The organism is Kitasatospora sp. NPDC032757, from assembly GCF_055579305.1.
In genome coordinates, this window is the sequence record NZ_JBVINN010000025.1 from 56519 (window position 1) to 112487 (window position 55969).

52 protein-coding genes and 1 pseudogene (2 of these 53 cut by a window edge) are annotated in these 55969 nt (G+C 73.2%); 28 read left to right on the forward strand and 25 right to left on the reverse strand.

All coding sequences use genetic code 11. The features are described 5' to 3' along the window. The 5 genes in view from ACZ5WK_RS25220 to ACZ5WK_RS25240 are tightly spaced (at most 57 nt apart) and all read right to left on the reverse strand, a layout consistent with a single transcriptional unit that may run on beyond the window. Positions 1 to 262 carry the start of a hypothetical protein gene (locus ACZ5WK_RS25220; RefSeq protein WP_465550297.1) on the reverse strand. It extends 1541 nt beyond the left edge of the window, so only the first 262 of its 1803 coding nucleotides appear in the window; its start codon is at positions 260 to 262; its stop codon lies beyond the left edge, outside the window. A gap of 57 nt (positions 263 to 319) precedes the next feature. Next, on the reverse strand, positions 320 to 1168 hold the full coding sequence (locus tag ACZ5WK_RS25225; protein WP_465550299.1) for a nucleic acid/nucleotide deaminase domain-containing protein: 849 nt from the start codon (positions 1166 to 1168) through the stop codon (positions 320 to 322). Positions 1169 to 1182: 14 nt separating this feature from the next. Then, positions 1183 to 1713, reverse strand: a complete 531-nt coding sequence (locus ACZ5WK_RS25230) for an SUKH-4 family immunity protein (protein WP_465550301.1) — start codon at positions 1711 to 1713, stop codon at positions 1183 to 1185. 51 nt (positions 1714 to 1764) lie between these two features. Continuing rightward, positions 1765 to 2763: a nucleic acid/nucleotide deaminase domain-containing protein gene (locus ACZ5WK_RS25235; protein ID WP_465550303.1), complete on the reverse strand. Its 999-nt coding sequence runs from the start codon at positions 2761 to 2763 to the stop codon at positions 1765 to 1767. Next, positions 2760 to 3497 (reverse strand): WXG100-like domain-containing protein, encoded by a 738-nt coding sequence (locus ACZ5WK_RS25240; RefSeq protein ID WP_465550304.1) that lies wholly within the window; start codon positions 3495 to 3497, stop codon positions 2760 to 2762. The genes ACZ5WK_RS25235 and ACZ5WK_RS25240 overlap by 4 nt, the downstream gene beginning before the upstream one ends. Before the next feature lie 298 nt (positions 3498 to 3795). On the opposite strand from ACZ5WK_RS25240, the gene ACZ5WK_RS25245 reads away from it, so the two are divergent. Both ACZ5WK_RS25245 and ACZ5WK_RS25250 read left to right on the forward strand, forming a co-directional pair. Next, positions 3796 to 4200 carry a VOC family protein gene (locus ACZ5WK_RS25245; protein WP_396324409.1) on the forward strand — a complete coding sequence of 135 codons (405 nt, stop codon included), beginning with the start codon at positions 3796 to 3798 and terminating at the stop codon, positions 4198 to 4200. A 331-nt stretch (positions 4201 to 4531) separates the two neighbouring features. Continuing rightward, positions 4532 to 5314 carry an MHYT domain-containing protein gene (locus ACZ5WK_RS25250; RefSeq protein WP_465550305.1) on the forward strand — a complete coding sequence of 261 codons (783 nt, stop codon included), beginning with the start codon at positions 4532 to 4534 and terminating at the stop codon, positions 5312 to 5314. 89 nt (positions 5315 to 5403) lie between these two features. Here the strand turns inward: ACZ5WK_RS25250 and ACZ5WK_RS25255 are convergent, their stop codons facing one another. The 4 genes from ACZ5WK_RS25255 to ACZ5WK_RS25270 form a co-directional block, all read right to left on the reverse strand. Then, entirely contained in the window at positions 5404 to 7116 is a 1713-nt protein-coding gene (locus ACZ5WK_RS25255; protein ID WP_465550306.1) for a hydrogenase maturation protein, read from the reverse strand. 263 nt (positions 7117 to 7379) lie between these two features. After that, the gene (locus ACZ5WK_RS25260) at positions 7380 to 11933 is read right to left on the reverse strand and encodes a caspase, EACC1-associated type (protein WP_465550307.1); all 4554 of its coding nucleotides are present in this window, start codon (positions 11931 to 11933) and stop codon (positions 7380 to 7382) included. Positions 11934 to 11938: 5 nt separating this feature from the next. Next, a complete protein-coding gene (locus ACZ5WK_RS25265) occupies positions 11939 to 12421 on the reverse strand; it encodes an effector-associated constant component EACC1 (RefSeq protein ID WP_465550308.1) in 483 nt (160 codons plus the stop codon). A gap of 103 nt (positions 12422 to 12524) precedes the next feature. Next, positions 12525 to 13427 (reverse strand): DUF4231 domain-containing protein, encoded by a 903-nt coding sequence (locus ACZ5WK_RS25270; RefSeq protein WP_465550309.1) that lies wholly within the window; start codon positions 13425 to 13427, stop codon positions 12525 to 12527. Positions 13428 to 13585: 158 nt separating this feature from the next. Between ACZ5WK_RS25270 and ACZ5WK_RS25275 the strand changes: the two genes are divergently transcribed. The 3 genes from ACZ5WK_RS25275 to ACZ5WK_RS25285 all read left to right on the forward strand — a co-directional run bounded on the left by ACZ5WK_RS25275 (position 13586) and on the right by ACZ5WK_RS25285 (position 15961). Further along, positions 13586 to 14029, forward strand: a complete 444-nt coding sequence (locus ACZ5WK_RS25275; RefSeq protein WP_465550403.1) for a VOC family protein — start codon at positions 13586 to 13588, stop codon at positions 14027 to 14029. Positions 14030 to 14217: 188 nt separating this feature from the next. Further along, positions 14218 to 15234, forward strand: a complete 1017-nt coding sequence (locus ACZ5WK_RS25280; protein ID WP_465550311.1) for a hypothetical protein — start codon at positions 14218 to 14220, stop codon at positions 15232 to 15234. A 298-nt stretch (positions 15235 to 15532) separates the two neighbouring features. Continuing rightward, positions 15533 to 15961: an SRPBCC family protein gene (locus ACZ5WK_RS25285; protein ID WP_465550313.1), complete on the forward strand. Its 429-nt coding sequence runs from the start codon at positions 15533 to 15535 to the stop codon at positions 15959 to 15961. A 155-nt stretch (positions 15962 to 16116) separates the two neighbouring features. Here the strand turns inward: ACZ5WK_RS25285 and ACZ5WK_RS25290 are convergent. The 4 genes and pseudogenes from ACZ5WK_RS25290 to ACZ5WK_RS25305 all read right to left on the reverse strand — a co-directional run. After that, positions 16117 to 16266: pseudogene (locus ACZ5WK_RS25290) on the reverse strand (NCS2 family permease); the annotation flags it as partial. A gap of 1554 nt (positions 16267 to 17820) precedes the next feature. Further along, positions 17821 to 18114 (reverse strand): hypothetical protein, encoded by a 294-nt coding sequence (locus ACZ5WK_RS25295; protein WP_465550315.1) that lies wholly within the window; start codon positions 18112 to 18114, stop codon positions 17821 to 17823. 206 nt (positions 18115 to 18320) lie between these two features. Further along, the gene (locus ACZ5WK_RS25300) at positions 18321 to 18677 is read right to left on the reverse strand and encodes a hypothetical protein (RefSeq protein ID WP_465550317.1); all 357 of its coding nucleotides are present in this window, start codon (positions 18675 to 18677) and stop codon (positions 18321 to 18323) included. Between the two features lie 154 nt (positions 18678 to 18831). Next, positions 18832 to 19296, reverse strand: a complete 465-nt coding sequence (locus tag ACZ5WK_RS25305) for an ATP-binding protein (RefSeq protein ID WP_465550319.1) — start codon at positions 19294 to 19296, stop codon at positions 18832 to 18834. A gap of 142 nt (positions 19297 to 19438) precedes the next feature. Between ACZ5WK_RS25305 and ACZ5WK_RS25310 the strand changes: the two genes are divergently transcribed. Beyond that, the gene (locus ACZ5WK_RS25310) at positions 19439 to 20749 is read left to right on the forward strand and encodes a hypothetical protein (RefSeq protein WP_465550321.1); all 1311 of its coding nucleotides are present in this window, start codon (positions 19439 to 19441) and stop codon (positions 20747 to 20749) included. Between the two features lie 17 nt (positions 20750 to 20766). Next, on the forward strand, positions 20767 to 21480 hold the full coding sequence (locus ACZ5WK_RS25315) for a creatininase family protein (protein ID WP_465550323.1): 714 nt from the start codon (positions 20767 to 20769) through the stop codon (positions 21478 to 21480). A 106-nt stretch (positions 21481 to 21586) separates the two neighbouring features. Here the strand turns inward: ACZ5WK_RS25315 and ACZ5WK_RS25320 are convergent, their stop codons facing one another. Continuing rightward, positions 21587 to 23047, reverse strand: coding sequence for an NCS2 family permease (locus ACZ5WK_RS25320; RefSeq protein ID WP_465550325.1), 1461 nt, complete (start codon positions 23045 to 23047; stop codon positions 21587 to 21589). A 256-nt stretch (positions 23048 to 23303) separates the two neighbouring features. Here ACZ5WK_RS25320 and ACZ5WK_RS25325 point away from each other — a divergent pair, with 256 nt between their 5' ends. The 3 genes from ACZ5WK_RS25325 to ACZ5WK_RS25335 are packed head-to-tail and all read left to right on the forward strand — an operon-like array spanning position 23304 to position 26463. Continuing rightward, positions 23304 to 23642, forward strand: coding sequence for a DUF2530 domain-containing protein (locus tag ACZ5WK_RS25325; RefSeq protein ID WP_465550327.1), 339 nt, complete (start codon positions 23304 to 23306; stop codon positions 23640 to 23642). A 52-nt stretch (positions 23643 to 23694) separates the two neighbouring features. Beyond that, positions 23695 to 26199, forward strand: coding sequence for an HAD-IC family P-type ATPase (locus tag ACZ5WK_RS25330; RefSeq protein ID WP_465550329.1), 2505 nt, complete (start codon positions 23695 to 23697; stop codon positions 26197 to 26199). A gap of 12 nt (positions 26200 to 26211) precedes the next feature. Beyond that, entirely contained in the window at positions 26212 to 26463 is a 252-nt protein-coding gene (locus tag ACZ5WK_RS25335) for a hypothetical protein (protein ID WP_465550331.1), read from the forward strand. Here the strand turns inward: ACZ5WK_RS25335 and ACZ5WK_RS25340 are convergent. After that, entirely contained in the window at positions 26400 to 27383 is a 984-nt protein-coding gene (locus ACZ5WK_RS25340) for an EamA family transporter (RefSeq protein WP_465550333.1), read from the reverse strand. The genes ACZ5WK_RS25335 and ACZ5WK_RS25340 overlap by 64 nt on opposite strands. Before the next feature lie 106 nt (positions 27384 to 27489). Here ACZ5WK_RS25340 and ACZ5WK_RS25345 point away from each other — a divergent pair, with 106 nt between their 5' ends. Next, positions 27490 to 28515, forward strand: a complete 1026-nt coding sequence (locus tag ACZ5WK_RS25345; RefSeq protein ID WP_465550335.1) for a helix-turn-helix transcriptional regulator — start codon at positions 27490 to 27492, stop codon at positions 28513 to 28515. On the opposite strand, the gene ACZ5WK_RS25350 is transcribed toward ACZ5WK_RS25345, so the two are convergent. Then, positions 28512 to 31817, reverse strand: coding sequence for a sacsin N-terminal ATP-binding-like domain-containing protein (locus tag ACZ5WK_RS25350; protein WP_465550337.1), 3306 nt, complete (start codon positions 31815 to 31817; stop codon positions 28512 to 28514). The genes ACZ5WK_RS25345 and ACZ5WK_RS25350 overlap by 4 nt on opposite strands. A 133-nt stretch (positions 31818 to 31950) precedes the next feature. Between ACZ5WK_RS25350 and ACZ5WK_RS25355 the strand changes: the two genes are divergently transcribed. Next, positions 31951 to 32367 (forward strand): hypothetical protein, encoded by a 417-nt coding sequence (locus ACZ5WK_RS25355; RefSeq protein WP_465550339.1) that lies wholly within the window; start codon positions 31951 to 31953, stop codon positions 32365 to 32367. 88 nt (positions 32368 to 32455) lie between these two features. On the opposite strand, the gene ACZ5WK_RS25360 is transcribed toward ACZ5WK_RS25355, so the two are convergent. Then, the gene (locus ACZ5WK_RS25360) at positions 32456 to 33337 is read right to left on the reverse strand and encodes a DUF3027 domain-containing protein (RefSeq protein WP_396324457.1); all 882 of its coding nucleotides are present in this window, start codon (positions 33335 to 33337) and stop codon (positions 32456 to 32458) included. Between the two features lie 297 nt (positions 33338 to 33634). On the opposite strand from ACZ5WK_RS25360, the gene ACZ5WK_RS25365 reads away from it, so the two are divergent. The 4 genes from ACZ5WK_RS25365 to ACZ5WK_RS25380 all read left to right on the forward strand — a co-directional run bounded on the left by ACZ5WK_RS25365 (position 33635) and on the right by ACZ5WK_RS25380 (position 37505). Beyond that, the gene (locus tag ACZ5WK_RS25365) at positions 33635 to 35266 is read left to right on the forward strand and encodes an MFS transporter (protein WP_465550341.1); all 1632 of its coding nucleotides are present in this window, start codon (positions 33635 to 33637) and stop codon (positions 35264 to 35266) included. Positions 35267 to 35373: 107 nt separating this feature from the next. Continuing rightward, positions 35374 to 35907, forward strand: a complete 534-nt coding sequence (locus ACZ5WK_RS25370) for a hypothetical protein (protein WP_396324391.1) — start codon at positions 35374 to 35376, stop codon at positions 35905 to 35907. A gap of 10 nt (positions 35908 to 35917) precedes the next feature. After that, positions 35918 to 36667: a futalosine hydrolase gene (locus ACZ5WK_RS25375; RefSeq protein ID WP_465550343.1), complete on the forward strand. Its 750-nt coding sequence runs from the start codon at positions 35918 to 35920 to the stop codon at positions 36665 to 36667. After that, positions 36660 to 37505: a 1,4-dihydroxy-6-naphthoate synthase gene (locus tag ACZ5WK_RS25380; RefSeq protein ID WP_465550345.1), complete on the forward strand. Its 846-nt coding sequence runs from the start codon at positions 36660 to 36662 to the stop codon at positions 37503 to 37505. The genes ACZ5WK_RS25375 and ACZ5WK_RS25380 overlap by 8 nt, the downstream gene beginning before the upstream one ends. 88 nt (positions 37506 to 37593) lie before the next feature. Here the strand turns inward: ACZ5WK_RS25380 and ACZ5WK_RS25385 are convergent, their stop codons facing one another. After that, positions 37594 to 37977 (reverse strand): cold-shock protein, encoded by a 384-nt coding sequence (locus ACZ5WK_RS25385; RefSeq protein ID WP_396324388.1) that lies wholly within the window; start codon positions 37975 to 37977, stop codon positions 37594 to 37596. 463 nt (positions 37978 to 38440) lie between these two features. Here ACZ5WK_RS25385 and ACZ5WK_RS25390 point away from each other — a divergent pair, with 463 nt between their 5' ends. Then, positions 38441 to 38674 (forward strand): hypothetical protein, encoded by a 234-nt coding sequence (locus tag ACZ5WK_RS25390; RefSeq protein WP_465550347.1) that lies wholly within the window; start codon positions 38441 to 38443, stop codon positions 38672 to 38674. A gap of 10 nt (positions 38675 to 38684) precedes the next feature. On the opposite strand, the gene ACZ5WK_RS25395 is transcribed toward ACZ5WK_RS25390, so the two are convergent. Next, a complete protein-coding gene (locus ACZ5WK_RS25395; RefSeq protein ID WP_465550349.1) occupies positions 38685 to 39329 on the reverse strand; it encodes an HAD family hydrolase in 645 nt (214 codons plus the stop codon). Positions 39330 to 39429: 100 nt separating this feature from the next. Between ACZ5WK_RS25395 and ACZ5WK_RS25400 the strand changes: the two genes are divergently transcribed. The 4 genes from ACZ5WK_RS25400 to ACZ5WK_RS25415 all read left to right on the forward strand — a co-directional run bounded on the left by ACZ5WK_RS25400 (position 39430) and on the right by ACZ5WK_RS25415 (position 43378). Continuing rightward, a complete protein-coding gene (locus tag ACZ5WK_RS25400) occupies positions 39430 to 40482 on the forward strand; it encodes a FecCD family ABC transporter permease (RefSeq protein ID WP_465550351.1) in 1053 nt (350 codons plus the stop codon). Further along, positions 40479 to 41525, forward strand: a complete 1047-nt coding sequence (locus tag ACZ5WK_RS25405; RefSeq protein WP_465550353.1) for a FecCD family ABC transporter permease — start codon at positions 40479 to 40481, stop codon at positions 41523 to 41525. Before ACZ5WK_RS25400 ends, ACZ5WK_RS25405 begins: the two co-directional genes overlap by 4 nt. Further along, positions 41525 to 42346 (forward strand): ABC transporter ATP-binding protein, encoded by an 822-nt coding sequence (locus ACZ5WK_RS25410; protein WP_465550355.1) that lies wholly within the window; start codon positions 41525 to 41527, stop codon positions 42344 to 42346. The genes ACZ5WK_RS25405 and ACZ5WK_RS25410 overlap by 1 nt, the downstream gene beginning before the upstream one ends. Before the next feature lie 63 nt (positions 42347 to 42409). Continuing rightward, complete coding sequence (locus ACZ5WK_RS25415; protein WP_465550357.1) at positions 42410 to 43378, forward strand: ABC transporter substrate-binding protein; 969 nt, start codon at positions 42410 to 42412, stop codon at positions 43376 to 43378. A 65-nt stretch (positions 43379 to 43443) separates the two neighbouring features. Here ACZ5WK_RS25415 and ACZ5WK_RS25420 read toward each other — a convergent pair whose 3' ends face one another. Beyond that, positions 43444 to 44442 (reverse strand): zinc-dependent alcohol dehydrogenase family protein, encoded by a 999-nt coding sequence (locus tag ACZ5WK_RS25420; RefSeq protein ID WP_465550405.1) that lies wholly within the window; start codon positions 44440 to 44442, stop codon positions 43444 to 43446. Positions 44443 to 44611: 169 nt separating this feature from the next. On the opposite strand from ACZ5WK_RS25420, the gene ACZ5WK_RS25425 reads away from it, so the two are divergent. Beyond that, a complete protein-coding gene (locus ACZ5WK_RS25425; protein ID WP_465550359.1) occupies positions 44612 to 44980 on the forward strand; it encodes an ArsR/SmtB family transcription factor in 369 nt (122 codons plus the stop codon). Here the strand turns inward: ACZ5WK_RS25425 and ACZ5WK_RS25430 are convergent. Continuing rightward, positions 44965 to 45762, reverse strand: coding sequence for a DUF6597 domain-containing transcriptional factor (locus ACZ5WK_RS25430; protein WP_465550361.1), 798 nt, complete (start codon positions 45760 to 45762; stop codon positions 44965 to 44967). The two genes, ACZ5WK_RS25425 and ACZ5WK_RS25430, sit on opposite strands and share 16 nt — an antisense overlap. Before the next feature lie 64 nt (positions 45763 to 45826). On the opposite strand from ACZ5WK_RS25430, the gene ACZ5WK_RS25435 reads away from it, so the two are divergent. Then, positions 45827 to 46426, forward strand: a complete 600-nt coding sequence (locus ACZ5WK_RS25435) for a TIGR03086 family metal-binding protein (RefSeq protein ID WP_465550363.1) — start codon at positions 45827 to 45829, stop codon at positions 46424 to 46426. A gap of 26 nt (positions 46427 to 46452) precedes the next feature. Here the strand turns inward: ACZ5WK_RS25435 and ACZ5WK_RS25440 are convergent, their stop codons facing one another. After that, positions 46453 to 47052, reverse strand: a complete 600-nt coding sequence (locus ACZ5WK_RS25440) for a TetR/AcrR family transcriptional regulator (RefSeq protein ID WP_465550365.1) — start codon at positions 47050 to 47052, stop codon at positions 46453 to 46455. A 126-nt stretch (positions 47053 to 47178) separates the two neighbouring features. Then, positions 47179 to 47943, reverse strand: a complete 765-nt coding sequence (locus ACZ5WK_RS25445; RefSeq protein ID WP_465550367.1) for an SDR family NAD(P)-dependent oxidoreductase — start codon at positions 47941 to 47943, stop codon at positions 47179 to 47181. 124 nt (positions 47944 to 48067) lie between these two features. Between ACZ5WK_RS25445 and ACZ5WK_RS25450 the strand changes: the two genes are divergently transcribed. Continuing rightward, on the forward strand, positions 48068 to 48703 hold the full coding sequence (locus ACZ5WK_RS25450) for an NAD(P)-dependent oxidoreductase (RefSeq protein WP_465550369.1): 636 nt from the start codon (positions 48068 to 48070) through the stop codon (positions 48701 to 48703). 32 nt (positions 48704 to 48735) lie between these two features. Here ACZ5WK_RS25450 and ACZ5WK_RS25455 read toward each other — a convergent pair whose 3' ends face one another. After that, on the reverse strand, positions 48736 to 49410 hold the full coding sequence (locus ACZ5WK_RS25455; RefSeq protein WP_465550371.1) for a hypothetical protein: 675 nt from the start codon (positions 49408 to 49410) through the stop codon (positions 48736 to 48738). 361 nt (positions 49411 to 49771) lie between these two features. Between ACZ5WK_RS25455 and ACZ5WK_RS25460 the strand changes: the two genes are divergently transcribed. The 3 genes from ACZ5WK_RS25460 (at position 49772) to ACZ5WK_RS25470 (ending at position 54750) form a co-directional block, all read left to right on the forward strand. Further along, on the forward strand, positions 49772 to 52354 hold the full coding sequence (locus ACZ5WK_RS25460) for a helicase-associated domain-containing protein (protein ID WP_465550373.1): 2583 nt from the start codon (positions 49772 to 49774) through the stop codon (positions 52352 to 52354). 259 nt (positions 52355 to 52613) lie between these two features. Beyond that, complete coding sequence (locus ACZ5WK_RS25465) at positions 52614 to 53015, forward strand: hypothetical protein (RefSeq protein WP_396324375.1); 402 nt, start codon at positions 52614 to 52616, stop codon at positions 53013 to 53015. A 97-nt stretch (positions 53016 to 53112) separates the two neighbouring features. Further along, the gene (locus tag ACZ5WK_RS25470) at positions 53113 to 54750 is read left to right on the forward strand and encodes a DNA repair helicase XPB (RefSeq protein ID WP_465550375.1); all 1638 of its coding nucleotides are present in this window, start codon (positions 53113 to 53115) and stop codon (positions 54748 to 54750) included. A 17-nt stretch (positions 54751 to 54767) separates the two neighbouring features. Here the strand turns inward: ACZ5WK_RS25470 and ACZ5WK_RS25475 are convergent, their stop codons facing one another. Further along, the gene (locus ACZ5WK_RS25475; protein WP_396324373.1) at positions 54768 to 54968 is read right to left on the reverse strand and encodes a hypothetical protein; all 201 of its coding nucleotides are present in this window, start codon (positions 54966 to 54968) and stop codon (positions 54768 to 54770) included. A 482-nt stretch (positions 54969 to 55450) separates the two neighbouring features. Here ACZ5WK_RS25475 and ACZ5WK_RS25480 point away from each other — a divergent pair, with 482 nt between their 5' ends. After that, a protein-coding gene (locus ACZ5WK_RS25480) for a HelD family protein (protein ID WP_465550407.1) crosses the window boundary here: on the forward strand, positions 55451 to 55969 show its beginning. The gene runs 1479 nt beyond the window's last position; only the first 519 of its 1998 coding nucleotides appear in the window; the start codon lies at positions 55451 to 55453; the stop codon falls past the right edge of the window.

Consider the following 55969-nt stretch of genomic DNA (forward strand, 5'->3'; position numbering starts at 1 on the left):
GCCGGCCCAGCGACCAGACGGCCGTCCGGACGGTGGCCCCGGCGGCGGGCAGCACGGCGTGGATCCGCCGCGTGCCCGGCACCGTCTCCGTGGTGCAGCCGCGGACCAGCCAGGCCAGCAGGTGCGACTTGCCGGCCCCGGGCGGCCCCGCCACCCGGCAGAGCCGCGGCGCCCGCAGGTCGTCCAGCCAGCCGAGCAGTGCCAGTCCGGCCGGCCTGCGCCCCGCCTCCAGCGGCGGCATCCGCCGTCCGTCCCGCGCCATTCCCCTGATTCCCTCTCCTGGTTCCACCACGGTCCGACCGCTCGGGTCTCTCCCCGCTCAGCCCTGCCGCTCGGCCAGGCTGATCATCAACGCCTTGATCCCGCTCTCGCGGGACTCGGCCGTGTCCCCGTAGTCGAAGCTGTGCGTGAACTCCGCATCCGGGAACTCCCGCGCCATCCAGCGGGCGCAGTAGTGCCCGGGCATCATGCACGGCTCCAGCTCACAGTAGACCCGGAGCACCTGCTCGGCCTCGACGCCCTCCGCCCGGAGGCGGTGCCACAGCACCTCCTCGGGGTGCAGCGGCCCGGGGCCGCCGGCCTCCGTGACGATCCGCTTCCCGCCCCGCTCGTCGACCACCTCGAAGGCCGCCGACGAGTCGACGTTCAGTGGGCGCCGCAGGTCGTCCAGCACCCGCGGCCACCAGCCCTCGCGGTCCTCGAATGCGGCGGGGTCGGCCGCCAGCAGTCCCTGGCGCAGCTCCCGGTAGGCCACGAAGGCCTCCTCCGGCCGGTCGGACGCGGTGACCGCCGGCAGGTGCCGGTCCAGCAGCAGCAGTCCGGCCGCGAACGCCGCCACCGTGGAACTGACCGGCTGGTCCACCGGTTCCGACCCCAGCAGCACCGCCCGGACCGACCGGTCCGGGGCGAAGTACAGCTCGGCCCCGCGATCGGTGCCGAGCCGCAGCTGGGCCGCGGACGGCCCCGCGTCCAGCCCGTACCCGGCCGCGTACTCGCCCAGCGACAGCGGGTCGGACTCCTCGGCGACCTGGAAGTACGGCCCCACCTGGAGCGGCAGCCCCGGGTGCCGCAGCGGTCCCGCGGGCGCGATCGACAGGCTGCGCAGCCCCCGTGGCCCGAAGTGCGCCACCAGCTCCGCCGCCAGCTCGTCGTTCATGTCCGCGCTCACGTCCGGGCCGGCCCTCACAGCATGGGGTAGGAGTCGAGGAACGCCGTCCAGAACTCACTCTTGAACGGCAGCGAGTCCCAGCGCTCCATTCCCTCGCGGACGATCTCCTCCACGTCGGCCCAGTCGTTGGGGTCCGGGCGCTCGTCCGGCCCCGGCCGCTCCACCTCGAACTTGTAGACGAGGTAGGCCAACGAGGAGACGTCCCCGTGGATCAGCTCGTACTCGATCTCGGAATCCGGGTCGGAGACCCAGATCGTCCCGTCGCCGAGGTGCACGAAGACGACCGCCTGGTAGAGCCTGCCCAGCGGCTGCAGCTTCCCGTGCGGGGTGTCGACCGGCTCGGGCCCGGGCCAGTTCTCGAAGGCGATGTCCCGGCTCGCCGGGTCCCGGTCCGCCAGCTCCTCCAGAATGCGGAAGAGCCCCTTGGAGTTCGGGATCCCGATCTCCGTCACGAAGCGCGCGCCGTCGCCGCCTGGCCAGATCCGCGCCGCGGCCTCGGGCCGGAACCTCAGCAGATCACCCGGCGTGGCCCGTTCAACGACCACGGGCCAGTCAATCCCTACCAGCACCAGTCATCCATCCTGTCGTCCCGCCCGTCACAGGCCAGTGTGTTTGAGCTTCTGCTTCTTCGCCACGTGCTTCGCGTCGGAGGCCGCCTTGTCCTGCTGCCCCTGCGCGTCGAAGTCCTTCGTGCCCATCGTGCCATCATGCTTGCCCGTGGAGTGGTCCTCCTCGAGCTGGTCCAGATAGGCCTTGTGGCCCCAGTCGCGGTCCTTCGTGGGGACCTTGTTGTCGTAGTCGACGCCGTGGGTGACCTTCAGGTCGGGATTCTCCGACTCGAAGTGCCGGGCCAGCCAGCGCTCGCAGTTCGGGCCGGCCTGGCAGGGCGCCCGTTCGGTGTAGAGCTCGCTGACGTTGCCTTCCTTGCCGCCCAGCAGCGGTTTGCCGATCGACCGTTCCGAGTGGCTGCGGACGTAGTCGCTCCGGCCGACCAGGATGAACTCGCCGTGCTCGTCCCGGTACCTGAGCGAGGCGTAGTTCTTGCCGCCGTAGTTGCCCTCGGCGCGCCGGGCCTCCTCCACGGCCCGGGACAGCTCCGTCGGCTCGGTGATCTTCTGGCTGACGACCTTCTCGTCCTGCTTGGGGTTGCCGTCGTCGTCCTTGTCCGACTTCTTGTACTTCTTCGCGTGGTACGTGGAGCTCAGGTCCTTCGGCTCCGCGTCCTTGACCTTGCCCGAGTCCCCGTCCAGCAGGGTCTTGAGGGACTTGTCGGTCCCGTCCGGGTCGACAAGCTTGCCGTCCTTGATCTCCTGGACCCGGCCGTCGTCGTGGATGAAGTACTTCCGGGGCGGCGGCTTCGCGTCTCCGCCGGAGCTGGTGCCCGCCTTCGGCGGCGGTGCGGCCTTGTCCTTGCCCTTGTCGGCGAAGCCCTGCGCGTGGTGCTCGTCGTTGGTCTTGTGGTGCTTGGCGGTCTTGGCCAGGTTGTCGCCCGCCTGCTTGTACATCTTCTTGACGGCTTTGCCCGTGTCCTCGGCCAGGGCCTTGCCGAGCTTCTGGGCGCTCTTCTGCAGCGCCTTGACGACCGGGTCGGTCATTCGAAGCTCACCCCTGCCACTCGGGCGCTGAAGACCTGCGCGTGCTGGGCGACCTTCTCCGCCTGGGCGTGCAGGGCCCGGGCGTGCGTCTCCACGACCGCGGGGTCGATCTTGAATCCGGTGCCGGCCGAACCGCCTCCGCCGTTCACGGCCGCTTCCGCCGCCTCGAACACCAACCCGGACACCGCCCCCGCGACGATCTCCACCAGCGGGGTGACCGCCGCCTCGATCACCTCGGAGATGATGTGGTCCTCCAGCTGGTGCGCCAGATAGGACATCAGCTTGCGCGCGGCCTGCTGGATCGCGATCACCCCGGCCTCCGCAAGCCCGAGGGTCGCCACGGCGGCGGCCTGGGCCGCGACGAAGGAGGCGGCCAGCACGATGAGCTCGGCGAGCGCCTCCATCTTCATGGCGATGATCACGTCCGCGGCGGTGTCCAGCGCCTTCGCCACCACATGGGCCGCCTGGACGACCTCGTTGAAGTGCTTGTCGGACATCAGCGCCCACTTGGCCACCAGCGCCTCGTACGACTCGCCCTCGTACGCCCCGCCGAGCTGATGGACCGACGCGGTCGAGTCCGTGTGCAGGTCTTCGAGTCCCTTGGCGAACTCCTTGACGTGCTCGCCGAATTCGCGGACCTTGTCCTCGTTGACCGAGGGCCAGTGAATGCCGATGAACTCGAGGAGCGTCGCCACCTCGCCGGGCAGCTCGATCGCCATCAGGATCCCCCCCACTCACACCAATCCGTCGATTGCATCGAAATTTTATCCAATGAACCATCAGACACCTCCCCCCGGAACGTGCCGATTCTGTACCGATCTGTACCGACCCGGACGCTCTCGATCCGCTCCGGCGGCCGACCCCGGCCCTCCGGGAACGGGCCCCACCCGCGTCCGGCCCGCTGGCCGTGCCCTCCGTGGCTCCCGGTGCGATGCTGGTTCTGGGGCCTGACCTACACGGCTCCCAGCGCCACGCCACCCCTCGACGGAAGGGCCGACCAGCACCACCCCTCAGTGAAAGGGCCGACCAGAAATGACCGACGTCGCCGCCGAGCAGGCCGAGCAGAACGACACCGGCTTCGCCCGCCTCGCCATGGTCACCATCGACTGCGCCGACCCGGTCGCGCTGGCCGCCTTCTACGGCGAGCTCCTGGGGTGGGAGACCCGGCACGTGGACGAGCACTTCGCCATCCTGGACAACCCGGAGGGCGGCAGCCCGCTCGGCTTCGGACGGGTGACCGGGTACCGGCCGGAGCCGTGGACCGAACCGGACGGCAGCAAGCACTTCCACCTGGACTTCTACGTCGACGACCTGGAAGACGCCACCGCCCGGGCGCTCGCGCTCGGCGCCACCGAACCCCGCTACCAGCACGGCCGCACCCTCAAGGTGCTGATCGACCCGGCCGGCCACCCGTTCGGCCTAGCTCCTCTGGAGTGACGGCCGGGAGGCCCGAGCGGCACCCCGGACAGGCCGGGTGCTCTATGCGCAGGCGACGTCAGGGCTTGGTGGCGAGATCTTGCCGATCACGTGAAGAACAGCTCTGACCTGCGCTTTCACCAAAAACCCGAACATTGTGCGACTCACCGGTAGTGGTTACTGTCCCCCGTTGTCAGGGGCACCACACGCCAGGCTTCCCCCGGGCAGGACCGCGACACCCGCGCGTACCGCGCATCCGGCTTCGCCACCCATGACCGGGCCGTCCCACGGCCGACGCATCCGCCCGTTCCTGGCGTCAGTCCTCCCCCCAAACCCGTCAGGGAGCTTCCTCGTGGGAGAGATCCATCATGCCGACCACGGCTGGGTGACGCCGGCGGTCTCGTACTTCGTCGCCTGCCTGGGCGCCTTCGTCGCCCTGCGCAGCACCCGCTGGGCGCTCGTCTCCACCGGCCGGACCCGCGTCTACTGGCTGCTCTTCGCCTCGACCTCGCTCGGCGCGGGCATCTGGTCGATGCACTTCATCGCAATGCTCGGCTTCTCCGTCACCGGGATCGAGATCAGCTACCGACCGGGGCTCACCGTGCTCAGCCTGCTCGTCGCGATCTTCTTCGTCGGCCTCGGCATGTTCGCCGTCGGCTACAGCCGCCACCGCGTCGTCGCCCTGCTCGCGAGCGGGGTGACCACCGGGCTCGGCGTCGCGGCCATGCACTACCTCGGCATGGCCGCCATGGTCCTGCCCGGCCACGTCGGCTACGACCGCACCACGGTGTGGCTCTCGGTCGGCATCGCGGTGTTCGCCGCGACCGCCGCGCTCTGGGCCGCGCTGAACATCCGGGGCACCATCGCCGTGCTGGCCGCCGCCCCGGTGATGGGCGTCGCGGTGTGCGCGATGCACTACACCGGGATGGCCGCCGTCTCCGTCCGGCTCGACGCCGCGCAGAGCACCCTGGGCGGGGTGATGGCGCTCCAGTTCATCTTCCCGCTGGTGGTCGGGCTGGGCTGCTACATCTTCTTCGGCTCGCTGGCCTTCGCGGTCTCGCCGAGCCGCAGCGCCGTCAACGCGCAGCCGATCCTGGTCGGCCGGGCGGCGCCGCTCGCCCCGCGCGGGCGCTGAGCCGCCCCCGCTCGGGCGCTGAGCACGCGCAAAAGCCCCGGGGCCCGGTCTTCCGACCGGGCCCCGGGGCTTCGCCGCACCCGGGCCGTCTACTCCGGCTTGCCGAGCAGCCCGGTCAGGTGCCCCGGCGTCGCGACCGGGCAGACCTTGTGCACGAAGTTCCGCCGCAGCTCGTGGTACGGCTCGCCGTCCCGGTAGAAGTTGCGGTGCATCCGGCGCAGCTCCTCCGCCCGGTACTCGGCCAGCGGCTTGGTCTCCTCGTCCTCGGCCCGGCGGCGCTTCTTGTCCACCAGCCGGCCGGTCAGCTCCGGCGAGCCGGCGAGCCGGGCCGCCTCCCGGGCCACCCAGCGGCGGAAGTCCGCCGCGCTGCCGCCCGCCGTCCGGTCGACCAGGCCCAGCCGCTCCGCGTGCGCCGCGCCGACCGGCAGCGCCTCCGTGGTCAGCCGCTCGGCCTGCTCGGCGCCGACCCGGCGGGGCAGCGTGTACGTCCAGTACTCGGAGCCGTAGAGGCCCATCAGCCGGTAGTGCGGGTTCAGCACCGCCGACTCGCGGCACCAGACCTCGTCGGCGGCGATCGCCAGCATCAGGCCGCCGGCGGCCGCGTTCCCGGCCAGGGCGGAGACGGTGACCTTGTCGGTGGTGGTGAGGACCGCCTCCACCAGGTCGTCCATCGCGTTGATGTTCTCCCATGACTCCAGCGCCGGGAACGACGCGCCCTCGATCACGTTGAGGTGGATGCCGTTGGAGAAGAAGTCCCGGGCCGCGCCGAGCACCAGCACGGAGGTCGGCCGGTCCGCGGCCTCCCGGTAGGCGGCCAGCAGGCGGCGGCACTGCTCGGTGCTCATCGCCCCGCCGGCGAAGGCGAATTCGAGGAAGCCGACCTCGTCCTGCTCGTGGTACCGGATCTCCGACCAGGTGTCCCGCCCCGCCGCCGAGGCGGGGCTGACGGGCACCTCGCGGACCCGGTGGAGGTGGCCGGCGAGCACCGTCGCGGCCGGCTGCTTGAAGGTGGCCGGCCCGCCGGGCGTGCGGCGCGGGCGCAGCTGCGGGATCCAGACCGCGCCGTCCACGGTGGCCCGGCAGATGGCGCCGTCCCGGGTGGCGATCACCGCGCCGGGCTCACGGCCGCGCAGCTCGTCCTCGGGGTGGCCGCCGTGCAGGAAGTACTCGCGCCCGTACAGCTCGTCCAGCACGCCCGGCTGCGAGTCGGCGGCGCGCAGCTTGCGCAGCACGGTGGCGGTGGGGTCCTCTGACCAGTCGATCCGGCGGGCGGCCTGCTTGAGGAAGGGCCGCAGCTCGCCACGGACGTCCGGGCGGTCGTAGTCCAGCGGCTCGGGAGTGAACAGCCCGCCCTGGAACCGGCTGACGGCCAGCAGCACCGCCTCGACGGCGGCGTCCGCGACCTCGTTCCGGTACAGCTCGCTCTTGCCGCCGGCCGGGACGGCGAAGTCGACGGAGGCCCAGATGTCCCCGGCGTCCATCTCCTCGACGGCCTGGAGGACGGTCACGCCCCAGCGCTCGGCGCCCTCGGTGATCGCCCAGTCGAGCGAGGAGGGGCCACGGTCGCCCTTGGGGCCGGGGTGCACGATCAGGACGGTGTGCTGCGACCAGATGTCCTCGGGGACGGCCTTGGTGAGCATCGGGCAGAGGATCAGCTCGGGGTCGGTCCGCTTCACCGCCGCCCGCATCTGTTCGTCGCCGAGCGCCAGTTGCACGGCCACCTCGTGCCCGCGGTCGCGGAGTCCGGTATGGACGCGCTGGGTCAGGCTGTTGAACGCGCTGGCGATCAGGAGAATGCGCAAGGGGGGCCTCCGAGCAGTGACTGACGTCGTGCGCGGAGGCGATGAAACCAGGGCATGGACACGTAACGATTACGGTTCGGGCTTCCGCGCCCGACCCTCACCCACCTCGCACACCTGTGCCCCAAGCGGTGCGCAGGCTTCGCCCGATCTCCCCACGACCTCCCGATTTCCCCCGTGACGCGGCCGGGGGTGCCGACGCTGCGCCGCTGCTCAGCGGGGGAAGGCCCTCCGGGCGCGCTCCCGGTCCGGGGCGACGCACCTGGTCAGCAGGGCTTCGGCTGCGAGACACCCGGGGCGTGCTTCTTCCACAGCTCGTCGGGGAGCTGCCCGCTCAGCCGGTGACAGGCCAGCCCGATGAGGTCGGCCGCCACCGCGGGGAGGTCACCGAGCTCCCAGACCTGCAGCGTCCGGTCCGACACACCCACCAGCAACCGGCCGTCCGGGCTGAAACCGACCTCCCCGCCCGTCGACATGCTCAGCCGCGCCAGCAGGAAGGCCTGGTCGGGAGCCTCGACGTCCCAGACGGCGATCGCGCCGGCGGAGCTCGCCCCCGCCACCAGCTTGCCCCCGGGGTGGTACGCCACCGCGTGGCTGTCCCTGATGTCGGCCAGCTGCGCGGCCTCCCTGGGCCTGTCGGGGTCGGCGAGGTTCCACAGGACGACGCCCGCGCCGCCCTTGGTCACGGCCAGCGTTCGGCTGTCCGGGCTGAAAGCACCCTGGCCGACCCCGTAGGGATGTCCGTCGTCCTGCACCGCCTTCCATCCGCCGTCCGGCGTCCGGCGGAACACGGCCGACATGGGCTTGGTGAAGTTCCCACCGGTGTCGAGCGGGACGAGCAGCAGCCGGCCGTCCGGGCTGATCCGGACCGGGGCGGTCGCGCTGGCTCCCTCCAGGCGGTACGCGGCCACCGGCCGGCCGCGGTCCCTGACGTCCCACACGACCGAGGTGCCGGACGCGAACGAGTTCGCGGCCCCGGACGTGATCAGCGTCGTCCCGTCCGGGGTGAAGCCGACCGAGGCGTTGCCCCGCGTACCGGGCAGGGTGACGGCGAGGCGCGGGCTGGCGCGGTCGGTGACGTCCCAGAGGATGGTCTCGTCCACCGCGCCGCTCGCCAGCACGGTGCCATCGGGGCTGAACGCCACGGTGTCGACCATCCGGGTGTGGCCGGTGAGCGCGGCTGCCGCCCGCGGGTGCTGCGGGTCGGAGAGGTCCCACAGCTCGACGGTCTCAACGGCGGTGCCGACGGCGGCGAACCGCCCGTCCGGGGTGAACGCGATCCCGTGCCCGGACGCCCCGAGGTCCGCCCGGCCGAGGAGGGTGGGCTCGGTGTGCTTGCCGACGTCCCAGGCGGTCAGGCGGTTCTGGCCGTCCAGTGTCGTGAGGGTCCGGCCGTCGGGGCTGTAGGCCAGGGCTTCGATGTCCCTCTCCCGGTTGGTGACGGTGGCCACCACCCGGGGATGCGCCGGGTCCGTCACATCGGACTCGACGACGGTCCCCACGCCGTCCCCGCTCGCCAGCCGCCGGCCGTCGGGGCTGAACCGCAGCGCCGAGACGTCGTCCGTGTGATCGGCCACGGTGGAGAGCGCCCGCGGGTCGGCCGGGTCGGCCATGTCCCACAGCCGCACACGAATCCCGGAACGGGTCACCAGCAGGCGGCCGTCCGCGCTGAACACCAGCCCGGCGGACCAGCCGTCGATCCGCTTCAGCCGCCTCGGCCGGGTGGGGTCGGAGATGTCCCAGACGGTCATGCCGGAGTGCTTGACGACCGAGTCCGGATCGGGCACGTCGCTGCTGAACTTGATCATGCCGTCGCCGATCACCAGCGTGCGGCCGTCCGGGCTCAGCGAGACGGTGTCGCAGTCGTAGAGGTCCGACATCCGGGTCACCCTGACCGGCTTCGTACGGTCGTGCAGGTCCCAGAGCGTCAGCGTGCCGCACTCCGTGTCCTTCACACTCCCGACGACGGCCATCATCGTGCCGTCCCGGCTGAACGAAACACTGTCCGCCCCCTCGGTCAGCCCGGGGTCCAGCACCGCGCTCCTGACCGGACGGGCCGGATCGGCGAGGCCCCAGAGCGTCACCGTCCTCACCCGGGCGGGGTCGCGGCCGGTCTCCAGCACCACCAGGGTCCGGTCGTCGGGGCTGAAGCCGAACCCGGTGACCCGCTCCCGGTCCACCGGCAGCTCCGCCAGACGGCGCCGGTGCAGGGGATCGGCGACGTCCCACAGGACGACGGCGGTGCGGGTCACGCCCACCAGCAGCCGGCTGTCGTGGCTGAACGCCGATTCGTCGACGAAGTCGACCGGGTCGGCGGGCGACTCCACACGGGCACCCAGGAAGCGCGACTGCGCGAGCGTCGTGGCCAGGCCGGCCCGGGTGTGCGGGGCGGAGTCCAGCCGTACGGCGGCAAGCCCCATCGCGATCGCGTTCTCCGGCTGGACGTCCCGCAAGTCACGGGCGTCGGAGACCAGCACCCGGGCCGTGGCGGCCTGACGCTGCTCCTGCGCCGTCAGCTGCTGCTGCCGGGCCAGGTAGGCGGCCGCCAGCGCCAGGCACAACGCCGCCGCGATCACGGCGAGCAGGCGCCGCAGCACCCGGACCCGACGGAGCTCATGTGCCTGCACCGCCTGCTCGGCGGCCTGGCTGACCCGCAGGAACCGCTCGTCCACCGTCCGCAGCAGCCGCGCCGCCCGTTCGTCGGTCGCCCACTCGGCCGCCGCCGCCAGACGGGTACCGACGTAGAGGTAGGCCGGGTCACGGCCGGAGCGGTCCCAGGCATCGACGGCGGACGCCAACTGCTGACGCTTCACCAGGTCGGCTCTGTCCGCCTCGATCCAGCCCTTCAACCGCGGCCACGCGCGCAGCAGGGCCTCGTGCGCGAGCTGGGCGCTGCCGCGGCCGACGGTGACCAGCCGGGCCGCCGCCAGCCGGTCCAGGAGCAGGGCCAGCAGCTCCCGCTGCTCGCGCGACCTGCCCTCCCGCAGCACGCGAAGCCGGACCTGCCGGCGTACCGCCCCCTCCCTGCCGTCCGGCAGCTGGATCATGCTCAGCATCAGGTCGCGCAGAAGTGCCCGGCCTTCCTCGTCCAGCTCGTCGTGGATCGCCTCGGCCGTGTGGGTGAGCGAGTCCCAGATGCCGCCGGTCGCGGCGTACCCGGCGAGGGTGAGGGTGCGATCGGACCGCCGTACCCAGGTCTGACGCAGTGCGTGCGCGAGGAACGGAAGGGCCGAGCCGAGGGCCGGTCCGCCGCCCCTTCCCGCGTCGCGCAGCAGCAGGTCCGTGAGGCCTGGCTCCAGCGCCAGGCCGGTCTGCGCGGCCGGGCCCTCGATCGCGGCCCGAAGACCGTCCTCACCCATCTGCGGAACGATCACCTGGCGTCGGTGCAGCGCCCGGACCAGCTGCGGATGGTCCAGGCAGCTGTCGTACCGGTCGGCGCGCAGCGCGATCACCACCCGCACCCCGGCGGCGGCCGCCTCGCACAGGGCGGCGACGAAGCGGCCCCGCTCCTGCTCATCCGGACAACGGCTGAAGACCTCCTCGAACTGGTCGACCAGGAGGACGGGGCAGCCCGCGGGCACCGCGCCGGCAGCCAGCTCCTCCTCGACGTCGGCCACCGGCCGGTCCAGGGCCTGCGCCCAGCGGGCAGCCAGCGCACGCAGCGGGCGCGGGCCCGGCGCCTCCAGCAACAGGGCGGGCCAGGGCACTGCGGGATCCGCACCGTAGCGGCGCTCCAGCACCGGGAGCAGGCCGGCACGCAGAATCGAGGACTTGCCCGCACCGGACGCGCCGACCAGCATGACCGGCAGACCCGGCGATTCCTCGGCGGCGCCGTCCACGACGGCCCGCCCCTCCGCGGCACCGTCGACCGGCGGGGCCTGCCCGGCCGGACGGAGCACCTCGGCCAGAAGCTGCCCGACCAGCTCCTCCCTGCCGAAGAAGTAGTCGTACTCCTCCGGCCGGAACGCCTCCATACCCGGGTACGGGCAGATCGCCCCGTCGTTCCGGACCGGCTCCTGGTCGCGGTCAGGCTGCGGGGGAAGGGGGTAGCCGAGGTTCCGTGCCAGCACGAGTTCGCCCGCGCGGTCCGAACTCTGCCGGTGCGGGCGGACGTCGGTATTCGCGAACTGCTGGTCGAGCCGGGCGTAGACGTCCTCCAGCGTCAGCCAGGCGGGCGCGCCGGGGTGCCCCTCGCCCAGCAGCCGCAACAGCTCGCCGCTGAACCGGGTGTGCCGCTCGCCCTCGGGTGCGTACGAGCGGTCGAACCCCGAGGCCGAGGTCAGGAGGAAACTACCGCGCGGGCGTGCCGAGACGAACGGGTCCCGGCGCAAACCCCCACCCACGTCCGCGAGGCCGGAGAAGCAGCAGTCCAGGATGACGGCCGTGGGCTGGAGGCAGCCGCTCAGCGGGTCCCGGACGGACTGGAAGGGCACCGCGTAGGCAACCCGGCCCGCCCCGGTGCTCGCGCTGGTCGCCACGTAGAGCTCGTCGCCGGCGCTGAGCAGTCCGTGCCCGACGAAGTAGAACAGCACCGGGCCGCGCGCCTCGGCGACGGCCTCCTCGACCGCTGCGACCACGACGCCGTCGTTCGGCGGGTCGACCAGCAGCGTGATCTGGTCCGGCGCCATGCCGCACACCTCGTGCAGGACGGCGGCGATGTCGCGTGCGGTGGTGGCGGCGCTCGGGAGGTCGGGCAGCCTCGGCAGGGCGGCGGCGCCGTCCGGCACGACGGCCGCTGCGTGCCGGGCGGTGCCGACGACAACGGCCCGAGCTCCGGGCACGGCGAAGCCCTCGGAGCGGCGGGGCGCAGGGGGTGCCACGGCCGTCAGCCCCGCACGGGCGGCAGGCCGCGGGGGGCCGGCGGCGGCCCGGACGGCGGCACAGCGGTCGGCGGCCCAGCGGACAGCGGCGGTTCGACCGAGGGCGGTTCGGCCGAGGGCGGCCCCGGTTCGATGACGTCCGCGATCCGCCGGGTCAGCTCGGCGAGCTGCTCCGGGTTCATCGGGCGCACCCGATCCGAGGCCACGGTCACCTGACCGCCGTCCGGCCTGGTGACCGTCACCGAGACGCTCTGGCCGCCGCGGCGGTTCTGCACCCAGGCCACCACCGCGGTCGCGAGGACGGCGGCGACACCGCCGGGGGCGAGCACCGCGAGGAACAGCTCACCTGCGCCGCCCATCGTTCCGGGCGGTGGTACGGCAGTGTCGTCCCGCCTTACAACGCCGCGCAGTTCGGGCTGCCGGTCGAGCCACCTCCACAGCCCGCCCGAGGCGTCCTCCCCCGCGCCCGACCGCACCGAGATCGACACCCTTGGATCCGACGTCACATCACATTCCGTTTCCGCGAAAGAGTCGAGCCCACCCCCGGCCTCGACATCCCGACCTTCTCGCCGCAGGGCACCAACGGCCCCCTCAGCGGGGGAAGGCCCGCCGGGCGCGCCAGGTGGTGTGCTCGCGGGAGACCGCGTCCTCCGCCTCGGCGGCCAGCCGGGCCCAGCGCAGCTCGGCGTCCGGGGCCTTCAGGTCGAGGTCGGAGAGCTGGTTGCCGACGTTCTCCAACTCGCGCGCGGCCAGCTGGTACGCCGCCGCCAGCGGACGCAGCTGCTTCAGCTGGGTCCAGGCGATCACCGCGGCGGCCGCTGCCGAACTCGCGCCGAAGACGTGGACGGGCAGCGCCCCGACCGCCTGCGCGATCGCCGCCGCCGCACCGATGATGATCAGCGCCGCCACTCCCAGCCCCCAGGACACCGCCTGCGACTCGCACGCCTCGGCCCGCGAGCGGTACCAGGTGCGCTGACCCTCGACCCGGGTGCGCAGGTAGAGCGTGCGACGGGCGACCAGGCTGGCGGAGCGGACGCGGCGCATCTCCGGGGTGATCTCCGGGATGGTGCCGGGCGGCACGATCTCCGGGTCCTCGAAGGCGCGCAGCACGTCCTCCAGCTGGAGCAGGTAACCGCGGTCCACCTCCGCCGATTCCGCCGCACCGTCGAACGGCCGGGCCCGCATCGAGTACTTCCAGGCGAGGGTCTTCACCGACTCGGCCGCCGCCCGGGCCTCGTACCAGCGGCCCTGCGGGTTGCTGCGGCGCAGCCGCGACCAGAAGTAGCCGGCGACCAGGAACGCCACGACGGAGAAGAGCGGCGTGATGTCGCTGTCCCCCCGGTGCTCCGGGCCCGGCAGCGATCCCACCACCGCGGCGATCACCAGCATCGCGATCAGCCCGCGGTACCAGCGCAGCGTCTGCCGCTGCCCGTCCACCGACGCCCGGTCGGCCGTCCAGAACAGCTCCGGCAGCAGCCGCGCCTCATCGCCCACGGGCGGATCTTCCTGCACCATCGGCCGAGCCCCCTCCGCGTCTCCCGTCCAGGCAGTATGCCCACCACCAACTGGCCTACACAGGCCCATTTTTGACACCTTCTGCCCGCCGGTGATTGCCCACGCCCGGTGTAACCGATATACACGGTTACATGCCCATGCACTGGAAGATCGTCATCGACTGCGCCGACCCGCACCGCCAGGCCGCCTTCTGGGCCGCGGCCCTGGATTACACGGTCGAGGACCACAGCACCCTGATCGAGCGCCTGGTGTCGGCCGGCGCGGTCACCCCCGACCTCCTCACCCAGGTCGACGGCCACCCCGCCTTCCGCGCCCTGGCCGCCGTCCGCCACCCCGACGAGCCGTTCGACCCCGTCAGCGACACGGGCCTCGGCCACCGCCTCCTCTTCCAGCAGGTACCCGAGCCGAAGACCGTCAAGAACCGCCTCCACCTCGACCTCCACCCCGGCCCCGCCGACCGCGACGCCACCGTGGAGCGGCTGACCGCCCTCGGTGCCACCGCCCTGCGCCACGTCAAGGAGCCCGGCACCGATCACGTCGTGATGGCCGACCCCGAGGGCAACGAGTTCTGCGTGCAGTAGCGGGCACCTCGCCCCCTCCCGGAGCGGGGAGCCGGTCCGGTCCGGCCTCCCGCTCCGGGGCGCCGTCGGTCGCCGCACCCCCTTCCTGCCGGGCCCCCGACCGGCAATGTGGCCCTTCCGGCCTCCAACCCTGCCCTCTCTCGGATAAGTTGACCGCCCGAGGTGCCGGCGCCCAGACAGGAGGGCCGATGGCCGCGAGGCATCAGGACACCCGCAGGACCCTGGTCAACTACGCGTTCTTCCTGGCCTGCCTGGTGGCCCTGTTCGCGGGCTTCCTGCTCATGAAGGCCGATCCCGGCCTGACCACCCGGCAGATCCTCTCGAACCTGGGTCTCAGCCTGATCGGCAGCGTGCTGTTCGCCCTGATCTTCACCGCGTTCAGCACCCGCATCCAGGAGAAGAGCCTCCAGGAGTCGCTCAAGGAGAGCTTCGCGGAGCTGTCGGGCGAGCTGACGGCCACCGTCGCCCAGGGCAACAAGGACTACCTGCCGATCGCCCTCTACCCCGCCCTGAACCCCTCGGACGGCCGGTACGGGAACCGGTTCAACATCGACATGACCAGGAGCCTGGAGGCCACCGGCTTCTACGCCTTCCGCGGCCCGAGCGCCCGCTACGTGGCAGCGCGGCTCCGCGCCTCGAACCAGTACCCCCAGCAGGTGAAGGTCGCCATGCTGAACCCGAGCGACTCCCGGGCCATCCAGCGGCGTGCCGCCGACAGGGTCCACTGGGACCGGTTCTCGGACCGGGAGCTCCAGCAGCTCGAAACCGAGCTGCGCCACGAGCTGATCGTCAGCATCGTGTCGCTCTTCGACTACCGCCGCTTCTGCCCGGTCGAGCTGCTGCACGTCGAGGACACGGCCGTCTACCGCTACGAGATGTTCGACGACTCCGTCTACATCTCCTGGTACCACGGCCCCCAGTCCCAGGCCAAGGAGATGCCGGAGTCACTGCGCTTCACCGCGAACTCCTTCCTCTACAAGACGCTCCGCCTCGAACTGACCCGCAGGTTCGAGATTTCGAGCAGCAAGGTGACCTTCACCCCGGACCAGGACGACGAGTTCCTGGCCCGCCACCTGGCGACCGTGCTCGGACAGCCCGTCGACCAGTCCGACATCGACCAGTGGCGGCAGGACTACCAGCGACTGGTCGGGGACTTCCCGGACTACCTGGGCTCGGTGTACCGCGAAATCCGGGGCCTGCGCTGAACCCTGCCCCCGGGCCGGAGAAGCAGGCCGGGCCTCCGCCCACACAGGGGGGAGAAGACCCGGTCCGCAGCACCGCGGAGCGACGGCGTCAGAGCAGGCCGAAGGCCGGTATCAGGTGGTAGAAGGCGAAGACGGCCGCCACTACGTACATCGGGACGGGGACCCTTCGGGACTCGGAGCAGGAGGAAGCAGGGCCCGCATGGGGTGGGCCATGAGGCTGGGTAGCCGGGTGGCAGGCAGCGGCGCAGGCTGGAAGTACCGATGGCCCGGGCGGCCGGGCCAGGAGGCGAGGCTTCCGATGAGCAGACTGGAAGAGCAGATCAACGTCGATGTCCCGGCGCAGGAAGTCTGGGCTCAGCTGCACCGCATCGACGAGTACCCGATGTTCGTGGCCGGCGTGAAGAGCGCGTTCGCGGGCGACGGTGGACGTGCGCATCTGGACGTTCAGCTCGGAAACGATGAGCAGGCTTTCGAGACTCGTCTCGCCGACCGTGGCACGGGCCAGGTGATGGACTGGACACTGGACAGCCCGGAGGTGAAGTGCGCCTTCTCCGTGAACCCGCTGGACGACGAGCACACCCAGCTCCAGCTACGGCTGGAGTACGACCCGGACGCCGTGCGGGCGGCCTTCGGCGGGCCGAAGGGGTTCGCCCAGGTCCACGCGATCGAGGATGCGGTCCGGGGCGACCTGGAGAGGTTCAAGGACCTCATGGAGAGCCGGCAGTAGCCGCCTGGACGAACCGCTGTCCGTCCAGGCGTTCCCGCTGTTGCAGGCAAAGGGCCAGGACTTCTCCCAGAACCAGAAGGGGCCCTCTCCCGGTCAGTGGAGAGGGCCCGGTCCAGAGTCTGCCCAGGCGTCCTCGGCGCCCCGGGCCGCCCTGGTCAGAGCAGGCCGAAGGCCGGCATCAGGTAGTAGAACGCGAACACCGCCGCCACCGCGTACATCGCGGCCGGCACCTCACGGCCCCGGCCGGCGGCCAGGCGCAGGACGCAGAAGGCGATGAAGCCGAAGCCGATGCCGTTGGTGATCGCGTCGAGCAAGAACGGGGGGCCACTCGGCCAAATTGCGGTCAGGCCCAAAGAGCCCTGACCGAGTCGCGACAGCTTACGGCCCCCCGATCATGCTCGACCCCAAACCAGACAGGACACCGGCCAAAGATCGCGCCAACGCCCGCGCGGGCACGATCTTCGCGGCGCAAACAAGCCGCCGCCGTGGCCGGTGCGGGTGCGTTCTAGCCAACCTGAGAGTTGCAGAGAGTTATACCGCCATGTCTTTTTGGCTAGCTGAAAATACATGGTGACCTGCGGCCTTTCGAGACGATCTCCTTTCTCCGGCTCGCGACTTTCGATAACAGGGCGTGACAGAGTCGTGAGGGTCGGAATATGTGGACATGCCGTGACGAAAACCGACGGCTGCTGGCTTCCGATTACCGACGTCAGGTGGATTGCAGGCTGACTAGCTGCGCTGAGCCGCTGTTACCGTCGGCTACTGATAGCGATGCCCGCCAGGGCGCTGAGGCGGGAACCGAGTGCGCCGCTGGCGGGCAGAAGGCACCTCTCATTTGGAGGCACTGCAATGAGTCTCACCCCTGCCCGGCCCCCTGTGTCAACTAAGGTCCCCCAGATCTGGCCAGCGGCCGTGGTCGTCATCGTGGTCGTGCTTAGGGCGCCGGCCGACATCCTTCCGGCCGCCCTTTCAGCGACAGCCGCGATCGTTGCTCTCCTTCTTGGCGAGCGATGGCGCCCGGCAGCAACGGCTGCCAACGAGGCTGGCGAACAGAAGCGGATCTATGTGGCACCCAGCGGAGTGATCAGCCAGTAGTCACTGCCGGGCTACCACGGAACGGCAGGAATCAGAGACGGCCCCGGACCGTGGATAGGGTCCGGGGCCGTCTCTGGGCCGTAGAAGGTCAATCAGGGCCAACCAACGTTGACAACTGGTGACGGTAAACGGGCTGGTCAGCGGGTCGGGCGGATGCCCAGCCGCTGACCAGCCCGGTGGTTGATCAGAACTTGTTCTTGTGACTAGCTGATTGGCGCGGGGAGTCGCATGGTGGGTGTATCGCCTCCTACGAGGCGATCTCGGCCCAAGAGGAGGTCAGCCATGTATGCAGCGGTACGGCGATACGAAGGAGTGACCGATCCTGCTGAGGCAGGACGCCGAGTGAAGGAGGGCTTCATACCACTCATCCAACAGGTCCCCGGGTTCGTGGCTTACTACTGGGTCGCCGCTGGGGATGGGGTGATGGTCTCGACCAGCGTCTTTGAAGACCGCGCTGGGGCCGAGGAATCGATCAAAAGGGCTGCGGACTTCGTGCGTGAGACTCTCGCGTCACTGCTTCCTAACCCTCCCCAGGTCACGGCTGGCGAGGTTGTCGCGTCCGGGTAGTAATGGCCGGCTGCGGGACTGAGTGTCTAACTGCGCTACAACGACCCCGAACCTCGGCGGACAATCGCGGACGCTCACGCACCTTGCCGGTCAGCCCCAGCCCTCCCCCACGGCAAGTGGGTGCGCGAGTTGCTTCGGGACGAAGAGGCCAGTCGGCCGGGGCCAGTACACGCTTCCGCAAGTACTGGCCCTGGCCGTCAGGCTGACTCGCGGCGGACGTGTGCGGCCAGGCAGAGCAGTTCTTCCAGGCTCAGCCAACCCTCGGCCACTCCCTCCAGGCGGGCCACCGGGCCGCCCTGAGCGTCGGTGTCGGCGATCGCCCGCAGGTGTGAGCGCTTCACCCCGCACGCGGCCAGCAGTTCGTTCAGGCCGTCTGCAGTCTGCCGGGCGGCGCGCCAGCCGGCCGCGTAGTCGACTCCCCGAAGCCACGCCCACGAGTCCGGGTCGAGGTCCGCCGCCGACTCCGCACAGAAGTCGTCGTCCCCGTGCAACAGCCTCTCAACTCCCTTGATCTACAACCGAACCGGCTCATCCGTGCACAGACATGCCGAGGAGCCCGATACCATCGGCACCGGGTTCCAACCCACCGGACCACCCCATCCCCGCCAAGGTCTCGGGGTGGTCCGGCACGTCTTCAGTTGTCGCTGATCAAGTCGGCCGCTACCTGATGGCCTCGCTCTCCCTTGTCACAGCCACCTCACGAGGACGCCTCGGGGCCGGCGGGATAGAGCTTGATCGTGTGGGCAGTCAGCCCGAGGAACACCAACGACCGCACCTGCCCGTACGCCGCAAGTCGGTGACCGATTCGCTGCACCGCCGACGGCCCGAAGAGGTCGTCGAAGTACTGGTGTTGGTCCGCGCCTAGCGGTAGCGGCCGAAGCGCGCTCAGAAGGGCCGTCAGCGCGACCGGCAGCTCCGAGAAGTGCGCGGGCTCTGTGATTCCTTGGATCTCCACCACCACCGGGAACGGGTACGGCGCAGCCCCTTCGGTCCCCACGTCGCCGCCGGTCAGCGCCAGTTCGGCGCCCGACGGACTGTGCTCTCGAAGCGCCATCAGGCCGACACCTCTCCCGATCGGCGCGGGTGCCACCGATGGACACCGACCGTCTGACCGTTGACGACGATCTGCCGTGCCGCCGCCCGCCGCAGCCCCGCACCGCAGCAGTGGCTCCTCGTCGCCGTCACCCCGGACGCGCGTCTGATCAAGCTCACCGCACACCACCTTCCGGGCCCACGAGCGCCCAAACGATCTTTCCGATGCCGCCCGGCCGAGGGACGCAGCCCCACTCCAGGGACAGCGCCTCCACCAGGTTCAGCCCACGGCCGGACGAGTCGTCCTCCCTGGTCCCGCGCCGGATCGTGGGCTTCTCACCGCTCGCGTCGTGTACCTCGATCCGGAGGTGGCCATGCAGCATCTCGAACCGCACGGCGATCTCCCGGCCGGGCGAAACCCGCGCGTGCACAACCGCGTTCGACACCAACTCGCCGAGGACCACCTGACCGTCGCCTACGAGGGCCACCCCGTCGGGAACCTCCTGGAGGAACTCGCGGAGGTGGTTCCGGGCAACCCCGGACGATCGCCGGTGCCGGGCAAGCGCCACCTCGAACGCAGCTATCCCGCCAGCCGACTTGTGGTGTTCGGCATTGCCCCGGGTCTCTCCCGAGCTGATCACGTGCACCACCCTCCCGATGCCGATGGAACCGGGATCTGGGTGATCCGGCCCCGGACACCAGGTTGCCGAGGGGAAGGTTGCCGAACGTACCCATGGTGATTACCCAACGTGGGTAAACTCACAGGCAATCAACTTCCTTGCAGTGGACGCCAATCTCCAGCGGGAGGCAGCGGTGACCGAGGCTCGCGTTCCGGACCGGCTCCCGCCGGGGCTGCTCTCCAACCCAGAGATGATCACCGCATGCCGACAGCGGGATTTCGGCGCGGTATTCAGGCTGATCAAGCTGGCCGGGATCTATCCGTCGCTCATCGCCCGGGCCTGTGACATGACACCGAGCCGAGTTGGCGAGGTGGCGTCAGGGAAGCGCTCCATCGAGAAGATCGACCTCATCGAGCGGATCGCCGACGGCCTCCACATCCCAGGGCACATGCTTGGGCTCGCGGACCGGTCCTGGGAGCAGGACACGCCCCCGCCACCGTCCCGACGCCGAGCGCCGGAGCCGGCCACCAGCAGCCAAGGCCTCCGCGCTCCGCTCGACCCGGAGTTCTTCGTCGGCCACCTGCGCGGCGTCATGCCTGGCCACTACAAGGCTGCGAACCTTCTCGGTTCCCGTCACGCACTCGACTCGGTCACGCGGAACGTCCAGTTACTCGACCGCATCCAGCAGAACGCCGGCGGCCGGGCCAGGGACGAACTCCTGACCATCGGAGCCCGCACCGCGGAGTTCCTCGGCTGGCTGAGCCAGGATCTTGGCGATTTCGACCAGGCCGGTTACTGGTCGGACCGCGCGATGGAGTGGGCCCAGGAAACCGGCGACGACGTGATGGCCGCATACCTGCTCTTCAGGAAGAGCAACCAGGCCACGGCACGCCGCAACGCGCAACAAGCCGTCGGACTCGCCCGTGCTGCACAGAGATCACCCGGTGCGACCCCGCGCATCCGGGCCCTGGCCGCGCAGCAGGAGGCACAGGGGCACGCGATCATGAGCAATCCGCGCTTCGCCCAGACCAAGTTCGACGAGGCGCACGAGCTTGCCGCCACGCCGGACGACTCGCACAGCGACGATGCACTCGATCTTGCCTACTGCACGCCGACCTACATCGAGATGCAGCGCGCCAACTGCCTGATCGAACTCGGTGACCCACGCAAGGCGGTGGACATGTTCGAGGCCGAGCTTCGCGTCCTGCCGCCGATCTACCGCAACGACCAGGGTGTCTACCTCTCCCGTCTGGCGCGTGCCTACGCCGTCTCCAACGAGCCGGAGCAGGCTGCCGCCGCCGCGGACCGGGCACTGTCGATCGCCGTCGACACCGAGTCCGCCCGGGCCATGTCCGAGCTGTCCGCAGCTGGCAGGGCGCTGCAACGGTGGAGCGCCGTGCCCGAAGTGGTCACGTTCACCAGCCGATTGAGGTTGATGACCACCGCAGCCGCCTCTCGACCGCCGACCGTCTGATGGGAGAGGGTGAGCCCATGGACGCACTGATCACGGCCGCCACCTCCGCCGACGAACGCCAGCGCAGCGCCAAGATCGCCGTACTGCCCGTCGGAAGCTTCGAACAGCACGGCGCCCACCTCCCGCTGACCACCGACACCGTCGTGGCCGGCCTGATCGCCCAGCGGATCGCCACCGACTACGACCTGTTCCTCCTGCCACCCGTCACCATGTCCTGCTCCCACGAGCACGCCCACATGCCGGGCACCGTCAGCATCAGCGCCGCGACCCTCTACGCCGTGATCAACGACATCTGGAAGTCCCTCCAGGCGTCCGGCGTCCCCGGCCTGCTCATCGTGAACGGCCACGGCGGCAACTACGTCCTCTCCAACGTCGTCCAGGAGGCCAACACCTCGGGCCCGCGCGTCGCCCTCTTCCCGGCCCGCGAGGACTGGCACCAGGCCCGCGACGCCGCAGGTCTGGAGAGCAGCAGCGCCGAGGACATGCATGGCGGCGAACTGGAGGTCTCGCTCCTCCGTCACGGCGCCCCGCACCTGATCCGTGACGGGATCGAGGGCGACGACCACTCCGCCCCGGACCGCCCCCACCTCCTGACGCTCGGCATGGCCGGCTACACCGAGAACGGGATCATCGGCAGCCCTTCCCTCGGGACGGCAGGCAAGGGCCAGGCATTGCTGGACAGCCTGTCGAAGTCGGCGGCCGCCCACCTCAGCATTCTCCGGGGCGCCTGACCGAAAGGCCGGAGCGTTCGAGCAGCAGAGCGGGCCCTCTCCTGGTTGGAGGAGAGGGCCCGCTCGCGCTTCGGTCAGGCGCCGTGAGCGCCGCGGTCCGTGCTGGTCAGAGCAGACCGAGGGCGGGCATCAGGTAGTAGAAGGTGAAGACACCAGCCACGGCGTACATGGCCGGCTGCACCTCACGTCCCCGACCGGCGGCGACGCGGAGGATGCAGAAGGTGATGAACCCAATACCCAAGCCGTTAGTGATTGAGTACGTGAACGGCATCATCACGATGGTCAGGAACGCCGGGATCGCGATGGTGTAGTCGGCCCAGTCGATCTCCTTGATCGAGTTGGCCAGGATCAGGAAGCCGACGGCGACCAGGGCCGGGGTGGCGGCCTGGGCGGGGACCATGGTGGCGAGGGGCGTGAGGAAGAGGGCCACCACGAACAGCAGGCCGGTGACGATCGAGGCGAAGCCGGTGCGGGCGCCCTCGCCGACGCCGGCCGTGGACTCGACGAAGCAGGTGTTGGCGGAGGAGGAGGTGGCGCCGCCGGCGGCGGTGGCGATGCCGTCGACCATGAGGATCTTGTTGATCCCGGGCAGGTCGCCCTTCTCGTCCAGCAGGTGGGCCTCGTCGGCGACGCCGAGGATGGTGCCCATCGCGTCGAAGAAGCACGACATGAGCACCGTGAAGACGAAGAGCACGCCGGTCAGCACGCCGACCTTCTCGAAGCCGCCGAACAGGCTGACCTTGCCGACCAGGCCGAAGTCGGGGGCGGCCACCGGGTTGCCGGGCCAGGCCGGGACGGTGAGGCCCCAGCTGAGGGCGGGGATGTCGGCGAGCTTGTCGATCACCACGGCGAGGCCGGTCATCACGACGATGGAGACCAGGATCGCGCCGGGCACCTTGCGGACGATCAGGACCAGCGTCAGCACCAGGCCGAGCACGAACACCAGCACCGGCCAGCCGAGCAGGTGGCCGTTGCCGCCGAGCTGGAGCGGGACGGTGGTGTGGGCGGCGTCCGGGATGCGGCTGACGAAGCCGGAGTCGACCAGGCCGACGAGGCTGATGAAGAGGCCGATGCCGATCGCGATGGCCTTGCGCAGGCCGAGCGGGACGGCGTTCATGACCCGCTCGCGCAGGCCGGTGGCGACCAGGACCATGATCGCGAAGCCGGCCAGCACCACCATGCCCATGGCGTCCGGCCAGGTCATCTTGGGGGCGAGCTGCAGGGCGACGATGGTGTTGACGCCGAGGCCGGCGGCGAGGCCGATCGGGACGTTGCCGATCACGCCCATCAGCAGGGTGGTGAGCCCGGCGGTGAGGGCGGTGGCGGTGACCAGCTGGGCACTGTCCAGGTGGGTGCCGTTCATGTCCGTGGCGCTGGCCAGGATGATCGGGTTGAGCACCAGGATGTAGGCCATGGTGAAGAAGGTGGCGATGCCACCGCGGACCTCGCGCGGCAGGGTGGAGCCGCGCTCGGTGATCCGGAAGTAACGGTCCAGGGCGCCGGTGGGGGGCTTCGGCGCGGTGGAGGCGGGCTCGGGCGACTCGGTGGTCGGCTGGGCCACAGGCATGCGTGCGTCCTCTGGTGGGGGCTGAGGAGAGGGTGAACGCCCGGAGCGACGGTGGCCGGGCGGGCCCGGTGGGACGGGCACGAACTCAGGCGTCCTGGGCATGGCGCGGCCAACCGGAATGCTCAGTATGAATTCCCCGGTCGCACACGCGCTATCTTCGCGCGTAGAACGAGCAGGGGCGATCAAGGGCGAAGGATGATCGGGCATGGGCCGCCGGGAGTCGGACTCGCAGCCCCGGCGCCGTACGCTAGGGCCCATGCCGAAGACCCCGCTGCACCCCTCGCCCCCGCCGCTGGAGGCCAACGACGTCGCCATCGTCGGCGGCGGCACGGTGCTGTGGTTCGTCGCCTTCCTGGCGCTGCTCCCCTTCCAGGGCACCCTCTCCGACCACGGACACGGCAGCTGGCCATGGATCTGCCTGTCCGGCGCCGGCCTGGGCCTGATCGGCCTCTGGTACTGCCGCGCCCGCCGGGACGCGATCGCGCGCAGCCGCGCCGCCGAGACCGAGGCCGCGGGAGCCGGCACACCCGGGGACGGCACGCCCGGGAACGACGCGACGGGCAACGGCGCGGACCCGGCCACCCGGTCGGACTGAATAGTCTTTTAGTAGCACGCATCGGACATAAGGCGCCCGTAGAGTCGGTGCCATGACGCAGCCTGCGCAGCCCGCGGAAGAGACGCCCGGCGACCAGGACAGCGGCCGCGACCGGGAGCACGAAGGCGCCCACCCGCTCGGGCTGCTGCCCGGGCGGCGCGGCGGCCTCACCAGCGCCGAGGTCGCCGAGCGGGTCGCCCGCGGGGACGTCAACGACGTTCCGGTGCGGTCCAGCCGCTCCACCCGGGAGATCGTCCGGGCCAACGTCTTCACCCGGTTCAACGCGATCATCGGCGTGATGTTCGGCATCATCCTGATCGTCGGCCCGATCCAGGACGGCCTGTTCGGCCTGGTCATCGTCGCCAACACGGCGATCGGAATCGTCCAGGAGCTGCGCGCCAAGAAGACCCTGGACAGCCTCGCACTGATCGGCGAGGCCAGACCCCAGGTGCGAAGGGACGGCACCGTCCAGCAGATCGCCACCGGCGGGATCGTGCTGGACGACACCGTGCTGCTCGGCATCGGCGACAAGGTGATCGTCGACGGTGAGGTCACCGAGGCGGACGGCCTGGAGATCGACGAGTCGCTGCTCACCGGCGAGCCCGACCCCGTCCTCAAGCAGCCCGGCGACCAGGTGATGTCCGGCAGCTTCGTGGTGGCCGGCGCGGGCGCGTTCACCGCCACCAAGGTGGGCCGCGAGGCGTACGCGGCGCAGCTGGCCGAGGAGGCGAGCCGGTTCACCCTGGTCAGGTCGGAGCTTCGCAGCGGTATCGACTCCATCCTGCGGTTCATCACCTGGCTGCTGATCCCCACCGCCATCGGCCTGATCATCAGCCAGCTGGCGGTGGAGGGGCGGGACTGGCGGGAGGCGGTCCGCCGGATGGTGGCCGGCATCGTGCCGATGGTCCCCGAGGGGCTGGTGCTGCTGACCTCGGTCGCCTTCGCGATCGGCGTGGTCCGGCTCGGCCGCAAGCAGTGCCTGGTGCAGGAGCTGCCGGCGATCGAGGGGCTTGCCCGGGTGGACACCGTCTGCCTCGACAAGACCGGCACCCTCACCGAGGGCGGCATGGACGTGGTCGAGCTGCGGCCCCTGCCGGAGGCCGCCGAGGCCGACGACCACCCGCGGCCGGACGCCTCGTCGGCCCGGCAGATCCCGGCCGACCCGGCGGTCATCAGGCAGGCGCTCGGCGTGATGGCCGGCGCGGACGCCCGCCCCAACCCGTCCATGCAGGCCGTGATCGACGCCTACGGCAGGAACGACGGCACCGGCGGCGGCTGGCGGGTGATCGAGGCGATGCCGTTCTCCTCCGCCCGCAAGTGGAGCGGCGTGCAGCTGCTGGAGCCCCAGGGCGGCGAGGCCAGCTGGCTGCTCGGCGCGCCGGACGTGCTGCTGCCCACCGGGCACCGGGCCCTCGACGAGGTCGACGAACTGGGCGCCAAGGGCCTGCGGGTGCTGCTGCTCGGCCGCACGCCCGTCCCGCTGGACGCCCCCGACCCGGCCGCCGACCTCCAGCCGCTCGCCCTGGTGGTGCTGCAGCAGCGCCTGCGTGAGGACGCCGCCGACACCCTGCGCTACTTCGAGGGCCAGCAGGTCCAGGCGAAGGTGATCTCCGGCGACGCGGCCGTCTCGGTCGGCGCGGTCGCCGCCCACCTCGGCCTGCCCGGCGCCGACCACCCGTTGGACGCCCGGACGCTGCCCGGCGAGCCGGCGGAGTTCGCCGACACCGCGGAGCGGACCACCGTGTTCGGCCGGGTCACCCCGCAGCAGAAGCGCGAGCTGGTCGGCGCGCTGCAGTCACGCGGGCACACCGTGGCGATGACCGGCGACGGCGTCAACGACGTGCTGGCGCTCAAGGACGCCGACATCGGTGTGGCGATGGGCACCGGCAGCGACGCCACCAAGGCGGTCGCCCAGATCGTGCTGCTGAACGACTCCTTCGCCACCCTCCCGTCGGTGGTCGCCGAGGGCCGCCGGGTGATCGGCAACATCGAGCGGGTGGCCGGGCTCTTCCTGGTGAAGACGGTCTACTCGGTGCTGCTCGCCCTGCTGGTGATCTTCACCCACTCGCCGTACCCGTTCCTCCCCCGGCACTCGACGGTGCTCTCCACGCTCACCATCGGCGTACCGGCCTTCTTCCTCGCGCTGGCGCCCAACAACGAACGCGCCCGCACCGGCTTCGTCCGCCGGGTGCTGCGGCTGGCCGTCCCCGGCGGCATCATCGCCGGGACGGCCACCTTCGTCGCCTACGCGCTGGCCCGGGCCGACCACTCCACCGATCTGGAGTCCGACACCAGCGTGGCCACGCTGACGCTGTTCCTGGTGGCGATCTGGGTGCTGGCGATCGTGGCCCGGCCGTACAACTGGTGGCGGCTGCTGCTGATCGGCACGATGTGCGGGGCGTTCGCGCTGGTGCTGTTCGTGCCGTTCCTCTCCGACTTCTTCGAGCTCTCCCTCTCCGGCACCCGGGACCCGTGGATCGGCGTCGGCATCGCGGTGATCGCCGACGTGACGCTGGAGGTGACCTGGCGGGTCATGCGCCAGAAGGCGGATGATTGACCCGGAGGGGGGGTGGCCGCGTTGGCTTACCGGGAGCGGGATTTGGAGGCGTTCACCGCCTTCCTGGGCGGGGTGCTGGCGACCGGGCTGCTGGCCCTGGCGCTGGCGGGGATCGGCGCGCTGGTCGAACCGGCGCCCTGGCACCGGAACGCCGCGGCCGTGCTGCTGGCTGCGGCGTGGCTGAGCAGCACGGCCGGGATCTACCGCCGGCTGCTCTCACGCGCTGCGGGGCGGACGCCGGGTTCCCGCGGCACCCTGCCGTAGCGGGCCCGGGCAGCGGCGCCCAGGCCGACCATGGCGGTGATGCCCAGCACGCAGAGCAGCGTCAGAGGGGACGGCGAAAGCCGCCGGTCCGGCAGTTGCAGCAGGTAGGCGAAGAGCGGCGAGAGGGCGCTGAGCAATGAGGCGGTGATCGGCTCGGTGTGCTTGATGCCCACCTGGATCAGGTAGAGCGGCAGACCGACCCCGATCACCGCGATCACCGCGCCGGGCAGCGTCGCCGGGCCGATCCGCTCCGGCCCGCCGAGCAGCGCCGCCGCCCACGTCACCCCGACGGTCAGGAAGAACCGCACCGAGAGCACCGCCCGCGGCCCGAGCCCGGCCTCGCTGAGCCGCTTGGAGTAGAGCACGTTGGCGGTCACCGCGCAGCCGCAGACCACGGTGAGCGCCAGCCCGAGCAGGGCCGCGCCCACGCCCACCCCGCCGACCCCGCTTCGGCCGGTGAGCGAGCCCCAGACCAGCACCGCCAGGCTGAGCACGATCCCGGCGGAGGCCACGGCCTCGGCCCGCAACACCACCGCGCCCCGCCGCAGCAGCGGCCCGAAGAGCACCGTCAGCACCGGGCCGATCGCCAGCCCCACCACGTTGACCACCGCCGGTTCCAGGTACTTCAGCGCGTACAGCATGGAGAGCCAGGTCACCGCGGTGGAGAGGTTGACCGCCAGCACGTCCCCGCGGTGCGCCCGCAGCGGCCGCAGAGCCTGCGCCGGGCCGTTCCGGACGCTTTCGAGGCCGAGGAAGAACGCGGCGGCCAGGGTGAACGAGACGGCGGCCAGCGCCAGCGGGTCCACCGACTGGAGCCGGTTGCCGGCGTAGACATCGAGGGCGGCGGTGAGGGCGGCATAGCCGAGCAGGGGCGCGGCGCCCCGCACCGGGAGAGTCGCCGGCAGGGTCGTGGATGGCATCAGGGAGTTCCTCCGTTCCGCGATCACGATCACAGGCGCCGGTCCGGTGGTCGAGATAGCTTGGGCGGCGGGATCACGACAGGCGGAAAACCGAAGGGGGCGGCACATGTCGGCCGAGGGACCGGTGTTGAGCGAGGCCGCCGCCCGCGCGTACGCCTTCGCGGTGGACCGGCTCTGCTTCGGGGTCGCCGAGCTGGCCGATGCGCTCGACCTGGACGGGCGGGCGGCGGAGAGCCTGGTCGCCGAGCTGGAGGGGCTGCACCTGCTCGCCCGGGTGCACGGCGAGCCGTGGCTGCTCTCCCCGGTGCCGCCGGAGTCGGCCGCCGCCCGGCTCCTCGCGCCGATGGAGCAGCGAGCCAGGGAGGCCCAGTTGGCGATCGACCGGGCCCGCACGGGGCTGCTGGAGCTGGCGCCCCGGTACGAGGCGGGCGCCGCGCACCAGCGCCGTTCGGGCCGGGTCGAGCTGGTGGCGGACGCGGCGGCAGTGCGCGGGATCATCCAGGACGCGGCGCACCGGGCGGGCGTCGAGGTGCTGGCCGCACAGCCGGGCGACGGGCGCCCGGCCGGGCCGCTGACCGGCTCCGCCGAGCGGGACGCGGAGCTGCTCGGTCGAGGCGTCGCCGTTCGCACGCTCTATCAGCACACCGCCCGGCGCCGCCCGGCGACGGTCGCGCATGCCGAACGGGTGGCCGAACTCGGCGGCCAGGCGAGGACGGTGGGAGACGGTCTGCGCCGGATGCTGGTCTTCGACCGGTCCGTTGCACTGCTCCAGGTGCAGGGCGACGAGGACGCCGCCCTGGTGGTCCGCGAGCACAACATCATCGACCTGATGCGCTCCGTGTTCGAGCAGAACTGGCTCCAGGCCAGGCCGTTCAGCTCACCGGCGGACCGGGCCGGCGCACTGGTGATCTCGGACGAGCTGCAGCAGGCCGTGGTCGCCCTGCTGGCGGAGGGCCTCGACGACCGGTCGATCGCCCGCCGACTGGGCATGTCCGAGCGGACCTGCCAGCGGCACATCGCCCAGCTGATGGCCCGGATCGGCGCCAGGAGCCGGTTCCAGCTGGGCTATCTGGTGGGCGGGCTGCAGACCGGGGAAGCATCCGGGGAACAGCCCGCCCGACAACGGATCTAACCCTCGAAGTCCCGGGCGGCGGACAGCTCGTAGGCGCGGTCCGGCTCGGTGAGCGCGGCCAGCACCTCGAACCGCCGGTGCCACTGCCCGACCGACCAGGCCAGCCCGGCCGCCAGGCCCTCCGGGGTGGCCGCGTGCAGCAGCCCCGGCACCGGCGCCAGCTCGAACTCGTCGTCCTCGTCCGCCGCTTCGGCCGCCTCCGGGTCGTACGGGGCCTCCGGGGTGTCCGCCGAGGTGTCCCAACGCCAGTCCACGGCAGCCTCGTTGCCGTCCGGACCGACCACCAGCAGCTCCTCGTGCTCCTCGTAGGCCACCGGGCAGCCGGGCAGCAACTCCCGCACCACGGCGGGGACCCGGTGCAGCTGGCCCTCGGAGAGCACCCGCCCGCCGGCCACCTCGCTGGCCAGCGAGACGTGCAGCCGCTCGGCGAGGTCGGCGGCCAGCGCCGGGGCGACCGGCAACAGCGGGTACCGGTGCAGGAGTTGGACCAGGTCCGGGGCGTCGGCGACGACCGCCTCGGTGGCGTCCACGATCACCGTGTGCGCGGGGCGGCGGCCGGTCTCCACGTCCAGCGGCGGCAGCGCCCGGACGACGTCCAGCGGGTCGATCCGGTCCGCCTCGACGCGGGCCAGCGCACTGTGGACGCCGTGCAGTTGGCGGTGGCCGATCTCGGAGGCCGGGTCGGTGAGCCGGTCCAGCACCTCGTCCGGCCCGTGCGGCTCGGCGAGCAGCGCGGCCAGCGTGGTGCGGACGCCCAGCGCGTGCAGGAACTGCTCGTCCAGCGTCGTCCGCGCCTCCTCGTAGAGGCCGCGCAGCAGCGGGTCCGCGCCGGCCGCACGCAGGCCCGCCGGCTCCCGGCCGTCCAGCACCGGGTGGTCGCGCAGCCACCACGCGGTGTACGGCGGCAGGTCGGCGTACGAGCCGTTCGGCAGCAGGGTGCGGACGGGGAGGACCACGGCGTCCCGGTACGGCGGGCGGGCCAGCGCGGCCAGCGCCTCGGGCCAGGCGTCGTCGTCCACCAGGTCGAGGTCGCGGACGACCAGCAGCTCGGCGGCGACCGGAGGCACGCCGACCGCGTCGGCGTCGTCGGCGTGCAGCGCCTCCAGGGCGTCCTCGGCCCACTCGGCGAGGCCGTCCGGCGCCTCGTCCAGCAGTCCGGTGGGCCGGCCGCCGGCGGCGCGGTCGGCCGGGACGGTCGGGTCGAGCCGCTCCAGGTCGTCCGGGTCGAGCACCACGTCCTCGGCGCGGACGAGCACGAAGTCCGCCAGCACGCCTGCGACGGTGAGGACTTCTGGGCCCCAGCGGTCCAGCAGCTCGTCGTCCACCCAGCCGGCGTCGTCCTCCCGGGCCAGCGCGGCGAGCGGGCTGTCGGGCAGGATCAGCTCGCCCGCGCGGGCCGGCTCGCCCTCGTCGTCCAGCAGCGCCAGCCGGGCCAGCCACGGGTGCTCGCCGACCGCCGGGGCGGCCGCCTTCACCAGGGCGAGGACGGACTCGGCGAGGTCGACGGCGGCGTCCAGGTCGTCCTCGGCCAGCTCGTAGGAGCGGGCGACGGCGGCCCGCACCTCGGGCGTGTCCAGCACCCCGGCCGGGGTCGCGGTGCCGGCGCCGAGCTTGGCCAGCAGCGGGTGCGCGGCCTCCGGGTGGGCGAGGCGCAGGTCGAGCAGGGCCAGCGCGCCGGCGAGCGACTCCGGGTAGCCGGGGAAGGCCGCCCAGTCGGCGTCGTCGGAGGGCAGCAGGACGCGGCGCGGGCCGGTGACCGTCCGTCCGTCGGCCAGCGGCACCGGCAGCGCGCCGAGCGCCTCCGGGTCGGCCGCGCCCAGCGCCGCGTAGAGGTTCCGCCACCAGGCCGGCTCACGGTCCAGGCCGCCGAGCTGGTCGACCACGTCGGCCAGCGGCACCCGGCGCACGTTCAGCACCCGCAGCTCCGTCCGGCGCTCCAGACCGGCCGGGAGCAGACCGGGGAAGATCGGCGCCAGCGCCTCGACCACGGAACCGTCCGCACCCTCCAGCAGCGTGGCGTCGCGCGGCCGCAGCGCGGGCGTGCCCTGCTCGACCGGCGCCGGGTGCGGCAGGAACGGCGTACCGGGCAGCCGGGAGAGGATGGCGGCGCGCAGCGCGTTGTCCAGCGCGCCCTGGCCGAGCGGGCCGGGCACCAGGCCGAGCGAGCCGAGGTCGCCGCCGCGGGCGCGCAGCAGGTCGGCGTAGCTGTCGGCGGCGCGCTCGGTGAGGAAGTCGGCGAGCGGGCCGGGGGCGACGTGCCGGCGGGTGGAGTCCAGCGGGTAGGAGGCGATCAGCAGCGCCGGCAGGCCGAGCGGCTCGTCGCTGGGCGTGGGCGCGTGCAGCACCGGGGCGATCCCGGGCGTCTGCGGGGAGCCGTCGGCGGCGACCGGAACGGCCCAGGTCACCGTCCAGTACGGGCGGGCGCGCTCCTCGGTGGGGCGGTCGGCGAGCAGCCCGGCGTCCAGGGATCCGGAGGCGCCGGCGGTCTGCCAGACGGTGTGCCGCAGCCGCCCGGCCGCGTCGTCGGTGACGGTGACCTCGGTGACGCCGTCCGGGCGCGGCTCGGCGGCGCTGCGGGTCAGCGTGCGGGTGCCCTCCGGGGTCTCCACCACGACCTCGGCGAGGCCGGGGAGGGTGAGCAGCAGGGCGTCGTCGATGCCGGCCAGCAGGCGGCGGGTGAGATCCTCGGCGGCGGCGTCGCGCAGCGGCAGCACGACCACCGTGTCGTAGCCGTCGGGCGCCGGGCCCTCGGCCGCGAACGGAAGCCGCAGCAACGGCACATGGCCGTCCCGGCGGCGCAGTTCGTCGGCGAGCGCGGGCTGCGCCTCGGCCAGCGAGCGGGCCTCGCCGAGCGACCAGCGCACGCCGCCGGCGGCGCCGAGCACGGCGGGCTCGTCGGTGACGGCGAGGACGGCGGCGAAGCCGACACCGAAGCGGCCGACGGTGGGCCGGTCGTCCGCCCGCTTCGAGGACGCCCGCAGGGTGGAGAGCGATTCGACGGCGGCCTCGTCCAGCGGCGCGCCGGTGTTGGCGGCGGCCAGCACGCCGTCCGCCAGGGTGAGCCGCAGCCGGCCGGGCCCGCCGCCCGCGCGGGCCGCCGCGTCGGCGGCGTTCTGCGCCAACTCGACCACCAGGCGGTCACGGTACCCGCCGAGGGCGAGCTCCTCCTCGGCGTTGGCGTCCTCCCGGAACCGGGCCGGGGAGGCGGCCCAGGCGTCCAGCACCCGGCGGCGCAGCCCGGCGCTGCCGAAGTGGTCCGCGAGGTACTCGTCCGTGCCGCTGCCGATGATCCGAGGTTCCACTGGACCTGCCGCCTTCCGCCGCCCTGTACTTCGTACGGGGGGCATTCTCCCCCGCCCGGGCACCCCCGGCGGACCGGGGTGGGGCCGCGCCTATGCTGAAGCCGCTCCGACGGCCCGGCGAGGGGGGAACCCGATGGTGTCCGACAGTACGCAGGAGTCCGCTGCCCCGCAGGTCTCCGACCGTTCGTGGTACGTCCTGATCGAACGCGACCGGCGGGACTACGACGACGCCGTCCACTACCGGTGGCAGCTGGTCCCGCCCAGGGAGGCACCGCTGGGCCGGGAGCAGGCCGTCGAGATGGCGGAGGAGGCGGCCCGCACGTACACCCCCCGCGAGAACGGGGAGCCGAAGGGGACGCCGGCCCGCCGGGTCTTCCGGCTGCCCGACGGCGGCTTCCTGGTCGAGCTGCGCCACGCCGGCTGGAAGCGCCACTTCCGGGTCTCGGTCGGCGAGCTGGTGCACACCGAGGAGCAGCGGGAGGCGCCGCCCGCGAGCCCGAAGCCGTCCGGTGCCCCCGCCCCCAGGCGCGGGCTGTTCGGCCGCCGCTGACCCCGCCCGACGGCGGACGGGGCCCACGGCATCGGTCCCGGGCCCGCAGCGCCGGGCCTGGGCCCGGGCCCAGGCCTGCGGCACCGGCTCAGGAGTGGCCGAGCTCCTCGGCCGGGGCGTCCGGCTCGACCGAGCCGGAGGTGCGGTCGGGGTGCAGCTGGAGCGGCTCGACCACCAGCTCGTCCAGGATCAGCTCGGACGGCGCCGGCGGGGCCGGGATGACCGCCGCCTCGGAGTGGCCGCCGCAGCCGTACGCGAAGGAGACGATCTGGCCGTCGGCCGGACCGAACTCGTTGCCGCAGACGCCGAACGCCTGGCCCAGCGAGCCGCCGATCGGGATCAGGAAGCCACAGCTGTTGCAGGAGGCCGGTGCCGACTGCGCCATCGGGGTCTGCGGGCCGTGCGCCTTCTCCCAGCGGTCGGCCGCCAGGTGCAGGCCGAGGCGCGAGAGCACCCGGCTGCGGCCCATGCCGAGCTCCTCGGCGACGGCGCCGATCTGCGCACGGACGGGGGCCGGCTGGATGTGCGGGTCGCTGACGACCACGTCCTCATCGGCGGCCAGCGCCACCGCGGAGTTCGGCGCCGGCTCGTCCTCGCCGGTCCAGCCCGGCTCCAGGCGCAGGTCGTCGGCGTCGGTGGGCAGCAGGTCGCCGGGGCCCATGTCGCCGGGGCGCAGCCGCTCGCTCCACGGCACCCACTGCGGGGCGAGGACGGCGTCGGGGCCGGGCAGCAGCACGACCTCGTCCAGGGTGACGTTCTTGGCGCGCGGGGCACGGGCCACGGTGACGGCCCAGTGCCAGCCCCGGTAGGCCGCGTCCAGGCACTCGAAGGTGTGGGTCACGACGCGGTCGGCGTCCGCCTGGACTCCGAGGTGCGCACCGACGGTCTCTGCTCCGACGGCCTCGTCCGCTGCCTGCCGGGCGAGTTCGACGGCCTCGGCACAGAGCCGGTCGGGGGTACGGCTTCGCATCGCAGCACTCACGGCGTCGATTCTCTCCCAGTTCTTCTGTTGCCCACGGCGTGTTGCCTGTTCCGTCGCGGCTCGGTGTCCCTCGTCCATTCTGCGCGACCGCGGGCCGCCTCGGATACCGGCCGCGCCGCTCGCCCGCTCCCGCCGGCGCCCGGCCGGCCGTCGGGCGGACCCTGGGCAGGCTACCCGCCGGTCGGCCACCCGGCACAGTCCGGGGCGGTGGCCGGCGCCGGAACGGCCGCGCCGAGCGGACCGGAATCCCGCGTCGCAGTCACGATTCTGGGGCAGGATGGGCTTGTGGCGGACGAAAACCCGTCGCAGCACGCACTGCGCGCCTCGCAGGCCGACGGCAGCCCCGACGAGGCGAACGCCGTGCCGCGACAGCAGCCTCCGGTCCTCGCTGCGGGTGAACCGCAGCCGGCGGGCACCTCCACGACGCCTCCGGATCCCGCCGGGCCCGTGGACCTCGCCAAGCACCCGGACGCGCTCGTCGGGGAGGACGCACTCGGGGAGAACCCTCTCGACGAGGAGGCCGCGGAGCCCCGCCGGCACTTCCTCGTCCGCACCGCTTCCGCCGCCGGCTCGCGCACCGGAAAGGTCGTACACGGCACCGGCCGGCGGATCCGCAAGGCCACCTCCGCGGAGGGCGCCGGCGAGTCCGGCCTCGCCAAGCTGATCGAGCTGCACGCGCTGAACTCCTTCGGCGACATGCTGATCACCGTCGCCCTGGCGTCCACCATCTTCTTCTCCGTCCCCACCGGCGAGGCCCGCGGCCGGGTGGCGCTCTACCTGCTGATCACCATGGCGCCGTTCGCCGTGCTGGCCCCGGTGATCGGCCCGCTGCTGGACCGCCTGCCGCACGGCCGCCGGGCGGCGATGGCGATGTCGATGCTGGCCCGCGCGGTGCTGGCGTGGACGATGGCCGGCACGGTGGCCGGCGGCGGGCTGGCGCTCTATCCGGAGGCGCTGGGCGTGCTGGTGGCGTCCAAGGCGTACGGGGTGGTGCGCAGCGTCGTGGTGCCCCGGCTGCTGCCGAGCCGGCTGTCACTCGTGAAGGCGAACTCGCGCGTCACCCTGGCCGGACTGCTGGCCACCATGGTGGCGGCCGGGGTGGGCGGGCTGCTGCACCTGATCGGGCCCGGGTGGCCGCTGCGAGGCGCCTTCCTGGTCTTCGTGGTCGGCACCCTGATGGCCTTCCACCTGCCGCACGTGGTGGACTCCGCCAAGGGCGAGCAGCGCGCCGTCCTGCACGCGGAGGTGCACGGCGAGGCCGGGGCCGCCCCCGCCGAAGCCGGAGCCGGGCCCGCACAGGCGGCCAAGGCCCCGAAGGCGTCGCTGCGCACCGTCGGCCCCTCGGTGATCCTGGCGCTGCGGGCGATGTCGGCGCTGCGCTGGCTGGTCGGCTTCCTGGTGATGTTCCTGGCGTTCCTGCTCCGTGACGACCCGATCGGCGGCCTCCAGCCCACCCTGGCCCTGGGCCTCGTCGCGCTGGCGGCCGGAACGGGCAACGCGCTGGGCTCGGTGCTCGGCTCCTGGCTCCGCACCCGTGGCTCGGAGGCGACGATCACCGCGATGCTGCTGCTGGCCACCTGCGCGACAGCCGCCGCCGCGCTCTGGTACGGCGTGGTGACGGTGATCGTGGTCGCCGCGGCGTCCGGGGTGGCGGCCTCGCTGGGCAAGCTGGCGCTGGACGCGCTGATCCAGCGGGACGTCCCGGAGTCGGTGCGGACGTCCGCCTTCGCCCGTTCGGAGACGCTGCTCCAGCTGTCCTGGGTGGCCGGCGGTGCGGTCGGCATCCTGATGCCGCTGAACGGCGCGCTCGGCCTCTGGGTGGCGTCCGCTGTGGTCGGCCTGGTGCTGCTCTGGACGGTCCACTCACTGTTCCGGGTGGGGCTGCGCCACCGTGCGGCCGCGCCGCGGGTGGCCTGACGGCCGCGCCCCGCCGGTGGCCGGGACGAGGCGGTGGTTTCCGGCCACAACACGCGGTTGCCCACCCCCGCGTAGCGTGATCGGCAAAGCCCGGTAGCCTCTGACCCATGAGCCTCAGCACCCGTGTCATCGCCGCCCTCGGCGCCGTCGTCGTGATCGGCGCCGGCACGGTCGGCGGGTCCATCGCCTACGCCATGGGCCAGGACGAGCCCGTCAGCCACCGCGCGACCCTCACCGTCGGCCGCTCCTCGATGGAGACCGGCCCGTTCTGCTTCAACGACGGCAAGCCGCTCACCGAGGACCAGCAGGGTGAGTGCCAGGACAAGGCCAGCAAGGCCCTGGACGAGGGCAAGCTCCCCAAGTCCGACGTGGTCGCCAGCGACATGATCGGCCTCGGCGTGACCCCGGACGTGGCGGACCGCGGCTGGTGGGCCAACACCAACGGCGGCGGCCAGGCCTCCGGCGGCCGCTTCATCCTGGCCCCGGCGACCAAGGGCTCCACGTACTCCGGCTCCGTCCCGGCCTCGAAGGCGATCAACGCCTCCGGCAAGACCCTGATCACCGTGGTCGAGTCCGACCCGAAGCAGCCCGACGCGATCTACGGCGTCTGGTACTTCGAGCTGAACACCCAGGACGCCTGATGGTCGCCCGGTGACCGCGCGACTTCCCGACGACGAGCAGTCGGCCCCCGAGCGGGGCCGGCTGCTCGTCGTCGTCGCGGTGGCCGCCGAGGCGGAGGCGGTCCTGCGCGGCCTCGGCGGGGCCGCGCGGAGCCTGCCGCTGCCCGGCGGTGAACTGCACCGCGCCGTGCACCCCTCGGGCGTGACGGTGGACGTGCTGGCGGGCGGGGTCGGCCCGGCCGCCGCCGCTGCCGCCGCGTCCGCCGCGATCGCCGCCCACCGCTACGACGTGGCGGTCTCGGCCGGCATCGGCGGCGGCTTCGCCCCGCAGGCTCCGGTCGGCGCCACGGTGCTCGCCGACGCGATCGTCGCCGCCGACCTCGGCGCCGAGACCCGGGACGGGTTCGCCGACGTCACCGAGCTGGGCTTCGGGACGGTCCGGCACACCCCGGCCCCCGCCGCCGTGGCGCTCGCCGCCGAGGCGCTGGGCGCCGTCACCGGCACCGTGCTGACCGTCTCCACGGTGACCGGCAGCGCCGGACGCGCCGCCGCGCTGACCGCCCGCCACCCCGGTGCGGTGGCCGAGGCGATGGAGGGCTTCGGTGTCGCCGAGGCCGCCGCCCGGCACGGCGTACCGGCCTTCGAACTGCGCACCGTCTCCAACCCGGTGGGCCCGCGCGACCGGGCCGCCTGGCGGATCGGCGAGGCGCTGGCCGCGCTGGAGCGGGCCTTCGCCGCGCTGCCCCACCCGGAGTTCCTGAAGGAGGCCCGCCGTGGCTGAACAGCTGGGCATCGCCCACTCGCCCTGCCCGAACGACACCTTCGTCTTCCACGCCTGGACGCACGGCCTGGTACCCGGCGCGGACGCCCCCGAGGTCACCTTCGCGGACATCGACATCACCAACGGCCTGGCCGAGCGCGGCGAGCTGGACCTCCTCAAGATCAGCTACGCCGCCCTGCCCTGGGTCCTGGACGAGTACGCCCTGCTGCCCTGCGGCGGCGCGCTCGGGCGCGGCTGCGGCCCGCTGGTGCTGACCCGCCCGGACACCGACGGCGACCTCACCGGCCGGACCGTCGCCGTCCCGTCCGAGCGGTCCACCGCCTACCTGCTGTTCCGGCTCTGGGCCGCGAAGGCGGTGCCGGGCGGCTTCGGCGAGATCGTCGTCCTGCCGTTCCACGAGATCATGCCCGCCGTCCGGGACGGCCGGGTGGACGCCGGACTGGTGATCCACGAGGCCCGCTTCACCTACCGGCAGTACGGGCTGGACTGCCTCGCCGACATGGGCGAGGCCTGGGAGCAGGAGACCGGCCTGCCGATCCCGCTCGGCGCGATCATCGCCAAGCGCTCGCTCGGCACCGAGCGGCTGCGCGAGATCGCCGACGCGATCCGCTCCTCCGTCCGGCAGGCCTGGGCGGACCCTTCGGCCAGCCGGGAGTACGTGCTGGCGCACGCCCAGGAGATGGACCCGGCCGTCGCCGACCAGCACATCGGGCTGTACGTCAACGAGTTCACCGCGGACCTCGGCGAGGAGGGCTACGGCGCCGTCCGGGCGCTGCTCACCCGGGCCGCGGCCGAGGGGCTGGTACCCCCGGTCGACCCGGGTGCGCTCGCGTTCTGAGCCCCGCTGAACGCGGGGCGGACTCCGGCGGCGGACCGACGCCCTGGCCGGCCGATCCTGCCGGGCGGCAGATCGGCCGGCCGAGGACCTAGACGTCGAACTGGTCCGCCACCGCGCGCAGCAGTACGGCCAGCTTCTGACCGGCCGGCTTGGCCGGGTAACGGCCGTGCTGGAGGCCCGGCAGTACCGAGTCCATCATCGTGATCAGGTCCTGGACGAGCGCCGCCATGTCGTCCGGGCTCTTGCGCTGGGCGGCCGCCACCGACGGCAGCGCGTCCAGCAGTTGCACGGCCATCGCCTGGTCGCCGCGGTGGCCCGCGACCACGCCGAACTCGACCCGCTGGCCCGGCTTCAGCACGGTGACACCGGCGGGCAGCGCCTTGGTGTGGACGAAGACGTCGCCGCCGTCGTCGCGCGACAGGAAGCCGAAGCCCTTCGTCTCGTTGAACCACTTGACCTGGCCGGTGGGCATCTCGAACAGTCCTCGATGTGGGTGTGAGGGATCCCGGCCCTGGCCGGGGATCACTGGGTGGGAGGGCGGGCCGACCTCGGCTCGGCGCCCGCGGGGCGCTCACGGTCAGCACGCTGTAGGGAGCAGACTAACGGTCCGTCACTGCCTCATCCGCGTTCCGCGAAGGATCCGTACGGGGCTCTCGCGGCCACGGGCGACCCGGTACTGGCATGGCCGGGGCGCGACTCGGCGCTTTCCACTGGCTCACACCCCCGGTCTGAGGAGACGGGGCGCACCTGTCGCACCCCTCGGCACAGCCTGCATACCCCCGCTCAGCAGGGATCAAAACTCCCAGCTCCCGGGAAACTGCGCAACGTGACCGAACCGCTCACCCCCGGAGCGGTCCGGCGCGGGCGCCGCCCGGGCGCTCTGCGAGACTGGGGCGGCAGACCGACTCCCCCAGGCCCGCAGAGGAGCAAGCCCAGTGAGCAGCCAGAGCGCCGACCGAGGCGACGCCTACGTCAAGGCCGGAGCGATCGTCTTCGGGCTCGGTGCGCTCGCCACGCTCGTCACCTTCGTTCCGCTGTTCCTGCACCTCACGCCGCTGCCGACGGCCGCGTACTGGCTGAGCATGATGATGCCGCTGGGCTTCCTGCTCGCCCTGACCGGGCTGCTGGTCTCCGCCCGCGCCCAGCGCCGCCGGGTCCGCGGCTCCTAGCGCCTGGCTCCTAGTTCACACGGCTCACGCGGCCGGCGAGGTGCCCGGCCAGCCAGGCGGGGAACTCGGTGAGGCCGGCCAGCACCACGTCCGCGCCCGCCGCCAGGAGTTCGTCCGCGCCGTACGGACCGGTGGCCACGCCCACCGCGACGGCGCCCGCGTGCCTGGCGCCCCGGATGTCGCCGAGGTGGTCGCCGACGTAGACGCTCGCGCCGTGCTCGCGCAGCGCGTCCCCCTTGGTCTCCGCCCAGAGGTCGCCGACCAGCGCGTCCGCGTGCAGCCCGGCGTGCTCCAGGTGCAGCCGGGCGTTCGGCTCGTACTTGCCGGTGATCACCGCGACCCGGCCGCCGTGCGCGCGGACCGCCTCCACGGCGGCGTGCGCGCCGGGCAGGGCGACGGTGGGGGCGAAGGCGTGGTCCCGGTACAGCTCGCGGTAGCGGTCGACGGCCGCCTGGAGCCGCTCGGCCGGGAACCAGTTGCGCAGCTCGTCCACGAGCGGCGGGCCGAGCCGGGTGACCACCAGGTCGGCGTCGATGTACACGCCGGTCTCGGCGGAGAGCACCGCGTAGGTGGCCCGGATGCCGGGCCGGGTGTCCAGCAGGGTCATGTCCAGGTCGAAGCCGACGGTGAGCGGGGCATCCGCGGTGGGGGGCATGCCGTCAGGCTATCCAACCCGGCCGGCCGGCCGGCACGGTGATTTGCCGCGCCTTCTCCGTGGAACTTAGGTTTGCCTGAGCTATCTGCGAGAGAGAGCCATGACCGACACCACCGCGCCGGCCGCGCGACCGGCCACCGCACCGGGCAAGCGGCGGCTGCTGCGCCGCCGAATACTGTGGCTCGCCGCCGCCCTCGCCCTGCTCGCCGCGGCCGTCCTGCTGAGCCTGGCGGTCGGCAGCCGCACCATCCCGTTCGGCGAGACCCTCGACGCCCTGCTGCACGGCGGGGACACCACCAACGCCGTCGTCGTCCGCGAACTGCGGGTGCCGCGGACGGTGGTCGGCCTCGCGGTCGGCGCGGCGCTCGGCCTGGCCGGCGCGGTGATGCAGGGCATCACCCGCAACCCCATCGCCGACCCCGGCATCCTCGGCGTCAGCCAGGGCGCGGCGGCCGGCGTGGTGCTGGCGATCTCCGGCTTCGGCATCTCCACGCTCACCGGCTACGTCTGGTTCGGTTTCGCCGGGGCCGTGATCGCCACCGTGCTGGTGTACGGGCTGGCGGGGCGCGGCCGGGGCGGAGCCACCCCGGTCAAGCTGGCGCTGGCCGGCTCGGCGATGTCCGCGTTCATCGCCTCGCTCAACACCCTGGTGCTCACCACCGACGCCGCCGCCATGGACCAGTTCCGGTTCTGGCACGTCGGCTCGCTCTCCGGCCGCACCGCCGACGTGGCCTGGCAGCTGCTGCCGTTCCTGCTGGCCGGCACGGTGCTGGTGTTCGCGGTGGCGCGCGGGCTGGACGCGCTGGCCCTCGGCGACGACACCGCCAGGGGCCTCGGCGCCAGGACCGGCGTGGTCCGGGCGGCCGGTGCGCTCGGCGCCACCGTGCTGACCGGCTCGGCGGTGGCCGCGGCGGGCCCGATCGCCTTCGTCGGCCTCGCCGTCCCGCACGCCGCCCGCGCGGTGGCCGGCGCGGACCACCGCTGGGTGCTCGCCTTCTCCGCCGTACTCGGCCCGGCGCTGCTGCTGCTCGCCGACGCGCTCGGCCGGGTGCTCTTCCCGCCGTCCGAGGTGCCCGCCGGGGTGATGACCGCGCTGGTCGGGGTGCCGGTGCTGGTCGCCCTGGTCCGGCGGCGGAAGGTGGTGGCGGCGTGACCACCGTCTCCTTGCGCGGCTACACCGTGCTGCGCGCCGGGCGCGCGTCGTTCCTGCTGCACCGGCGCTCGGCCATGGCGGCGGCCGGCCTGCTGCTGGTGCTCGCCGCCGCCGTCGTCGCCTCGCTCTGCCTGGGCGAGTCCACCGTCTCCCCCGCCGAGGTGGTGAAGGTGGTGCTCGGGCAGCCCAGCCCGGACGAGCTGGTGGTCGGCGAGTTCCGGCTGCCCCGGGTGGTGGTCGGGCTGCTGACCGGCACCGCGCTGGGCCTGGCCGGCGCGCTGATCCAGACCGTCGCCCGCAACCCGCTGGCCAGCCCCGACGTGGTCGGCGTCTCCTGGGGCGCCACGGCCACCGTCGTCGGCCTGATGGCGTACGGCGTGGTCGGCTCCCCCGGGCAGGTGCCGTACGCGGCGGTGGCCGGTGGCCTGGTGGCCGGCCTGCTGGTGTACCTGCTGGCCTGGCGGCGCGGCCTGCACGCCCAGCGGTTCGTGCTGATCGGCATCGGCATCAGCGTCGCGCTCTCCTCGCTCACCTCGGTGTTCCTCACCAAGGGCGACGGCTTCCAGGCACAGGCGGCGAAGGTGTGGATGACCGGCAGCCTCAACGGCTCCGGCTACGACCAGGCCGGCCCGCTCGCCTGGGTCCTGCTGGCCGCCGTGCCGGTCGCGCTCTGGGCGGCGCGGGCGCAGCGGTCGATCTCCTTCGACGACGCCACCGCCGTCGGCCTCGGCCTGCGGCTGGACCGGATCCGGCTCGGCATGGCGCTGCTCGGCATCGTGCTCGCCTCCTGCGCGGCGGGCGCGGCCGGCCCGGTGGACTTCGTCGCGCTGATGGCCCCGCAGATCGCGCTGCGGCTGGCCCGCTCGGCGCAGATCCCGCTGCTCTGCTCGGCCCTGACCGGCGCGCTGGTCGTCGTCCTGGCCGACCTGCTGGCCCGGCGGCTGCTCGCCCCCACCGAACTGCCGGTCGGCGTGGTGACCGGGCTGGTCGGCGCGCCGTACCTGATGTGGCTGCTGATCCGATCCCGCCGTGGAGGTTCCTGATGACCGCTCCCCTGGTGCCCGGCCACCGTCTCGAGGCCCGGGGCCTGACCCTCGCCTACGAGGCGCGCACGGTCGTCGAGGGGCTGGACCTCGTCGTCCCGGACGGCAAGGTGACGGTGATCGTCGGCCCGAACGCCTGTGGCAAGTCGACGCTGCTGCGCGCGCTCGGCCGGCTGCTGAAGCCGGTGCGGGGCGCGGTGCTGCTGGACGGCTCCGAGCTGGCCCGCGTCCCCACCAAGAGGATCGCCCAGCGGATCGGGCTGCTGCCGCAGTCACCCACCGCTCCCGAGGGCATCTCGGTGGCCGACCTGGTCTCGCGCGGCCGGCAGCCGCACCAGAGCTGGTGGCAGCAGTGGTCGGCGGAAGACGAGCAGGCGGTCGCCGAGGCCCTGGAGCGCACGTCCACGGCCGAACTGGCCGAGCGGGCCGTCGACGAGCTGTCGGGCGGCCAGCGGCAGCGGGCCTGGATCGCGATGGCGCTCGCCCAGGGGACGGACATCCTGCTGCTGGACGAGCCGACCACATTCCTGGACATCGCCCACCAGGTGGAGGTGCTGGACCTGGTCCGGCGGCTCAACGTCGAACGCGGGCGGACGGTGGTCGCCGTCCTGCACGACCTCAACCAGGCGGCCCGGTACGCGGACCACCTGGTGGCCATGCGCGACGGGCGGATCGTGGCCCAGGGCGAGCCGGGCGAGGTGGTGACGGCGGAACTGGTGCGGGAGGTCTTCGGGCTGGACTCGGTGGTCGTACCGGACCCGGTGACCGGCACACCGTTGGTCGTGCCGGGCGCGCCTTGGGCGGTGAAGACGGACGCCTAGCGGGCAATTCGGACATAATCGACGCGCCAGCGCCCTTGTGCCCACCTCACCCGAGGACCGCCGATGCCCCCGATCACCCGCCGCACCCTGCTCGCGGGGCTCGGCGCCGCCGCCCTCACCGGCTGCAGCACACGGCACTCCACCCCGCCCGCCGACACCACGACGGCCACCGTCACGCCCAGCCCGGCGCCGGTGCCCGCCGTCACCGTGAACACCGCGACGGGCCCGGTCCTCGTGCCGGGCGCACCGATGCGCGTGATCACCCTGGACACCGCCGAGTTCGACTCCGCGCTCACCCTCGGGATCACCCCGGTCGGCGCGGCGCTGGCCGCCCTGGACTCCGGGTTCCCCGACTACTGGCCCACCTCCCGGCTCAGCGGGATCACCCGGGTCGGCCCCATCGGCAACCCGGACCTCTCCGCGATCCGCGCCCTCCGGCCGGACCTCATCCTCTCCAACCAGACCCGCGACGGCGCCCGGTACGACCAGCTCCGCGAGATCGCGCCGACGGTGCTGACGCAGACCACCGGCGCCCCCTGGAAGGCCGACTTCCAGGTGCACGCCCAGGCCCTCAGCCGCCAGGAGGCGGCGGCGGCGTTCGCCGGCTCGTACCAACGGCACGTCTCCCAGGTGATCCAGGCCCTCGCCGGCGCCAAGGCCTCGGGCCGGAAGGTCAGCCTGGTGAGGTTCGTCGAGGGCGGCGGGATCCGGCTGTACGGCCGGCAGAACTTCCTCGGCACCGTCCTGGCCGACGTCCAGCTCGGCCGGCCTGACGCGCAGAACACCGACCAGTTCGACGTCGAGATCCCCATCGACCAACTCGCCAAGGCCGACGGCGATCTGCTGGTGTACGCCACCTACGGCAACCCGATCGGCACCGCCGCCGTCCTGGCCATGCCGGCCTGGCAGTCCCTCGGGGCGGTGCGGGCGCACCGCGCCTTCGAGGTGGACGACCAGCTCTGGTTCCAGGGCATCGGCTACACGGGCGCCAACTACGTCCTCGCGGAGTTGCAGCGGTTCCTGGGGGCTTGAGCGGCGGTCCCACGGCCCCCTCGCTCCACCGGGCGAGGGGGCCCTGGCGTCCGCCTGCCGAACCCTCAGTGGTCGACGGTCACCACGATCTTGCCCAGCTGGTTGCCCGCCTCCATGTACCGGTGGGCCTCCGCGATCTCGTCCAGGCCGAAGACCCTGTCCACCACCGGCGTGAACGCCCCGCTGCGCAACCCCGAGGCAACGAACGCCTCGGCCCGGCGCAGCCGTTCGGCATCCCTGGTGATCTCGTGCAGCGTGTAGGTGCGCATGTTCAGCGCCGGCATGCCGAGTTCGAACCCGGGGTACGGCGTCTCCTCGCCGCTCAGGGCGCCGTACAGGAAGAGGGTGCCGCCGGGGGCGACCACCCTGGCCAGGTCGAGCACGCCACGGCCGGCGACGGCGTCGAAGACGAAGTCGGCGCCCCGGCCCCCGGTCAGGTCGAGCACGCGCCCGACGACGTCCTCCTCGTCGGTGACGATCACCGCGGCCGCGCCCGCCTTGAGCAGGGCGTCCCGCTTGGCGCGGGTGCGCGTGGTGGCGATGGGCACCGCTCCGACGCGGTGGGCGAGTCGGATCGCGGCCAGGCCGACGCTGCTGGAGGCGGCGGTGAGGACGACGGTGTCCCCGGCGCGCATGCCGCCGACCTCGACCAGTGCGCCGTAGGCGGTCAGGTACGGCATCCACACCGCCGCGCCGGCGACCGCGTCGAGCCCCTCGGGGCGGTGGACCACAGCGGCGGCGGGGACGATCGCGCGCTCGGCGTAGACGCCGTAGTCGTTCATCGAGAACGCGGGCACCACGCTGATCGCCTGGCCGGGCTCGAAGCCGGTCACCTCCGGGCCGACGGCCTCGACCACACCGGCGGCCTCGCTGCCGAGCCCGGCGGGGAACTCCCGGACCAGCTCGATGTAGTGGCCGCTGCGGAACAGCACCTCGGCCCGGTTGAGGCCGATCGCGTCCACCCGGATCAGCAGCTCGCCGGGGCCGGGCGCGCCGACCTCCGCGTCCTCCAGCCGCAGCACCTCCGGCCCGCCGATCTCGTGGAACCGCACCGTCCTGGCCATCACGCATCGCCCCCCTTCCGATCGGTGACGGCGGCCCGGGAACCGCGGGCCGCCGCAGATCACTGAACCTGAAAGTACGTCAGCTGTCAAACTTCGATGGATGTCGTACTTTGGCACGGGCCATACTTTGCCCAACCTCGTAGGACGAGCCCCCCGAGATCGGAGAGAGATGGCGACAACACGGCGCGGCGGGCAGCAGGACCGCACCCCGCCCCACCCGGACATCCGGGAGATCACCCTTCAGCAGGTACTGGAGGCCGTGGTCGACCCGGTGCGCCGGTTGATCGTCGGCGAGCTGTACGCCGCCGCCGAGGACCTCGCCTGCGGCACGATCGCGTTGCCGGTCGGCAAGTCCACCGCCACCCACCACTTCCACGTGCTGCGCGAGGCCGGGCTCATCCGGCAGTACTACGTCGGCACCTCGCGGATGAACGCGCTGCGCCGGGAGGAGTTCGAGGAGGCCTTCCCGGGGCTGCTGAGCGCGCTGATGGCCGAGCGCGAGCGCGAGCGGACCACGACGGGTCAGCCGCCCGCGTAACGGGCCGGGGACAACCCCACCGCCGCCGTGAAGTCGCGGGTGAGGTGCGCCTGGTCGGCATAGCCGAGGTCGGCGGCGAGCGCCGCCCAGTCCACGTCCGCGCCCCCGTCCGCACGCTGGGCGGCCTCGTGCAGACGGGCCCGCCGCAGCACCCACTTGGGGGCGGCGCCGACGTACTCGGCGAAGAGGCGCTGCAACCGGCGGACGGTGACGCCGAACTCACCGGCCAGCTCGTCCACGCGGTGCAGGTCCGGCGAGGCGGTGATGCGCTCGACCATCGAGGCGGCCAGCTCGGCCTGCCGGCCCGCCACCGGGTCGGGCTCGGGCAGCCGGGCGAGCAGGAAGGCGTCCACCCGTGCGGCCGGCTCCGCGCTGCCGTACAGCACCTCCTCGTTGAGCCGGTCGGCGCCGGGGCCGAAGACGGCGGCCGCCGGCACCGACCGGTCCGCGAGCCCGGCCGCCGGGCGGCCGGTGAGCAGACGGAACCCGCCCGGCCGGAACCTCACCCCCAGCACGTGCCCGGCCCCCTCCAGCCGGCGGACGAACAGCGACCGGTCGACCCCGTAGACGGCGGCCCGCGGCGCCTCGAAGACGAGGTGGACGTTGGGGTGGGACAGCACCTTCTGCTCGTGGACGGGCAGGCCGCGGCGGTCCCAGCGCACCAGCCAGTAGTACTCGACCAGGCGCGCCAGCCCGGGGGCGGGCTCCAGCCGGTCCAGGTGGACCACGCCCGCCGCCCGTCCGGGGTGGAGGACCCCGCGGCCGAGATCAGGAGCGTTCACACCGCCAGGCTAGCCGTCGCGTTTCTTCAAGACCCGGCGGCACCGCCCGGCCCAGGATCGGCCCATGAACGGTCATGCACTCCACCCCCTCATGGCTCGCGCCGCCACGGAAGCCGCGCGCGTCGCCCGCGGTGTCCGCCCGGACCAGCTGGACGGGCCCACCCCCTGCAGCGGCTTCGACACCCGGACGCTGGTCAACCACTGGGTGCTCTACACCTCCCACGGCCTGGAGCACCGGGCCCTGCGCAAGGAGCTCCCGAAGGACCTGACCGAACACGACTTCACCACCGACCCGGAGTGGGCCGACGCCTACGCCGCCCAGCTGGAGCGGGCGGTCGCGGCCTGGGCCGACCCGGCGGTCTGGGAGGGCGAGCTGGACCTGGGCGGGTCGTCCATGCCCGCGACGGCCATCGCCCGGATGCTCGTCCTGGAGCTGGTGGTGCACACCTGGGACGTCGCCCGCGCCACCGGCCAGCCGAGCGAGGTCGAGGACGACCTGGCCGTGGCGACCGTCGGGCTGGTCGAGGAGCTCGCCGAGATGTACCGCCAGTACGACGGGTTCGCCGCCCCTGCGGCCGTGCCCGCCGACGCCTCGCCGCTCGACCGCGCGCTGGCCGCCTCGGGCCGCGACCCGCGGTGGGTGCCGGCGACCGCGTCGGCCTGAGACGTACCGGGCGGGCCTGCGGCAGCTCACGCCGCAGGCCCGCCCAGCGCGCCACGGACCAGCCGCATGACGGCCGGGACAGCCGTCCGCAGGTCCCCGTCGGGGCCGGCCACCTCGCCCGCCAGCGCGTCGAAGGTCTCGAAACCGGTGAGGACGAACAGCAGCGCCGCCGCGTCCTGCGGCGCACCGTCGAGCCGGGCAGCCAGCACCCCGGCACCCTCACGGCGGCGGGCGTCGCGCGCACCGACGACCCGGCCCACCTCCTCGTCCAGGGCCGCCAGCGCACGCAGCCGACGGGTACAGACCCGGTCCACCGCCCAGAAGCCGCCCATCACTTCGACGAAGCGGTCCACCGCCGGCCAGGGCTCGGGCAAGGCGAACGCCTCGGCGAGCCGCGCCATCCCGCCCTCGGCCGCGAGCGCGTCGCAGACCGCCTCCAGCAGGCCCGTCTTCGAGCCGAACTGGTAGTACACGGTGGCGCGCGCGACGTCCGCCCGCTTGGCGACCGCGTCCAGCGAGAGCGTGCCCGCCCCGGTCAGCTGCCCCCGCGCGGCCGCGACGATCCGCGCGCGCGTCTCGTCCACGTCCGCCTGCCGCTGTCCCATCCGGTAGGACCGGGGGCTCATCGCGCTCGCCTCCACTCGCTCGTCCCGCCGCCGGTGCAACGGCCGTCGGACCTCTCGTGAACAGGCAGTATCCCCGATGGCTCCGAGCCCCGGCCGGGCGAGCCCTCCGCTCCCCGGCCGGGGGCGTCAGACGATGACCCGGCCGCCGCTGACGTCCAGCGTCTGGCCGGTGATCCACGAGGACGCGGTGGAGGCGAGGAAGAGCGTGGCCGCCGCGATGTCGGCCGGTTCTCCGAGCCTGCCGAGCGGGTGGGCGGCGGCAACCGCCGCCTGCAGCTCGGGCGGCATGACGGCGGCCGTCCGCTCGGTCCGGACGGCGCCGGGCGCGATCGCGTTGACCCGGACGCCCTCACCCGCCAGCTCCAGGGCGAGGTGGCGGGAGTACATCAGTACCCCCGCCTTGGCGGCGGCGTACGCGGCGGAGGCACCGCTGGGCAGCCGGCCGGCCGTGGAAGCCATGGTGATCACCGAGCCGCTGCCGCGCTTCAACAGGCGCGGCAGGAAGGCCTGGACGGTGAGGAACGTGGCCGTGAGGTTGGCGTCCAGCACGGCGCGCCAGTGTTCCTCGGTCTCCCGGACGGTCGGCACGGGGTAGCCGTCCCCGCCGGCGAACGCCGCGAGGACGCCGACCGGGCCGAGCTCCTCCTCGATCCGGGCGCCGGCCCGGGCGAGCGCGGCGGCGTCGGTGCAGTCGGCGACCAGGCCGCGCGCCCCGGCACCGGACGCGCGCAGCTCCCCCTCGACGGCGGCGAGGGCCGCCTCGTCCCGGCCGAGGACGGCGACGGCCGCGCCCTGCCGGGCGAACGCCCGGGCGGTCTCCGCGCCGATGCCGCGGCTGCCTCCGGTGATCACGACGACCTTGCCGGCCAGGTCGGGGTACTGAACTCCCATGTCCCATCACTCCCTTGAGCCGTACTGTTGTGGTTCACTGGATTCAGTCATACAGGCTGTCTGAATGAATCGGCAAGGGCGCACCCACGAGAGACCGCGAGGGCCGCCCACAAGGAGGAACCCGATGAAGCTCGCCGTCGTCGGCGCCACCGGACGCACCGGCCGCCTGGTCGTCGACCTCGCCCTGGCCGCCGGGCACACCGTCACGGCGGTGGCCCGCACACCCGCCCGGCTACCGGAGTTCACCCACGGCACCCCGCGCATCGCGCAGGCCGACGTCCACCGCCCCGGTTCCCTCCGGGGGCCGTTGGCCGGCCAGGACGCGGTGGTCTCGGCGCTGGGCACCACCGGCCGGGCAGCCACCACCGTCTTCTCGGACGGCGCACGGGAGTTGGTGACCGCAGCGCGGGCCGGCGGGGTGCAGCACCTGGTGGCGCTGGGCTCGGCAGGCCTGGAGACCGACCATCTCCCCTTTGCCCAGCGGGTGGTGACGCGGCTGGTGGTCGACCGGCTCTATCGGGAGATCCACCGCGACCTGGCTCGGATGGAGGCGGTGCTGGCCGGCTCCGAAACGAACTGGACCGTCGTCCGCACCCCGATGCTCAAGGACGGACCGGCCGCCGCCGACCCCCGCGTCTCGTACGGGCTTCCGCTCCCGGACGCGGGCACCGCCACCCGGGCCACCATCGCCGCCTGGATCGTCCAACACCTCGGCGCGCCCGCGACCTTCTGCCGCCGGATCACCATCGCCGACCGCTGAGCCGGTCGCCCGCCGCCTCCCGGCCCCGCGGGTCAGCCCCCCGGCTGGGCACGCCGCTTCAGCGCCACGGCCAGCAGGAACAGCGCCGACAGCACGGCCGCCAGGCGCAGCACGCCGGGAGCGGCCGACCACGTGACCTGGCCGACCTGCTGGCCCGGCTGGAGCGCCTCGCCCCAGCGGCCCTGGGCACGGCCCCAGAACCAGAGCGTGGTGCCGCTCATCGTCATCAGCGGGATGCCGAGGATGCCGACCTTGCGGGTGAAGTCGGTCAGTCGGCCGGACAGGTAGCCGAGCCCCCAGCCGACCAGCATCACCACGATCTGGCTGGAGACCGCACCGCCGATCAGGGTCACCGCCGCGAGCAGCAGGAGCGGGGAGGGGCGGCGGCCGGCCATCGCGGACGGCTTCGGGGCGGCCCCGGCGGCGCCTTCGGGCGCGGCAGGCTGCGGCGGGGGCGCCGCCCTGCCCTTCCCGCGCCTCCTTCCCCTGCCCTTCGCGGGGGCCGGTTCGGCCGGCGGGGTCTGCGCGGGGACCTCCCCCGGGGCGCCCTCGGCGGCGGTCCGCTGCTCGGGGACCGGCTTGACCGCCGGGCCGGGGCCGTCCGAGAAGTCGAGGGACACGAGCGACCAGTCACCCGCGTTCACGGCCGTGAACGGCGCCGGCACGGCATCCGGATCGGCGTCCGCGTCCGCGATCGGCTGCGACACCCAGGGCGAGCCCGGGTCGTCGGCGGCCGCCGGCCTCCGCGCGGCGGGCGGCCGGTAGAACGGGTGGTCCGCCGGGGGCCCGGCAGGCGGCACGGAGGGCCGCGGCGGCACCGCGGGCCCCTCGGCGTACACACTGTCCCCGTCGCCGGAGCCCGGTCCGCTCCCCGCGCCGTCACCACCCCCCGGTGGCCCGCTCCACGGCCCCCGCTTGCGCCACCACTCGCCGTCCGCCATCGCCCCACACCCCGCCTCACCCGTGCCGCAACGGCCGTCGTGGGGCCGCCGGTCAGACGGTACCCACCCGAACCGGGGCCACGCCGACCGGTCCCCACCGTCCGTCCTCGCGACTAACCTAGGTCGAATGACCACACAGCAGGGCCCCCAACGCCCCGGCAAGGCGCCCACCGGCCCCCGCACCCTCGCCGAGGAGCTCCGCAGCCGCGCGGACGACGACCTCGCCACCCTGCTCCGGTCCCGCCCCGACCTGCTCAACCCCGTCCCCGGCGACCTCACCCAGCTCGCCGCCCGGCTCTCCTCCCGCGCCTCCGCGCTGCGCGCCCTGGAGCGGCTCGACCGCTTCACCCTCCAGGTCGCCGAGGCAATGGCCGCCGCACCCGACGGCGCCGCCCCGGCCACCGTGAAGGCCCTGCTGACCGGCCCGGCCCGGGTCAAGCCGCACCCGGGCGCCACCCCGCTGACCGCCGCCGACCGGTCCGCCGTCGGCGCCGCCCTCCCCCGGGCGTTCGCCACCCTGCGTGACCGCGCCCTGCTCTGGGGGCCGGAGAACGGGCCGCGCCTGGTCATCGCGGCCCGCGAGGCACTCGCGCCCACCGCCGCCAACCCCGGCCGGACCGGGCTCGGCCCGACGCTGGCCGACGCCACCGCCGGCATGTCCCCGGCCCGGCTCCAGCAGCTGCTCGCCTCCGCCGGGCAGCCCGCCACCCCGGACCCGGTGACCGCCGTCGCCGCGCTCACCGCGCTGCTCGGCGACCGCGCCCGCTGCGACGCCCTGCTCGCCACCGCCCCCGAGCCGGCGCTGCGGCTGCTGGACCGCCTGGTCTGGGGCCCGCCCACCGGCACCGTCCCGGACGCCACCCGCCCGGTCACCGCCGAGGACGCGCAGAGCCCGGTCGAATGGCTGCTGGCCCGCGGCCTCTTGCTGCCCAGCAGCCCCGGCAGCGTCGTCCTCCCCCGCGAGCTCGCCCTGCACCTGCGCGGCGGCCGCACCCACCGCGTGGTCGAGCCGGTCCAGCCGGAGCCGGCCCCGGCCGCCGCGCCGCGCGATCCACAGGCTGTGGACAGGGCGGCCGCCGGACAGGCCCACACCGCCGTCCGGATCGTCGAGGAGCTGCTCGACCTCTGGGGCCTCAACCCGCCGCCCACCCTGCGCGCCGGCGGCCTCGGCGTCCGCGATCTCAAGCGGACCGCGCAGGCCCTGGAGACCACCGAGCAGCAGACCGCCTTCTGGCTCGAACTCGCCTACACCTCGGGACTGCTGGCCCCCGACGGCGAGGCCGACGAACGCTGGGCACCCACCCCCGCGTACGACGGGTGGCTCCAGCAGGACACCGCCGACCGCTGGCTGCTGCTGGCCGGCAGCTGGCTCACCGCCACCCGCGTCCCCGCCCTCACCGGCTCCCCGGACGGCAAGGGCAAGGCACGCGCCGCACTCGGCCCCGAGCTGGACCGCACGCTCGCCCCCTCCGTCCGCCGCGGCGCCCTCGCGCTGCTCGCCGAACTGCCGCCCGGCACCGCCGCCACCGCCGGCGAACTGCTGCCCACCCTGCACTGGCAACGCCCGCTGCGCGGCGGCCCGGCCACCGGACCGGCCCCCACCACCGGGCCGGGCCCCGCCGGGCAGACCCCAGCCGGGCCGGGCCCCGCCGGCCAGGCTCCCGCCACCGGCCAGGGCCGCGACCTGCGCGACGACCTCACGGCCTGGACCCTCGCCGAGGCCGAACTGCTCGGCATCACCGGCCGCGGAGCCCTCGCCTCCCCCGCCCGCGCGCTGCTCACCGCCGAGGCCGACCCGGCCGAGGTGCTGGCCCCGCTGCTGCCGCAGCCGCTGGACCACGTCATCCTCCAGCCGGACCTCACCGCGATCGCCCCCGGCCCGCTGCTCACCCCGCTCGCCCAGGCGCTCGCGCTCTGCGCCGACATCGAGTCCAAGGGCGGCGCCACCGTCTACCGGTTCACCCCCGGGTCGGTCCGCCGCGCCCTCGACGCCGGCCGCACCGCCGCCGACCTCCAGACCTTCCTGGAGCAGCACTCGCGCACGCCCGTCCCGCAGCCGCTCGGCTACCTGATCGACGACGTCGCCCGCCGGCACGGCATCCTGCGGGTCGGCGCCGCCTCCTCGTACCTGCGCTGCGACGATACGGCGCTGCTGAACGAGGTCCTGGCCGACCGCCGCTCCGTCGACCTGCGGCTGCGCCTGCTCGCCCCGACCGTGCTCGCCGCCCAGGCCACGCCGGACGTGCTGCTCGCCGCCCTGCGCGGCATGGGCTACGCGCCCGCGGCCGAGTCCGCCGAGGGCGACGTGCTGATCACCCGGCCGGACAGCCACCGCACCCCGCCGCGCGCGGCCCCCGTCCCCGTCCCCGACGGCCCGCCCACGCCCGACGACACCCTGCTCGCCGCCGCCATCAAGGCCATCCGGGCCGGCGACCGCGCCGCCACGGCCGTCCGCCGCGAGGCCGCCCCCGACCCGCGCCAACTCCCGCGCACCCCGGCCGCCGAGACCCTCGCCGCGCTGCAGACGGCCGTCCTGCTGGGCGAGCGGATGTGGATCGGCTACCTCAACGCCGAAGGGCTCTCCAGCCAGCGGATCATCGACCCGGTCAAGGTCGAAGGCGGCTACGTCACCGCCTTCGACCACCACGCCGACGAGCTCCGCACCTTCGCCCTGCACCGGATCACCGGCGTGGCCGAACTGGAGGAGTAGCCGCCGGATCAGGAAGGCGGGGGACGCGAGCAGCCCGCCGGGGCCCTCGCCGACGCCCGCGAGGGCCTGGGCGGAACAGGCGGAGGAGGCGGTCACGGCGAAGGCCGAACCGAGGAGGGCGAGAGCGGTGAGGGCACGCTTCGGCTTGTTCATGACCTGCTCTGACGAGCGACGCCCGGACCGGTCACCGCGCTCCGATTGACGCCTCCGGCGATACGGCGTAGTCCGGAGGGGAGGGGGGTCGCGGAAGGGAGTCACCATGCTCGGCGATCAGATAGCGGAGATACAGAGCCAGGACACCGTCCGGCGGGTGCTCGCCGGCGGCGAGGGCCCGGTGGTCGAGGTCTCGTTCCAGGGCACCGGGGAGGTCCTCGGCACCCCGGTCACGGAGTTCGCCACCTACGAGTCGGAACTGCACGCCGACGGCACCCTGTTCGGTGAGGGCCAGGGCGTCGACATGACCGCCGACGGCCAGACCATCACCTGGCACGGCAGCGGCGTCGGCCACTTCACCGAGGGCGGCGGTGTCTCGTACCGCGGCTCGGTCTACTTCACCACCGCGTCCCCGCAGTTCTCCCGGCTGAACGGCACCGCCGGCGTCTTCGAGTTCGAGTCCGGCGCCGACGGCAAGAACACCGCCAAGGTGTTCGAGTGGAAGTAGCCCCCCTCAGGGCGGCCTCCCGCCTTTCCCGCCGGATGGGCGACACTGGAGGGTCTGCGTCCCGACAGACCTGTCAGCCAGTGGAGGGCTTCCCCGCGTGAACGACGGACCGCTCATCGTCCAGAGCGACAAAACTCTTCTCCTGGAGATCGACCACCCCAAGGCCGCCGACTGCCGCCGGGCCATCGCGCCGTTCGCCGAACTGGAGCGCGCGCCCGAGCACGTGCACACCTACCGGGTGACCCCGCTCGGGCTGTGGAACGCACGCGCCGCCGGGCACGACGCCGAGCAGGTCGTCGACGCCCTGGTGACGTACTCCCGCTACCCCGTGCCGCACGCGCTGCTGGTCGACGTGGCCGACACCATGGGGCGTTACGGGCGGCTCAGGCTCAGCAAGCACCCGACCCACGGCCTGGTGCTCACCACCACCGACCGCCCGGTGCTGGAGGAGGTGCTGCGCTCCAAGAAGATCGTCCCGCTGGTCGGCGCCCGGGTGGACCCCGACACCGTCGTCGTCCACCCGTCCGAACGCGGGCAGATCAAGCAGGTGCTGCTCAAACTCGGCTGGCCTGCCGAGGACTTCGCCGGCTACGTGGACGGCGAGGCGCACCCCATCGAGCTGGACCAGAACGGCTGGCAGCTGCGCCCCTACCAGGCGCAGGCGGTCGAGGGCTTCTGGCACGGCGGCTCGGGCGTCGTGGTGCTGCCCTGTGGCGCCGGCAAGACGCTGGTCGGCGCGGCCGCGATGGCCGAGGCCAAGTCGACCACGCTGATCCTGGTCACCAACACCGTCTCGGCCCGGCAGTGGAAGCACGAGCTGGTCAAGCGGACCACGCTGACCGAGGACGAGATCGGCGAGTACAGCGGCACCAGGAAGGAGATCCGCCCGGTCACCATCGCCACCTACCAGGTGATGACGACCAAGCGGAAGGGCGTCTACGCCCACCTGGAGCTGTTCGACGCCCGCAACTGGGGCCTGGTGGTCTACGACGAGGTCCACCTGCTGCCCGCGCCGGTGTTCAAGTTCACCGCCGACCTGCAGGCCCGCCGCCGGCTCGGCCTGACCGCCACCCTGGTCCGCGAGGACGGCCGCGAGGGCGACGTCTTCTCGCTCATCGGCCCCAAGCGCTTCGACGCCCCGTGGAAGGAGATCGAGGCGCAGGGCTACATCGCGCCCGCGGACTGCTGCGAGGTCCGGGTCACCCTCACCGACTCCGAGCGGCTCGCCTACGCGACCGCGGAGCCCGAGGAGCGCTACCGCTTCTGCGCCACCACCGCCACCAAGCGGCGGGTGGTGGAGGCGCTGGTCAAGAAGCACGAGAAGGACCAGACGCTGATCATCGGCCAGTACATCGACCAGCTGGACGAGCTCGGGGAGGTCCTGAACGCTCCGGTGATCAAGGGCGAGACAAGCAACGCCCAGCGCGAGAAGCTGTTCGAGGCCTTCCGCACCAAGGAGATCAGCGTCCTGGTGGTCTCCAAGGTGGCCAACTTCTCCATCGACCTGCCGGAGGCGACCGTCGCCATCCAGGTCTCCGGCACCTTCGGTTCCCGCCAGGAGGAGGCCCAGCGCCTGGGCCGTGTCCTGCGCCCGAAGGCGGACGGCCACGCGGCGCACTTCTACTCGGTGGTGGCCCGCGACACCGTCGACCAGGACTTCGCCGCCCACCGCCAGCGCTTCCTGGCGGAGCAGGGCTACGCCTACCGCATCATCGACGCGGACGACGTGCTCTGACGGCCGGTGCCTGACGCCTAGTACCTGACGCCGTCGCGCCCGAGGAAGACCACGCGCGCGGCGGTGTCGAGGGCGATGCCGACGTTGCGGACGGCGGTCTTCAGCGGGCTGCGGTGCCGGCCGGGGCCGGTGGCCGCGATGGCGGTGGCGCCCGCGGGGCGGGCGGGGGCGGACTTCTGGTTCGGCACTCGCGGCGCCGTGACGTGTACGGTGCTCATGTCTTCAACGGTAGATCCGTGGCGGGCCGGGCACATCACCCCAAAGGCCGTACCGGACGGGCCGGAAGTCGTCCTCCGGGTGTACGGAGACCCCCGCCACCCCCTACGCCTCCCCCTACGGGACGGGAGAAGTGGGAGAGGACGCCGAGGCGGTCGCGGGGCTGGGCGTGCCGGCCTTCCAGGTGGCCGGGTACGCCGGTCCGGGGCAGCACGGCACAACTGGATAGCACCGGGGCCGCGGGCCGTCTAGGATCGTCCGTCTGCCCCCTCCCGAACCGTGGTACCTGCTGAGTCCCGCAGGCAGCCGGGGGAGGCGCCGACCGCACGGCAACCGGTCGGCTGTGTCCACCGTGAGCTCCAACGATCCGCTGCGCCCGTCTCCGGGGCAGCCGGGAAGGTTCGCTGTGCCCGCCACCCCCACCACCGACCCCCTCCAGCGCGAACGCGACCACCTGGCCGCCTCCCGGGCCGCCCTGCGCGCCATGCGGGAGGACGTCCAGTCGCTCGACATCCGCGACGTGACCGGCACCTGGGTCACCGCCATCGTGCTGCAGAACCAGATCGAGGCCCGGATCGCCGCCCTGGCCGACCTCTCGCACACCCCGCTCTTCTTCGGCCGCCTCGACTACCTGCACGCGATCAGCGAGGAGCTCTCCGAAGGCTCCGGCGGGGAGAACTTCTACATCGGCCGCCGGCACGTCCACGACGCCGACGGCGACCCGATGGTGATCGACTGGCGCGCGCCGGTCTCCCAGCCGTTCTACCGGGCCAGCCGGGCCGAACCGATGGACGTCGACCGCCGCCGGCGCTTCGGCTACACCGGCGGCGAGCTCACCGCCTACGAGGACGAGCGCCTTTCCGACCCGGACGCCGTGACCTTCTCCGGCTCCGCCGGGGGGAACACCGTCTCCGCACTGCTCGCCGCCGAGATCGAGAAGCCCCGCGTCGGACCGATGCGCGACATCGTCGCCACCATCCAGCCCGAGCAGGACGAGATCGTC

What these genes read in the sequence shown, in the direction of transcription:
- ACZ5WK_RS25235 (WP_465550303.1), bottom strand. Translation starts at nt 2,763, where the DNA reads ATGACCGACCCGGTCGTCAAGGCGCTGCAGAAGAGCGCCCAGAAGCTC.
- ACZ5WK_RS25245 (WP_396324409.1), top strand. Translation starts at nt 3,796, where the DNA reads ATGACCGACGTCGCCGCCGAGCAGGCCGAGCAGAACGACACCGGCTTC.
- ACZ5WK_RS25275 (WP_465550403.1), top strand. Translation starts at nt 13,586, where the DNA reads ATGCACTGGAAGATCGTCATCGACTGCGCCGACCCGCACCGCCAGGCC.
- ACZ5WK_RS25280 (WP_465550311.1), top strand. Translation starts at nt 14,218, where the DNA reads ATGGCCGCGAGGCATCAGGACACCCGCAGGACCCTGGTCAACTACGCG.
- ACZ5WK_RS25285 (WP_465550313.1), top strand. Translation starts at nt 15,533, where the DNA reads ATGAGCAGACTGGAAGAGCAGATCAACGTCGATGTCCCGGCGCAGGAA.
- ACZ5WK_RS25300 (WP_465550317.1), bottom strand. Translation starts at nt 18,677, where the DNA reads ATGGCGCTTCGAGAGCACAGTCCGTCGGGCGCCGAACTGGCGCTGACC.
- ACZ5WK_RS25315 (WP_465550323.1), top strand. Translation starts at nt 20,767, where the DNA reads ATGGACGCACTGATCACGGCCGCCACCTCCGCCGACGAACGCCAGCGC.
- ACZ5WK_RS25320 (WP_465550325.1), bottom strand. Translation starts at nt 23,047, where the DNA reads ATGCCTGTGGCCCAGCCGACCACCGAGTCGCCCGAGCCCGCCTCCACC.
- ACZ5WK_RS25325 (WP_465550327.1), top strand. Translation starts at nt 23,304, where the DNA reads ATGCCGAAGACCCCGCTGCACCCCTCGCCCCCGCCGCTGGAGGCCAAC.
- ACZ5WK_RS25330 (WP_465550329.1), top strand. Translation starts at nt 23,695, where the DNA reads ATGACGCAGCCTGCGCAGCCCGCGGAAGAGACGCCCGGCGACCAGGAC.
- ACZ5WK_RS25340 (WP_465550333.1), bottom strand. Translation starts at nt 27,383, where the DNA reads ATGCCATCCACGACCCTGCCGGCGACTCTCCCGGTGCGGGGCGCCGCG.
- ACZ5WK_RS25345 (WP_465550335.1), top strand. Translation starts at nt 27,490, where the DNA reads ATGTCGGCCGAGGGACCGGTGTTGAGCGAGGCCGCCGCCCGCGCGTAC.
- ACZ5WK_RS25355 (WP_465550339.1), top strand. Translation starts at nt 31,951, where the DNA reads ATGGTGTCCGACAGTACGCAGGAGTCCGCTGCCCCGCAGGTCTCCGAC.
- ACZ5WK_RS25360 (WP_396324457.1), bottom strand. Translation starts at nt 33,337, where the DNA reads ATGCGAAGCCGTACCCCCGACCGGCTCTGTGCCGAGGCCGTCGAACTC.
- ACZ5WK_RS25370 (WP_396324391.1), top strand. Translation starts at nt 35,374, where the DNA reads ATGAGCCTCAGCACCCGTGTCATCGCCGCCCTCGGCGCCGTCGTCGTG.
- ACZ5WK_RS25385 (WP_396324388.1), bottom strand. Translation starts at nt 37,977, where the DNA reads ATGCCCACCGGCCAGGTCAAGTGGTTCAACGAGACGAAGGGCTTCGGC.
- ACZ5WK_RS25395 (WP_465550349.1), bottom strand. Translation starts at nt 39,329, where the DNA reads ATGCCCCCCACCGCGGATGCCCCGCTCACCGTCGGCTTCGACCTGGAC.
- ACZ5WK_RS25400 (WP_465550351.1), top strand. Translation starts at nt 39,430, where the DNA reads ATGACCGACACCACCGCGCCGGCCGCGCGACCGGCCACCGCACCGGGC.
- ACZ5WK_RS25410 (WP_465550355.1), top strand. Translation starts at nt 41,525, where the DNA reads ATGACCGCTCCCCTGGTGCCCGGCCACCGTCTCGAGGCCCGGGGCCTG.
- ACZ5WK_RS25415 (WP_465550357.1), top strand. Translation starts at nt 42,410, where the DNA reads ATGCCCCCGATCACCCGCCGCACCCTGCTCGCGGGGCTCGGCGCCGCC.
- ACZ5WK_RS25420 (WP_465550405.1), bottom strand. Translation starts at nt 44,442, where the DNA reads ATGGCCAGGACGGTGCGGTTCCACGAGATCGGCGGGCCGGAGGTGCTG.
- ACZ5WK_RS25425 (WP_465550359.1), top strand. Translation starts at nt 44,612, where the DNA reads ATGGCGACAACACGGCGCGGCGGGCAGCAGGACCGCACCCCGCCCCAC.
- ACZ5WK_RS25435 (WP_465550363.1), top strand. Translation starts at nt 45,827, where the DNA reads ATGAACGGTCATGCACTCCACCCCCTCATGGCTCGCGCCGCCACGGAA.
- ACZ5WK_RS25440 (WP_465550365.1), bottom strand. Translation starts at nt 47,052, where the DNA reads ATGAGCCCCCGGTCCTACCGGATGGGACAGCGGCAGGCGGACGTGGAC.
- ACZ5WK_RS25445 (WP_465550367.1), bottom strand. Translation starts at nt 47,943, where the DNA reads ATGGGAGTTCAGTACCCCGACCTGGCCGGCAAGGTCGTCGTGATCACC.
- ACZ5WK_RS25450 (WP_465550369.1), top strand. Translation starts at nt 48,068, where the DNA reads ATGAAGCTCGCCGTCGTCGGCGCCACCGGACGCACCGGCCGCCTGGTC.
- ACZ5WK_RS25460 (WP_465550373.1), top strand. Translation starts at nt 49,772, where the DNA reads ATGACCACACAGCAGGGCCCCCAACGCCCCGGCAAGGCGCCCACCGGC.
- ACZ5WK_RS25465 (WP_396324375.1), top strand. Translation starts at nt 52,614, where the DNA reads ATGCTCGGCGATCAGATAGCGGAGATACAGAGCCAGGACACCGTCCGG.
- ACZ5WK_RS25475 (WP_396324373.1), bottom strand. Translation starts at nt 54,968, where the DNA reads ATGAGCACCGTACACGTCACGGCGCCGCGAGTGCCGAACCAGAAGTCC.